Below are 56,786 nucleotides of genomic sequence, written 5' to 3'. Positions count from 1 at the left end.
TCGGGAGGCGTCGCCGTCGCGTCCGAGCTCTTCGAGCACCTCGGCGTAGGCGGAGAAGAGCGCGGGGCTGTACGAGAAGGCGCGATCGGGGTCGAGTTGCGGGATCTCGAGCTCCGCGAGCGCGAGCTCCGGCTGGCCGAGGTCGAGCCGCGCACCGGACATCGCGATCGCCAAGCCGACCTGCACGGCCACCGGCAGTTCGTTGCGGTCCACCGCGCGACCGACCTCGAGGGCGCGATCGGGACGACCGACGCCGCGCTCGCTGTCGACCATCAACGGAAGCTGGTCGTTGTTGCCGGAGATGCGACGGTAGGTGCGCAACTCGCGAAGTGCGAGCGAGAAGTCGCCCGTCGCATATGCCGTGATCGCAAGGGTCTCGCGCACCACCGCGATGCGCCCCGCCCGGCGGGCAGCCGACATCGCGTGCTGGTGCGCGAGCTCGGGGTCGTCATCGAGGTACTCGGATGCCGCGACGAGATGCCGTGCGACCCAGTCCGCGTTCTCCTTGCTCAGGGTCTTGAGCTCGGCGCGGGCCACCTTGTCGAGCTGGCGGGCTTCGATCTCCGCAGGCAGGAACGGATCGTCGTGCCGCGGACGCACCGGAAGGTCGGCCGCGCCGTGCCGCTCGTGCGACGCCTCGGTCGGTGCCCCACGGCGATCGCCGTCGTGCCGGCCGCCGGCGTGGCCGGAACCGGGCGTGCCGTACGGGCGCTTCTGGTCGCGGTCGCCATAGGGCTTCCGGTCATCCCGGCCGCCGTACGGGCGCTTCTGGTCGCGATCGCCGTAGGACCGCCTCTGGTCGCGGTCACCGTAGGGCTTGCGGTCATCACGACCGCCGTACGGGCGCTTCGCATCGCGATCGCCGTACGGCTTGCGGTCGCCGCTGCCGCCGTGCGAACGGGTCGCGTCGCGGTCGCCGTACGAACGCTTCTGATCCCGGTCGGCATACGGCTTGCGGTCATCCCGGGCACCGTACGGGCGCTTCGCGTCGCGATCGCCGTAGGACCGCCTCTGGTCGCGGTCGCCGTAGGGCTTGCGGTCGCCGCTGCTGCCGTGCGAACGGGTCGCGTCGCGGTCGCCGTACGAACGCTTCTGGTCGCGGTCGCCGTACGGCTTGCGATCATCATGACCACCGTACGGACGCTTCTGGTCGCGGTCGCCATAGGGCTTCCGTTCATCGCGACCACCGTACGGGCGCTTCGCGTCCCGGTCACCGTACGGCTTGCGATCACCGCTGCCGCCGTGCGAGCGCGTCGCATCCCGATCGCCGTACGAACGCTTCTTGTCCCGGTCACCGTACGGCTTCCGATCACCGCTGCTGCCATACGGGCGCTTCGCGTCCCGGTCGCCATACGGCTTGCGGCCGGCAGTCGAACCGGATCCTCGCTGACCCGACGAGCCGCCGCTCCGCTGGGGTCGCTCCTGGCCGTCTCGGTCCTTGTTCGAATCGCTCACGATGTTCCTGTCGAATGGGAGTCTCGTCGACTCAACCGTACTGCCGGGCCGCGCCCGATCCGCTGTTAACGAATAATGGCCACCCACCTGTGCTCGCTATTGAGCACAGGGGGTGGCCATTCAAAGAATGTCCGGCGGTGTCCTACTCTCCCACAGGGTCCCCCCTGCAGTACCATCGGCGCTGCGAGTCTTAGCTTCCGGGTTCGGAATGTGTCCGGGCGTTTCCCTCGCGCTATGGCCGCCGAAACTCTAGGACCAAACCGTGTTCACCCTTGGTGGGTGGGTTTGGTGGTCTCGGTGTGCACACCCCTTGGTGTGGGGTGTGTTTGTTCTGTGTTGAGTTTGTGTTTCCGTCTGTTGGGAACCACAGAGTGGACGCGAGTCATCAGGGCCACGCACACGGCCTTTACTTGAATGAGTTCAAATCGTGTGGGTGTAGTGATAATCAAGTTATCGGCTTATTAGTACCGGTCAGCTCCGACAGTCGTTAGTCCTGTCTTCCACATCCGGCCTATCAACCCAGTCGTCTGGCTGGGAGCCTCTCCCCCCGAAGGGGATGGAAATCTCATCTTGAGGCCGGCTTCCCGCTTAGATGCTTTCAGCGGTTATCCATTCCGAACGTAGCTAACCAGCGGTGCTCCTGGCGGAACAACTGGCACACCAGAGGTTCGTCCAACCCGGTCCTCTCGTACTAGGGTCAGATCCTCTCAAATTTCCTGCGCGCGCAGAGGATAGGGACCGAACTGTCTCACGACGTTCTAAACCCAGCTCGCGTACCGCTTTAATGGGCGAACAGCCCAACCCTTGGGACCTACTCCAGCCCCAGGATGCGACGAGCCGACATCGAGGTGCCAAACCATGCCGTCGATATGGACTCTTGGGCAAGATCAGCCTGTTATCCCCGAGGTACCTTTTATCCGTTGAGCGACAGCGCTTCCACAAGCCACTGCCGGATCACTAGTCCCGACTTTCGTCCCTGCTCGACCTGTCAGTCTCACAGTCAAGCTCCCTTGTGCACTTACACTCGCCACCTGATTGCCAACCAGGTTGAGGGAACCTTTGGGCGCCTCCGTTACTTTTTGGGAGGCAACCGCCCCAGTTAAACTACCCACCAGGCACTGTCCCTGAACCGGATCACGGTTCGAAGTTAGATATCCAGAGTGACCAGAGTGGTATTTCAACAACGACTCCACCGACACTAGCGTGCCAGCTTCACAGTCTCCCACCTATCCTACACAAGCCACACCGAACACCAATACCAAGCTGTAGTAAAGGTCACGGGGTCTTTCCGTCCTTCTGCGCGTAACGAGCATCTTTACTCGTACTGCAATTTCGCCGAGTTCGCGGTTGAGACAGCTGGGAAGTCGTTACGCCATTCGTGCAGGTCGGAACTTACCCGACAAGGAATTTCGCTACCTTAGGATGGTTATAGTTACCACCGCCGTTTACTGGGGCTTAAATTCTCAGCTTCGCCTTGCGGCTAACCGGTCCTCTTAACCTTCCAGCACCGGGCAGGCGTCAGTCCGTATACATCGTCTTGCGACTTGGCACGGACCTGTGTTTTTAGTAAACAGTCGCTTCCCACTGGTCTCTGCGGCCACTCCCCGCTTCCTGGAGCAAGTCCATTCACGGTTCGGGCCCCCCTTCTCCCGAAGTTACGGGGGCATTTTGCCGAGTTCCTTAACCACGATTCTCTCGATCTCCTCGGTATTCTCTACCTGACCACCTGAGTCGGTTTGGGGTACGGGCGGCTAGAACCTCGCGTCGATGCTTTTCTCGGCAGCATAGGATCACCCACTTTTCATCCGCATCACGTCTCAGCCTTGATGAACCGCGGATTTGCCTACGGTTCGGCCTACACGCTTGCCCCGGGTCAACCATCGCCCGGGCTGGGCTACCTTCCTGCGTCACACCTGTTAATACGCTCACTCCACCAGATGGGGTCGCATGCCGCCTCGCGATCGTCCCCGAAGGGATCCACGCGGATTGGGATGCTTAGCACTCCTGATTTCATGTGGGCGGTTCTTCGCCGGTACGGGAATATCAACCCGTTGTCCATCGACTACGCCTGTCGGCCTCGCCTTAGGTCCCGACTTACCCAGGGCAGATTAGCTTGACCCTGGAACCCTTGGTCTTCCGGAGGACGGGTTTCTCACCCGTCTTTCGCTACTCATGCCTGCATTCTCACTCGTGTACCGTCCACGGCTGGTTTCCACCGCCGCTTCACCCGGCACACGACGCTCTCCTACCCATCAACACGGCTGGACCACGAAGGCCTACCACAAATGTCAATGCCACAACTTCGGTGGCGTGCTTGAGCCCCGTTACATTGTCGGCGCGGAATCACTTGACCAGTGAGCTATTACGCACTCTTTCAAGGGTGGCTGCTTCTAAGCCAACCTCCTGGTTGTCTGTGCAACTCCACATCCTTTCCCACTTAGCACGCGCTTAGGGACCTTAGTTGGTGGTCTGGGTTGTTTCCCTCTCGACGATGAAGCTTATCCCCCACCGTCTCACTGCTGCGCTCTCACTTACCGGCATTCGGAGTTTGGCTGACGTCAGTAACCTGTTGAGGCCCATCGGCCATCCAGTAGCTCTACCTCCGGCAAGAAACACGCAACGCTGCACCTAAATGCATTTCGGAGAGAACCAGCTATCACGAAGTTTGATTGGCCTTTCACCCCTATCCACAGCTCATCCCCTCCATTTTCAACTGAAGTGGGTTCGGTCCTCCACGACGTCTTACCGTCGCTTCAACCTGGCCATGGATAGATCACTTCGCTTCGGGTCTAGGACCTGCGACTGAATCGCCCTATTCAGACTCGCTTTCGCTACGGCTGCCCCACACGGGTTAACCTCGCCACAGATCACTAACTCGCAGGCTCATTCTTCAAAAGGCACGCTGTCACCCCAACAAGGAGGCTCCAACGGTTTGTAAGCAAACGGTTTCAGGTACTATTTCACTCCCCTCCCGGGGTACTTTTCACCTTTCCCTCACGGTACTTGTCCGCTATCGGTCATCTGGGAGTATTTAGGCTTATCAGGTGGTCCTGACAGATTCACACGGGATTTCTCGGGCCCCGTGCTACTTGGGATACCTCTCCGGGCCGTGCACGATTTCGACTACGGGACTCACACCCACTCCGGTCCGGCTTTCAATCCGGTTCGTCTATCGCACACGCGTCACCGTGACTGCACGGCAGTACAGTCCGAAAGGTCCCACAACCCCGACCATGCAACCCCTGCCGGGTATCACACATGACCGGTTTAGCCTCTTCCGCTTTCGCTCGCCACTACTCACGGAATCACGGTTGTTTTCTCTTCCTGTGGGTACTGAGATGTTTCACTTCCCCACGTTCCCTCTACCCGCCCTATATATTCAGGCGGGAGTCACCAGGTCACCCAAAGGGCCTGGCGGGGTTTCCCCATTCGGAAATCCTCGGATCACAGCTCGTTTATCAGCTCCCCGAGGCTTATCGCAGATTACGACGTCCTTCTTCGGCTCCAGATGCCAAGGCATCCACCGTTTGCTCTTAGAAACTTGAAATCACATGAGTTATAAGAAGCCACCAGCCCGAAAGCCGGCGGCGACCAATGATTAGTCACACACACCCCCGAAAGGGCATGTGATCGAAATCTTGTGATCGACCCCGAAGGGTCAATCTAAGATGCTCGCGTCCACTATGTAGTTCTCAACAGACGGCCAGAACCCCCACACCCACCAGCAACCGCCGGCATCGATGAAGGCCTGAAGGGAAACCATCCCCAACCACACCCCGAAAGGTGATGGCCATGTCCGGTCCCTCAGGACCCAACAGCGTGCACGCACCCAACCCGCAAACCCCAGTCGTTCCAACCCCACCGAAGCGAGGCGTACTGAACCAGAACCATTGGCCTGGATACCTATGTCAATGTTCCACCCATGAGCAACCAGCAAGACACACTCGGCCTTGATCTGATATGCACTGCAGAAACCCGAAAGCTTCTGAGTTGCTCCTTAGAAAGGAGGTGATCCAGCCGCACCTTCCGGTACGGCTACCTTGTTACGACTTAGTCCTAATCACCGATCCCACCTTCGACGGCTCCCTCCACAAGGGTTAGGCCACCGGCTTCGGGTGTTACCGACTTTCATGACTTGACGGGCGGTGTGTACAAGGCCCGGGAACGTATTCACCGCAGCGTTGCTGATCTGCGATTACTAGCGACTCCGACTTCATGAGGTCGAGTTGCAGACCTCAATCCGAACTGAGACCGGCTTTTTGGGATTCGCTCCGCCTTACGACATCGCAGCCCTTTGTACCGGCCATTGTAGCATGCGTGAAGCCCAAGACATAAGGGGCATGATGATTTGACGTCATCCCCACCTTCCTCCGAGTTGACCCCGGCAGTCTCACATGAGTTCCCACCATAACGTGCTGGCAACATGCGACGAGGGTTGCGCTCGTTGCGGGACTTAACCCAACATCTCACGACACGAGCTGACGACAACCATGCACCACCTGTATACGAGTGTCCAAAGAGTTCACCATTTCTGGCGCGTTCTCGTATATGTCAAGCCTTGGTAAGGTTCTTCGCGTTGCATCGAATTAATCCGCATGCTCCGCCGCTTGTGCGGGCCCCCGTCAATTCCTTTGAGTTTTAGCCTTGCGGCCGTACTCCCCAGGCGGGGCGCTTAATGCGTTAGCTACGACACGGAAACCGTGGAAAGGTCCCCACATCTAGCGCCCAACGTTTACGGCGTGGACTACCAGGGTATCTAATCCTGTTCGCTCCCCACGCTTTCGCTCCTCAGCGTCAGTAAGTGCCCAGAGACCTGCCTTCGCCATCGGTGTTCCTCCTGATATCTGCGCATTCCACCGCTACACCAGGAATTCCAGTCTCCCCTACACCACTCAAGTCTGCCCGTACCCACTGCAGGCCCGAGGTTGAGCCTCGGGATTTCACAGCAGACGCGACAAACCGCCTACGAGCTCTTTACGCCCAATAATTCCGGACAACGCTCGGACCCTACGTATTACCGCGGCTGCTGGCACGTAGTTAGCCGGTCCTTTTTCTGCAAGTACCGTCAAGACCCAAAGGGCCCCTTCTTCCTTACTAAAAGCGGTTTACAACCCGAAGGCCGTCATCCCGCACGCGGCGTTGCTGCATCAGGCTTGCGCCCATTGTGCAATATTCCCCACTGCTGCCTCCCGTAGGAGTCTGGGCCGTGTCTCAGTCCCAGTGTGGCCGGTCACCCTCTCAGGCCGGCTACCCGTCGACGCCTTGGTGAGCCATTACCTCACCAACAAGCTGATAGGCCGCGAGTCCATCCCAAACCGAAAAACTTTCCACCCCACACCATGCGGTGCAAGGTCCTATCCGGTATTAGACGTCGTTTCCAACGCTTATCCCAGAGTCCAGGGCAGGTTACTCACGTGTTACTCACCCGTTCGCCACTAATCCCCAAGTGCAAGCACCTGGTTCATCGTTCGACTTGCATGTGTTAAGCACGCCGCCAGCGTTCGTCCTGAGCCAGGATCAAACTCTCCAAAAAAAATGGTTCCCAACACCCAAAGGCATCGAGGAGTTCAAATCACTGACAGAGAAACAACTGACTTCAAAAAATCAAATTGTCCATCAATCAAAGGAATCCCACCGATCCAAAGACCGGCTGGGGTTCAATAAATTGGCATTGAACATAGTGCACGCTGTTGAGTTCTCAAGGAACGGACGCACCCGAGTTTCAGTCTCTCGACCTGCCCTCAGGGCAACCTGTCAACCATACCACCTCTTCGCCGGCCTCCGATACACGATCGGATCACATGCGTTCGAGTCACCAACCCGGAGGCCGTGACATCAATTGAGGTGAGGTTTCATCTTAGGCTTGAAATCACCGAGTCGCAATACTGCGCCTTCGAGGTTATTTGGCTAAGATCATCGTCTTCGCGGCCGGTCTGCTTCTCGCTTTCCGCTCCGCCGTGGCGACAAGAAAGAATCTACGCGGCAGGGTCCCGATGCGACAAATCGGCCGTGCATCCCGGGCGTGTCGCGCCCGTCCGGGATGGCCGGGCCGGCGGCATCCGGGCGCGACATCCACCCGTCATCGCGCCTCGGGCGACGCCCGGCTCCGCGGCGGTCGCCGTGCCCGCAGCCGGCTGCGTGCCGGAGACGCGTCGACGGCGCCCCTCCTGGTCGGAGGGGCGCCGTCGGGTGGTCGCAGCGGTGTCTAGCCGACGCCCTCGAGCGCGTCCGTCTCGGTGTTGCCGATGTTGGCGATGACCTCGGGCCGACGCTTGGCGAGGTGCAGGTACCAGGCGATCGCTGCGATCATCGTGATGAGGAACAGGTACGGGATCACGTTGAGCGGCCACGCCGGCACGGGCCACACGTTCGCGAAGAACACGTACGCCATCGCACCGACCGAGACGACGGCGCAGAACCACACGAGGCCGTTGCGCATCTTCTCGCGGCGCGTGTACGCGACGCAGGCGATCGCGACGAGCGCGTACGCCACCATGTACCCGTAGGTGCCGTAGGTGTCGACCCAGACGACGATGTCCATCGGGTTCACGCCGATCGCGAGCAGCACGAGATCGAGCGCGATCGCCGCGGGGCCCGCGATGAGCAGCACGCGGTGCGGGGTCAGGTGCGTGTCGTGGGTGCGGCCGAATCGCTCGGCGACGACCCCCTCCTTGCCCATGACGTAGATGATGCGCCCGACGACGTTCAGCGGGGCCACGACGACGGCGAAGAACGACGCGCCGACGCCGAAGGTGAGGATCGGGGCGAACCACGTCGGCATGCCGATCTGCGTCGCGATGGCCTCGAGCGGGCTCGCCACCGTGGCGAGGTCCTCGCCGAGGATCGCGATCTGCGTGTACGCGGAGAACACGTAGAGGATGCCGACCGTGACCGCGCTCCACATGATCGCCCGGGGGATGGCGGTGTACGGGTTCTTCGCCTCGCGGCCGAGCGCATCGGCCGACGAGAACCCGACGAAGCCGAGGATGCCGAGCACCATGCCCGCGGCGACGCCCTGGAAGGGCACCCCGTCGAGCGAGAACTGCGCCGGGTCCCACGCCGCCGGCCCGGCCCAGGCGAGCGCGAGGATGAGCAGTATCAGGATGATCGTGACCGAGACGAGCTCGAGCACGAGCGAGACCCGCGCGGACAGCCGGATGCCGCGGATCGTGAAGAGCGTGGCGAGTCCGCCGAGCACGACGGCGAGCGCCATCGACCAGCCGAGGCCCTCTGCGGGAATGCCGATGAGCACGAGGAACTGGTTCATGTACGAGACCGCGCCGCCGAGCGAACCCGCGGCGATGCCCCAGCAACCGACGAGCAGCGCGATACCGGCGAGGTAGGCGCCGAACGGGCCGAGGCCCTTCGCGACGTAGGTGTACAGCGACCCGGCCGAGGCGTGGCGCTTCGCGAAGACGGCGACGCAGTAGCCGACCGCGAGGATCACCAGGGTGGCGAGCACGAACGAGAGCATCGTGCCGTTGCCGGCGCCGATGTAGATGCCGGCAGCGGTGAACGCGATGACCGCGCTCGGTGCGATGTTGGCGATGGCCTGGGCGGCGAGCTCGGGCCCGCTCATGACGCCGCGGCGGAGGCCGGCGTCGACGGGGGCCGACGCGGGGGCGCCGGTCTGGGTGGGGGCTGACATGGGCAACTCTCCAATGAGTCGGGGCGGTGGGTGGGGGTGCGTCGAAACGGGTGGGACGTCGGGTGCTACGGGATGAGCAGCGTGCGCAGCGCCTCGCCGGATTCGAGCTCGTCGAACGCCTCGGCGGCCTCGGCGAGCGGGCGGCGCGCCGAGATGAGCGGGTCGAGCTTCAGCTGGCCGTCCATGTATCGGTCGACGAGCGCGGGGATGTCGATCGAGGGGCGCACCGAACCGTAGTTCGAGCCGAGGATGCGCTGGTCGGCCTCGGCGAGCACGAGCGGTTCGAACGAGGCCTTCGCACCGGTCGGCGGGAGGCCCACGATGACCGCCGCTCCGCCGAGACCGAGCATGCGGATGGCCTGCTCGGTGGTCACGGTCCGGCCGATGGCGTCGAAGGCGTAGTCGACCCCGTCGGGGACGAGCTCGAAGAGCTGCTCGACCGCGTCGGCCTGCGAGGCATCGATGCGGTCGGTGGCGCCGAACTGCAGGGCGAGCTGCGTCTTCTCGGGCAGCACGTCGATCGCGATGATGCGCTCGGCGCCCGCGAGCTTCGCGCCCTGCACGACATTGAGGCCGACGCCGCCGCAGCCGATGACGGCGACGGTCGCCCCGGGCTCGACGGCGGCGGTGTTGAGCACGGCACCGACGCCGGTGGCGACGGCGCAGCCGACGACGGCGATGACGTCGAGCGGGGCGTCGTCGCGCACCTTCACGGCACCGGATGCCGGCACGACGACCTCCTCGGCGAACGACGAGACCCCGAGGTAGTGGTGCACCGGCTGGCCGGCCTGCTCGAGGCGCGACGTGCCGTCGAAGAGCACGCCCTTGGGTGCGACGACCGTCGCCACCTTCTGGCAGCGGGCCTCGTGGCCCGAACGGCAGTACCGGCACTCGCCGCAGGGCGGCACCCAGCTGAGCACGACGTGGTCGCCGACGGCGAGCGAGGTGACGCCCTCGCCCAGCTCGACGACCACGCCCGAGCCCTCGTGCCCCATGACGAGCGGTGCCGGGGCGTCCCACTCCCCTCGCTTCACGTGCAGGTCGGAGTGGCAGACCCCGGCCGCGGCGATCTTCACGCGGACCTCGCCGGCCTTCGGGGCGGCGAGGTCGACCTCGGCGACCTCGATCGGCGTCTCCGGCTGACGGAAGACGATGGCTTTCATGATGCTCCTTCGGATCGCTCGTCCGGGCGGGATCTCGTGCCCGGGCATGGCGATGGTAGGCAGGCCGCCCCACTCACGTCATTGCGAAGAAGTGTGAGTCGAGCGTGAGCTGATCGACATTTCGTACAATCGAGTCGTGGCGCGCCGACTCGACTCCATCGCAGCGCACGTCGGCGCCGAACTCGTGGCCGGGCGTCTCGACGGGTCGGTGCCCGTCGACTCCGCGGTGCCGCTCGCCGACTTCGCCGTCGTGGGCCATCCGGCCTTCGCCACCCTCGTCGTCGGCCGGCCGGGCGAGCTCGCCGCCGCAATCGGTGCGGGCGACGACCGGGCCGCCGAGCTCGCGGCCGCCGTGCTCGTGACGACCGGCGACACCGCAGAGCTGCGCGCAGCCGTCGTGAACGCCGATGCGACGGCGATCGTCGGCGCGACGACGCCGCCCGACGCCCTGCTCCCGACGCTCGTCGCGCTGCTGGCCACCGACCAGTCGGCCGAGGACCGGCTCGTGACGACTGGCACGAAGGTGCTCACGCAGGTCGCCCGCCGGGGCGGAGCGAAGGCCGTGATCGCCGAGCTCGCGCATCGCATCGACGGCTGGGCGGTGCTCGTCGACGTGCACGGCCAAGTGATCACCACCGCGGGCGCCGGCGGGCTGCACGTGCAGGATGCGATCGCGGTCGCGTTCAATCGGCCGGTGCGGGTGCGCCATCCAGGACTGCAGGTGCACCCGGTCGGGCCCGGCGAGGACCTCACCGCCCACCTCGTCATCGCCTCGCGCGAAGGCTCGACGAGCCGGAGCCGCGACCTCGCGTCGCAGGTCGCCGCCCTGCTCGACCTCGTGCTGCGCACCCACGACCACACGGGCACCGAACGCCTCGGCCGTGCGGTCATGGTCGACACCCTGCTCGCGGGCGGTGCGGAGGCATCCGCGCTGCTCGGGCGGTGGGGGGTGCGCGAACGCAGCCTGACGGCGTTCGCCCTCTCGAGCCGCTCGAAGGCCGTCGACCTCGAACGGCTCGTGACGCGGTGGCTCGACGAACTCGGCGCCGTGCACGTCGTGACCGAGGCGCACGAGCGCGTGCTGGGATTCCTGCGCGACGACCACGTCGACGCGTTCGCCCGCCGCGTCGACGAGTTCGCACTCGACGGCCGCGCCGTGCTGCGCCTCGGCCTGGGCTCGTCGGCTCCCGGCGACGGCCTCGCCCGCAGCGCGGGCGAGGCACGGCAGGCGCACGAGGCCGCCGTCGCCGATGCCCGCACGGTCGTTCGGTACCGGTCCCTGCCCACCGTGGCGTACATCCTCGAACGACTCGACGGCGACGGGACGGCGCGCATCGGCGAACTGCTCGACGGCCTGCGCGACGACGGCGGCGCACACGGCGAGCTGCTGCAGACCCTGCGCGTGTACCTCGCCGAGCACGGCGCCCTCGGCACGACGGCCGCCACCCTCGGCGTGCACCGGCAAACGCTCGCCTCCAGGCTGGCCCGCATCGAGGAACGGTCGGGGCTGTCGCTGTCGAGCCCCGACGATCGCGCCGCCGCGTGGCTCGCCCTGCGGGCGCTCGAGCGCTGAGCCAGCGCGCCCGGCGATGCCCGCCATCGGAATTCCGATGCCGGCGGGGGATGCCTCGGAGGGAGACTCGTCGGCGTCGAAAGGAACCCCATGACCAGCATCCTCATGATCGTCACCGCCGCCGACGCGATCGAGCTCGCCGACGGCAGCACCCACCCGACCGGATTCTGGGCGGAGGAACTCGTCGTCGCCCACCGCGCGCTCACCGCGGCGGGAGCCGAGGTCACGCTCGCGACGCCCGGTGGCGCCCCGGCGCCCGTCGACCCCGGTTCGCTGTCGCCGGAGATCGTGGGCGACGCCGCCAAGGTCGAGGAGTTCCGGGGCTACCTCGAGTCGATCGCCGCGGAGCTCGCCGCACCGGCGGCGATCGGCGACCTCGACGCCGCCGCCTACGACGCGCTCGTGCTGCCGGGCGGCCACGGTCCGATGGTCGACCTCGCGCACGACCCCGCCGTCGGCGCCGCCCTCGTCGCGGCCGACCGCGCCGGCGTGCTCATCGCGCCGTTCTGCCACGGTCCGGCGGCCCTGCTCAGCGCGACGCTCGCCGACGGCGGGTTCGCCTTCGCCGGCCGGGCCCTCACCGTGTTCACCGACGAGGAGGAACGCACCGGCGGGCTCGGTGCGGGTACCCCGTGGTTCGTCGCATCGGCGCTGGCCGAGCGCGGCGCGCACGTCGAAGGCGGTGCCGCCTGGTCGAGTCACGTCGTGCGCGACGGCAACCTGATCACGGGGCAGAACCCCCAGTCGAGCGAGGCGGTCGCCGGCGCCCTGCTCGAGGCCCTCGGCGAGCGCGCGGCCTGAACCCGTCGGCGCCGGTGCCCACCGGCGTCCCGAAGCCCGAAACCCGAACGCATCGGAGGTTCAGCCGGCCGAGATCTCGCGGAGCGCGGCCGCGATCGACCGCAGCGGCTCGCGCCGCTCGAGCTCTCCCGCGCGCGTCACGACGTAGAGCGTGTTGAGCGGGGCGAACTCGGGCTCGTGCAGCACCACGAGCTCGCCCTCGGCGAGCTCGTGGGCGACGAGGTAGGTCGGGAGCACCGACATCCCGGCGCCGGCGACGAGGGCGGCTCGGATCGCCCGGAGGTCGGGCAGCACGGCGCGCACGCGGAGCTCGTCGGGCCGGTGACCGAACACCGACCGCCAGTACCGGCGCACGATCGGCAACTCCTCGCCGTACGCGAGCACCGGGATCTCGGCGAGCGCCGCCTCGGCGAGCAGTCCGGCCGGGCGGAACGCCGGCGCCGCGACGAGCACGAACTCCTCGTCGACGAGCGGGGCCGCGCTGAGGCCGCGCTGCGCCGGGCGCACCGAGCTCACGACGAGGTCGAGGCGACCCGCGCGCAGTTCGTCGAGCAGCGGTTCCGCGAGTCCGAACCGCATCCGGACGCGCACGGACGAGGCGTCGGCGAGCCGGTCGATGTTCGGCGCGACGACTTCGCCGAGGAACTCGGCCGCGCCGCCGAGGTCGATCGTCACCGCATCGCCGGCGACGGCGGGTGCCAGCACGTCGTCGAGCGCATCGAGGTGTCCGGCGATGCGGCGGCCGAGCGCCACCGCCCGCGGCGTCGGCACGACCCCGCCGTGCGTCCGCTCGAACAGGGCGGTGCCGAGTCGTTGCTCGAGCGCCTGCACGTGTGCGCTCGCGGTGGCCTGGGAGAGGCCGAGCAGGCGGGCGCCCTCGCTCACCGACCCCGCCCGCAGCACGGTGAGGAAGGTGCGCAGATGCTCGAGATCGTGAGCCGCCATCGCGGCGATTCTGCCACAGGGAAGAACTCGGGCCCCGGCTCGGTTGTCGAGAGGAGATCGAACACGAAGGAGACCTCCATGCCGCTCGAGGGCGAGTACGCACCCAGCACCTCCGATTGGGCCCGCAAGCAGGCCGAGAAGTTCGAGGCGTCCGACGGCGCCGCAGCGAACACGCTGCGCGGTCGGCCGATCATCGTGCTCACGACCCGCGGTGCGAAGAGCGGCAAGCTCCGCAAGACCGCGCTCATGCGCGTCGAGCACGCCGGGGAGTACGCGGTCGTCGCCTCGAAGGGCGGCTCGCCCGAGCAGCCCCAGTGGTACTGGAACCTCAAGGCGCACCCCGAGGTCGAACTGCAGGACGGCGATCGGAAGCACGACTACGTCGCGCGCGAGGTCGAGGGCGCCGAGCGCGACGAGTGGTGGGCGCGCGCGAACGAGACCTGGCCCGACTACGCGAACTACCAGACGAAGACCGACCGGCTGATCCCGGTCTTCGTGCTCACCCGAGTCGTGCTCTGACGCCGGCGCGCGGTCACAGCCCGCGCATCGTGAACACCTGCGCGAGCAGTCCCCGCATCGGCGGCACCCCCAGCAGCCGCACCGCGCTGTTGCGCATGACGAGCCGGATGCCTCGTGCCGGAGCTCCCATCGCCATGTTGAAGCGCGCGCGGCGGCACGCCCGCCTGGCCGCGCGGCGACGACGACGACCGTAACCGGCGAACGGGTGCTCGATCGGGGCGCCCCGCCGTTCGGCGGCGGCCGCCTCGCCGATGGCGTCGCCGAGCGCGAGCGCGTCGAGGAACCCGAGCGTCATGCCCTGCCCGCCGATCGGGCTCACCTCGTGCGCTGCGTCGCCCGCGAGTGCGACCCGGCCGCGGTCGAACCGGCCGGCGAGGTGCTGCCTCGCCTCGAAGGTGCTCGGCTCGACGGCCCGGTCGTCGAGTCGCACGCCCACGCGCTCGTGCACGATCGCCGCGAAGCGCGACGGGGCGACCGGGTCGCCGCGATCGGTCGCGCGTCCGAGGTGGGCGACCCACCGGCGGCCGCCGGGCAGCGGCAACGCCTCGACCACGCCTCCCGGCTCGAAGAACAGCCGCGCCACCTCATCGCCCGGCCCGGCCACGTCGGCCATCGCGTACACGGCCCGGCCGGGTCGGCGCCGCCAGGCGATGCCGAGGCCCGCTCTCGTGGAGCTGCGCACGCCGTCGGCGACCACCGCCCATCGCGCCGCGATCTCCGCGCCGTCGGCGAGCTGCGCGACCACGCCGTCTGCGCCCGGCACGAGTCGCACGACCTCGTAGCCGCGGCGCATCGCCCCGGGCGCGAGCTCGCCGAGGCGCCGTTCCAGCGCCGCCTCGACGACGTGCTGGGGCACCGAGAGCACCGCAGAGGCTCCGGCGAAGCGCATGCGGCCGAGCCGTCGCCCGAGGCATCCGACCTCCCCCGCGGTGATGCGCGCACCCTGCCGCTCGAGTCCGGCGGCCACGCCGACCTCGGCGAGCGCCAGGACACCCGGCGCGTGGACGCCGATCGCCTTCGGCCGCGTCGAGCGTTCGAGGCGCCGTTCGACCACGACCACATCGAGCCCGCGCGACGCCGCGAGGCAGGCGGTCATGAGGCCGACCGCGCCGCCGCCGACCACCACGACGTCGACCTCGCCCATCCGTTCGCCTCCGGCTCGATCAGTGACGCGGGCGGCCCGCCGCATCCGCCTGCCAGATCACCTCGAGCCGGGACGGCGCGGCGCGGCGCACCCGCCAGCCCGGCGGCAGCGCCGCGGCGAGCTCGGCCGCGGTGTGGCTGCGACGGATGGACGCCAGCCCGTCGACGCGGATGTACGAGTCGCGCAGCAGGTTCGCCGCGAACGGCAGCGTGCCGGCGGCGAAGGCCGCGTACGCGAGCCGGCTGCGCTCGATGTCGCCGTGCACGACGGTTCCGCCGAGCTCGGCGAGACGCTCGGAGTCGGCGAGCAACGAGCCGAACTCCCGCCCGTCGAGGTGGTGCAGCATGTGGTTCGACACGACGAGGTCGAAGTGACGGTCGGCCTCGGCGAGCTCGCCCGTCGTGACGCCCAGCAGTTCGAGCCCCGGCGCGGGGTCGGCGTCGGCGGCCGCCCTGGCCGCGGCGAGCGCGCGGGGGTCGGGGTCGATCGCGGTGATCTCGAGCCGCATGCCCTCGGCCGACGCCTGCCGGAGCCACCGGCGCGGGAGGTCGGCGGCGCCCGTGCCGACGTCGAGGAGCCGGGTCGTCCAGACCGGTGAGAGACGGGGCCGGATCCAGTTGCGGTAGACCGAGCCGCCGCCGGAGACCACCCGGTTCACGAGCCGGAACTGCTCGAAGGTGCGGGCGAGCATCTCGGGGTCGCACCCGGGGTCGTCCATCAGCTCGCGGGCCGACTCGTCTCGCGAGCCGAGCGACCGCCAGAGCCCGCCGTCCTTCCGCACGGTCAGCACCGCTCCCTCATGCCTGCAGCACCGTCATGAGCGCCGACTCGACCGTGAGTCCCGGACCGAACGCCATCGCCGCGACCCGGTCGCCGCCGGCGGCGTCGCCGTCGAGGATGCGGCGCATCACGAACAGCACGGTCGCGCTCGACATGTTGCCGAAGTCGCGCAGCGTGTCGCGCGCCGGCACGAGCTGCGCCTCGCTCAGCACGAGCCTCGCCTCGACCTTGTCGAGGATGCTGCGACCGCCCGGGTGGATGGCCCAGTGCTCGACCGCCTGCCCCGAGGCATCCGTCTCGAGCGCCTCGGCGAGCGCCGCGTCGTGGGCGAAGAGCGGTTCGAGCGCCCCCGTGATGTGCTCGTCGATGATCGCGGGAATCGCGTTCGAGAGCACCATCTCGAAGCCGTGGTCGCCGATCTTCCAGGCCATGTCGCCCTCACCCGTCGGGGTGATGCGGGTCGCGAAGCGGTCGAGCGCGAATGCCCGCTCACCGGGCTCGGGTTCGCGGGCGGTGACGATGGCGGCCCCCGCGCCGTCGGCGAAGAGCGAGGACGCCACGATCGTGTCGGGGTCGTTCGACGATCGCAGGTGCAGCGTGCAGAGCTCGACCGAGACGACGAGCACGACGGCCGAGGCATCCGCCTCGCAGAGCTGGGCGGCGAGCCGGAGGGCCGGGATCGCGGCGTAGCACCCCATGAACCCGAGGTGGTAGCGCTCGACGCCCGCGTCGAGGCCGAGCTCGCGCGCGATCATGAAATCGGGCCCGGGCGCGTAGAAGCCCGTGCAGCTCACCGTGATGACGTGGGTCACGTCGGCGGCCTCCACGCCGGGCGTCGCGTCGATCGCGGCGCGACCCGCGGCGACGTAGAGGCCGGTCGCGTACTCGGCGTAGAGCTCGTTGCGCGCCTTCGTGCCGGGGAAGAGCAGCTCGCCCGACGCGATGTCGAAGAACACGGGTTCGTCGGGGTGCGCGTCGCGACTGAGTTCGCTCAGCACCGTGTGCCGTGTCTCGATGCCAGAGACGTCGAAGCTCGTCGTGATGATGCGCTGCGCGAGCCGGTTCAGCCCGGGCTGCGCGGCGAACACGTCGCGCACCTCGGGCTGCACGAGCACGGTCGGCGGGACGGCGGTGGAGAGTCCTCGCAGTGCGACGGTCATGCCCCATCGTAGGGTCGTCGAGGGAGCGGACGGCAAGGGGTGGTCCCGATCCCGCGCCGCCGCCCCGTCCGCCGCGCGTCATCGTCCCGTCCCCGCAATACGGGTCTATCCGCGCGCCGGCCGCCCGCCATATCATGCAGTCACGATCGCAGCGGTCGGTTCGACGGCGCACGGAGCGGGGATGCGATGGACACGGAACCGGCGGCGAAGCAGGCCTCGCGCGCGGTGATCCCGCTCGCGATCGCACAGTTCATCATGGTGCTCGACAGCTCGGTGATGAGCGTCTCGATCAGCCAGCTCGTCGAGGAGTTCGACACCACCGTGTCGACGATCCAGCTCGCGATCACGCTCTACGCCCTCGTGATGGCCGCGCTCATGCTCACGGGCGGCAAGATCGGCGACCTCTTCGGCCGGCTCAGGATCTTCCGCATCGGGCTCGTGATCTACGCGGTCGGCTCGCTCATGACGGCGATCGCACCGACCGTCGAGGTGCTCATCGTCGGCTGGTCGTTCATCGAGGGCGCCGGCGCGGCCCTCGTGCTGCCCGCCCTGGCCGCACTCGTCGCCGGCAGCTACGAAGGGCCGGCCCGGGCGCGCGCATACGGCATCATCGGCGGGGTCGCGGGCGCGGGCGTCGCGATCGGCCCGCTCCTCGGCGGCTGGCTCACCACCGAGTACTCCTGGCGCTGGGTCTTCGCCGGCGAGGTCGTCTTCGTCGTGTTCGTGCTCGCGGTGAGCCGGTGGATCACCGACGACCACGTTCGCGAGCGATTCCGCCTCGACCTCGTCGGCGCGCTCCTCTCGGCGCTCGGGCTCGCGCTCGTGGTCATCGGCGTCCTCCAGAGCGGCACCTGGGGCTGGCTCCAGCCGCTCCAGTCGCCGATCACCCCGTTCGGCTTCGCACTCACCCCGTTCGTGATCGGCACCGGGCTCCTGGTGCTCTGGGGCTTCTTCGCGTGGGAGCGCAGGGTCGCCGCTCGCGGACGCGTGCCCCTGCTCGACGTGCGCAACCTCCGCATCCCCGCACTGCGCTCGGGGCTGGCGAGCCTGCTCGCGCAGAACCTCGTGCTGCTCGGCATCTTCTTCGCGGTGCCGCTCTACCTCCAGGTCACCCAGGGCATGGACGCGTTCCAGACGGGCATCCGGCTGCTGCCGACGTCGATCGCGATGCTCGCCGCCGCCGCGATCGGCGCACGCCTGGGCGGGGCGCTCGGCGCCCGCGCGCTCGTCCGGACGGGACTCGTCACGATCGTGCTCGCCTGCCTCGTGATCATCGCGACGATCGAGCCGGTGCTCGCGACGACGCCCTTCGCCATCGGCATGGCGCTCGTCGGTCTCGGCGCAGGCCTGCTCGCGTCGCAGCTCGGCAACGTCGTGCAGTCGTCGGTGCCGTCGGAGGCCCGCAGCGAGGCCGGCGGCCTGCAGTACACCGCGCAGAACCTCGGCTCATCGCTCGGCACCGCGCTCATCGGGTCGTTGATGGTCGGGGCGCTCGCGTCGTCGGTGCTCGGGCTCATCGCCGCCGATCCCGACCTCGAGTCGGCCGTGCGCGACCAGGCGACCGTCCAGGTGTCGCAGGGCCTCGAGTACGTCACCCCGGCGGAGGCGGAGGCGGCGCTCCTCGAGGCGGGCTACCCGGCCGAACAGGTCGACGACCTCGTCGAGCACTACGCGGCGTCGCAGCTCTGGGGCGTGAAGGTCGGCATGCTCGCGTGCGCGGTGGCGGCGCTCGCCGCCCTCCCCGCGACCCGCCGACTGCCCGGCCGCCGCGACACGGCGGCGCTGACGTCCGCCTGAATCGGCGGCGAACGCGACGGATGCCGCGGGCCACAGGGCCCGCGGCATCCGCGTCGTTCGCGCTCGAGGCGCTCAGGCGAGCAGCTTCGCCTTCGCGGCGGCGAACTCGTCGGCCGAGAGGATGCCCTGCTGCTGCAGGGCGGCGAGCTTCTGCAGCTCGGCGACGACGTCGACGCCGCCGGCCGGGGCCGCGGGTGCCGCAGCCGCCTGCTGGGCGGCGGCCTGTTGCGCGGCCTGCTCGGCGTAGGCCTGCTGCTGCGCGGCCGCCTGCTGCTGCTCGTAGGCCTGCGCCTCGTACTTCTGCTCGGCGCGCTCGTTCTGACGACGCGCCACGTTGCCGGAGACCGCGGTCGCGGTGCCCGCGACGACCGCCGTGCGCGCGGCCATGCCGATGAGGCCGGGACGACCCATTCGACGCAGAGGCATGATCAGTTCTCCTCACCGCTCGCCTGAGCGAGCAACTCGTTGACGACCGGCGCGGGAATGCGCTCGGTCGACAGCACCACGCCGCCGCCCTGGGCGAAGCGCGATGCGAGCTTCTTGGCCCAGACGAGCTCGAAGGCGGCCAGCGCCGCCGAGGTGCCCGGAGGGATGAGCTCGGCGAAGTCGTCGACGTCCTCCGCACCGACGAGGCCCGACTGCTCGAGCTCGAGCACGCCGAAGCCGTACGACTCGCCTTCGTCTTCGATTTCGACGATGCGCACCGAACCGTCGGGCTCGCGCGAGACGATCACGAGGTCGAGCAGGCGGATCTCGCCGCCCTCGACCAGCTCCTCGAGGGCCTCCACCGTGCCGGCGTCCAGCCGGTCCCCCTCGAATCCAACCAGGTACAGCTCCACCGGGCCGTACTCGAACTCCGCCATGATTCCCCTTGGGTTCGAAGATGCGCCGCCGGCGGTCACCGGCGACATCCGAAGACTAACCCCGACGCCCACGAGCCGCCACAACGCGCGCTGCGCTCAAGGCGAACGGGGCGGCCCCCGTTCGGGCCACACGGAACGCGATGGTCCTTCCCTGCCGTGCGCGCGCCGAGTAGCGTCGACCGAAGGGCGGACCGCCCGTGCAGTCGACGAGGGGATGCACTCCACATGTCCAAGGAATTCAAGGGGACGATCAAGCTCGACGTCCGCGACTCGGTGGCCGACTGGTCGCCGTACGAGCTGCCGAAGGCGCCCGAGGGGTCGCCCAACATCCTGGTCATCCTGTACGACGACACGGGCATGGCCTCGTGGTCGCCATACGGCGGCCGCATCAACATGCCGACGCTCGACCGGCTCGCGAAGAACGGGCTCACCTACACGCAGTGGCACACGACCGCGCTCTGCTCGCCGACGCGGTCGACCTTCCTCACCGGGCGCAACCACCACGCCAACGGCATGGGCGTGATCATGGAGGGCACGAACGGCTTCCCGGGCCTGTCCGGTCGCATCCCCGAGGAGTGCGCGACCATCGGCCAGGTGCTGCAGCAGAACGGCTACTCGACGTTCTGGGTCGGCAAGAACCACAACGTCCCGGAAGAGGACATCTCGGCCGGCGGCAGCAAGGCGCAGTGGCCGCTCGCGATGGGCTTCGACCGCTTCTACGGGTTCCTCGGCGGCGAGACGAACAACTGGTACCCCGACCTCGTCGAGGACAACCGGTTCGTCGAGCAGCCCTACTCGCCCGAAGACGGCTACCACCTCTCGAAGGACCTGGCCGACCAGACGATCCGCATGATCCGGGACCAGAACGCCTCGAACCCCTCGAAGCCCTGGTTCACCTGGTTCTGCCCGGGTGCCAACCATGCGCCGCACCACGCGCCGCAGGAGTACATCGACAAGTACAAGGGACTGTTCGACGACGGCTACGACGCCTATCGCACATGGGTGCTCGAGCGCATGATCGAGCGCGGCATCCTGCCGGAGGGCACCGAGCTCACACCCTTCAACCCCCTGCCCGAGGACCAGGCGAACCCCGCCGACTACGTCAAGCCGTGGGAGTCGCTCTCCGCCGACGAGCAGCGCCTGTTCAGCCGCATGGCCGAGGTGTTCGCGGGCTTCAGCGAGTACACCGACGTGCAGACCGGCCGCATCATCGACTACCTCGAGGCATCCGGCCAGCTCGAGAACACGCTCATCTTCTACTGCGCCGACAACGGCGCGTCGGGCGAGGGTTCGCCCGACGGTTCGGTCAACGAGAACAAGTTCTTCAACGGGTTCCCCGACGACCTCGCCGAGAACCTCTCGAAGATCGACGTGCTCGGCGGGCCCGAGACGTACAACCACTACCCGACCGGGTGGGCCGCGGCGTTCTCGGCGCCCTTCCAGATGTTCAAGCGCTACGCCCAGTTCTCGGGCGGCACGTGCGACCCGATGGTGATCCACTGGCCGGCCGGCATCAAGGCCAAGGGCGAGATCCGCCACCAGTACCACCACTCGACCGACATCGTCGCGACCATCCTCGACGTCATCGGCATCGAGTTCCCCGAGGTGTTCCGCGGGGTCGAGCAGCGACCGCTCGACGGGGTCTCGATGAAGTACAGCTTCGACGCCGAACCCGATGGGCCGACCGAGAAGCACGTGCAGTACTACACCATGATCGGCACGCGCGGCATCTGGAAGGACGGCTGGAAGGCGGCGAGCATCCACGCGCCGCTCACCGGGCACGGGCGCTTCGACGAGGACCGCTGGGAGCTCTACCACGTCGACGAGGACCGCTCGGAGGCGAAGGACCTCGCCGCCGAGCACCCCGAGAAGCTGAAGGAGCTCGTCGACCTCTGGTTCGAGGAGGCCGAGCGCAACCACGTGCTGCCGCTCGACGACCGGTCGGCGCGCGAGCAGCTCACGATCGAGCGGCCCCAGTCCGAGCCGCCGCGCTCGCGCTACGTCTATTACCCCGACACCGGCGCCGTGCCCGAGTCGGTCGCGGTCAACGTGCGCGGCCGTTCGTTCAAGATCATCGCCGACGTCGAGGTCGACACGGGAACGCAGGGCGTGCTCTTCGCGCACGGTTCGCGCTTCGGCGGCCACTCGCTGTTCATCAAGGACGGCAAGCTCAACTACGTGTACAACTTCCTCGGCATCCCGCCCGAGCAGGCGTTCACGTCGGAGGCGCTGACCCCCGGCAAGCACGCCCTCGGCATGGAGTTCGTCCGCGAGAGCGCCGGCGAGCACGGCGAGTCGATCGGCACCTGCAAGCTCTACGTCGACGACCAGGTCGTCGCCGAGGGGCCGATGCGGGCGCAGGTCGGCAAGTTCACGCTGTGCGGCGACGGCCTCTGCATCGGCTACGACAGCGGCGACGCGGTGAGCAGCCAGTACACCGACTCCTTCCCGTTCACGGGCGGCACGCTGCTCGGGGTCGCCATCGACGTCAGCGAGGAGCAGTACCTCGACCTCGAGCTCGAGGCCCTCGCGGCGTTCGCGCGCGAGTAGCCGACCTCATCACCGAACACGGATGCCTCGGCGAGCAGCTGCTCGCCGAGGCATCCGTTCGTTCGGGGCCCGTCAGCGGGACGTGCCCGCGCTTCCGCCGTCGTCGTCGGGCGAGGGATCGCCCTCGGATCGAGCGGCCGCGTGCTCGTGCCGCTTCTCCTCGCGACGCTGCATGCGGGCGACCTTCGCCTCCGCGTCGATCTCGTCCATCTCGCGCTTCACGTCGTCGACCTCGCCGAGCGCCGGCAGCACCCAGCCGACCGACGGGTTCGAGTCGACGAGCAGCATGCGGACCAGGAGCGTGAGCGGAACGGCGAGGATCGCGCCCATCGGGCCGAGCACGACGGCCCACACGAGCACCGAGACGAACGTGAGCGACTGGCTGAGCGAGACCGCGTTGCCGACGACCTTCGGCTGGATGATCGACTGGATCACCGCGTTGATGAGGCCGTAGACGACGATCACCGCGACGACGGTCGGCCAGCCGCCGACGAGTGCGCCGAACACGAGCGGCGGCACGATCGCGATGAAGTAGCCGATGTTCGGGATGAAGCTGCACAGGAAGGAGAGCATGCCCCAGAGGGCCGCGCCCGGGATGCCCATGATCGCGAGCGCGAGCCAGTTCACGAGGCCCTGCGCGACGCCGAGCCCCGTCGTCGCGACCATGTACCGGCGGACGCCGCTGGCGAATCGCACGAGCCCCGTCGCGAGCTCGGGCCGCTTGCGGCCGATGCCCGCGACGACCGTCGGCACGTACGACGAGTCGAACGTGATGAGGATGAGCATCGTCAGCAGGATCACCGCGAACGAGATGAACCCCAGCGCCCCGCCGAGCAGGCTGCTGACGAGCCCGCTCAGCGCGCCGACGATCTTGCCCGGATCGAACGAGCTCATGAGGGCGTTGATCTGCTCCTGGCCGACGCCGAGGCTCGAGAGCCACTTCGACGCCGCCGTCGCCCACGACTCGAACTCGGGGGCGTACTCGGGCAGCAGCGTCGCGAACTGCGCGAACGAGATGACGAGCGCGAAGACGAAGCCGCCGAGCAGGAGGACGACGGTGAGCAGCACCAGGAGCGTCGCGATGCCCCGCGGAACGCCGCGCCGCTCGAGCCCGCGCCGCACGGGGTGCACGCAGATCACGAGCACGAGCGCGAGGAACACCGCCGAGAACACCGACCCGATCGCGGCGATGCCGAACAGGGTGATCACGAGGCCCGCGAACCCGAGCAGCATGAACGCGTTGCGGTGCGGCACCGGTGTCCCGGCGGTCATTGCGCCCTCGGCGTGCGCCGGATCGGTCTCCGCTGACTCATGCTTCTTGTTCCACCACATCGGATTCCTCCTGGCCTCGGGTACTACTCTCGGGCTCCGCCGCCCGCAGGTCATCATGCACGTCGCGTGAACCCGACGCCCGCAGCGAGTCCTCGCCCTCGCCGGTGAGGCGGCGCAGCGCGACGGCGCCGCGATCGGGCTCGAGCAGCAGGGCCCGCACGAGCAGCGACAGCGGCACCGAGAGGATCGCCCCGATCGGCCCGATGACGAACGCCCAGAACACGACCGAGAAGAAGGTCAGCGTGAGGCTCAGGCCGACCGCGTCGCTCACGAACTTCGGCTGCACGAGCACCTGCAGCACGACGTTGATGACGCAGTAGATCGCGATGACGGCGAGCATGAGCGGCCAGCCGCCGACGACGAGCGCGAGGATGGCGGGCGGGATGAGCCCGATGACGAACCCGATGTTCGGGATGAAGTTCGTGACGAACGCGAGGATCGCCCACACGGCCGGGATCGGCACGCCGACGGCCCACAGCAGCAGGCCGTCGAGCACGGCGACGATCGCACCGAACGTCGCGTTCACGACGTAGTAGCGCCGAACCCCCGTGAAGTAGCGGGTCGCGATGCGATCGGCGGTCGCGTTGCCGAACATCCACGCGGATGCCGCAGCCGACGCCGCACGGAAGCGCGCACCGTCGACGGCCATGAAGATCACGTATGCGAGCACGAAGAAGAACGCCGTCGCGAAGCCGAGCACCTGGTCGGCGACCCCGAGGGCGGCCTTGCCGATCGCGCCCGGGTCGAGCCATCCGAGTGCCGTCTGCGCCGACGGCGCGGAGAAGCCGAGGCCCTGCAGCCAGTCGGCCACGCCGCCGGCCGTGGCCTGCAGGTCGTCCGCGAGCTCGGGCAGCATCGCGACGAACTGGCCGACCGCGTAGACGAGCAGCACCGCGAGCACCGCGAGGATGAGGTACGCGACGACGATCACGGCCGTCGAGGCGAGCCAGACCGGCCACCCCGCACGTTCGAGCGGGCGCCGGACCGGGTACGCGATGATCACGACGACCGCGGCGAGCGCGGCGGGAGCGAGCAGGTCGCGGGCGAACCAGACGCCGACGAAGAGGACGACGGCCGCGGCGAGCGCGATGAGCACGCGGGAGCCGCGCCCGAACGCCCGCCCCGAGCCGTCCGTCGATGAGGTCGCGCCGTGCCCCGTCACTCAGAAGCTCCCGATTCCCTTGCCGATCATGACGACGCCGATCACGAGCAGCAGCACCGCCATGACGGCCGCGTTGTTGTGCACCAGCCACTTCCGCAGCGACTCGAGGGGGCCCGCCATCTGCTTCGACGCGAGCAGGTAGCCGATCACCGGGATCGCGACCGAGCACGCCGCGATGAGCACGAAGACGACGATCGCGATCGCCTGCTCGCCACCCGAGAGCCCGGCCGAACCGATCGCGACGCCCGCGCCGACGCCCATGATGAGGTTCTTCGGGTTGACCGCCGAGAGCAGGAAGCCGAGGCCGAGGCCCTTGCCGAACGTCATCTGGTCGATGGCCGACATCCACTTCGGCATCGCGGGCTCCTCGCCCGGCTTCGGCCGCGAGCGCCACTGCTTGACGGCGAGCAGCAGCAGGAGCGCACCGAGCAGCAGCTTGATGACGCCGGAGATCGGCTTCGAGTCGTCCGCGTCGGATTCGGGGATGACCGACGCGAGCAGCGTGAACGCGACGACCGCGACGACGATGCCGAGCACCCAGCCGATGAGGAAGCCGACGCTCGTGCCCTTCGCCTTCGGCGACAGGAGCATGAGGATCGCCGCGATGATCGGGATCGGGCTGATCGCGATTCCGACGGCGAGGGGGAGGATGTCTCCGATGACGCTGCCCATGGTGGTTGCTCCTGTCGTTCGTTGATCGATCAGACGGCGACGATCTCGGGAACCCGCCAGTTCGCGAGGTCGTCGAGTCGGGGACGGTAGAGCCGCACGAGGAGGTTCCAGCCCTCGGGCAGCGGGATGCGGTTCGGAGTCTCGTCGCCCCAGTCGCCGAGGTGGATCGTGGTCGTGCCGTCGTCGTTCTTCACCGCGAAGACGGAGTTGACGTTGGTGAGCCCGCTCGGCCCCGGCTCGAAGTAGCCGGCGCCGTTGTAGACGCTGAGCGACCAGAATGCGTCGGCGGGCACGTCGGCACCGAAGGTCATCGTGTACCGGCCGCGGGGCAGGCCCGGCTCGATGTTGAGGTACTGCGCCTCGTCGTCGGGCAGGCCGCCCCAGCCGAGGGCGGTTCCGACGAGATGGCGCACGGGGTCGACCTCGGAGGCCTTGCCGAAGCAGTGTGAGAGTCCGCCGATCGTCCGACCGAGGACCAGCAGGGCGTCGCGCACCTCGGTGTGCGAGGCCGTGTCGTAGTCGGGGGAGTCGAAGACGCGCTGCCCGGCCGCCTCGATCGTCAGCCCGTCCTGCAGGCGATGCACCTCGGCGAGGTCGGCCTCGCTCGCCGGGTCGAAGAGGATCCGGGCGGCGATCACGACGAGGTCGGTGCCGAACTCGGCGCGCGCGAGCTCGTAGCGCCCTGCCTCGTGGAAGACCCGGTTGATGTAGTGGTCCTGGTTGATCACCATCACCGAGAGGTAGCGGCCGGCGGTCTCGGGAATCGTCAGTGTCGCACCGTCCGCGATGTCGACGATCGCGACCGAGTAGAGCGTGTCGCGGTTCTGCCGGATCACGGGCTGCTGGTCGAGCGGCGAGAGCTCGCGGTCGTGATGGAACACGCCCAGCCCGCCGATGATCGGCAGCATGTTGCGGATCATGGTGTCGGTCTCGGCGCGCGTGAAGTTGTCGACGGTGACGGGTATGGGCATGTTCACTCCTGGTCGGTCGTGACGAGCGCGGCGATCGCGTCGCGGTTGGTCGGGTAGACGGCACGGTCGCCGAGCAGGCCGAGGTCGGCCAGGCGCACCCTGGTGCCGGGGCGCATTCGGCTGAACGTCAGATCGACGTGGTGCTCGTCGAGCCAGGCGAGCAGCGCCTCGAAGCTCTCGGCGCCGGTCACGTCGATGTCGGTCACGGCCTCCATGTCGATCACGACGTGGCGCACCGGTCCGTTGCCGGCCGCCGTCGCGCGGCGGACGGCCTTCTTGACGGCGTCGCTGAACACCGACCCGTTCGCGAAGAAGAGCGGCGCGGCGAGGCGCACGACGATGACGCCCGGCGCCGTGACGTGACCCTTCGGCGCCTCGTCGAGCAGCGAGTCACCGGGCTCGCCGCCCGCCTCGAGCACGTCGATCGCGGGGTTCGCGGCACGCTGGGCGAGATTGATGAGGGCGAGCACGAAGGCGACGAGGATGCCGGGGATCGCGCCGACGAAGAGGGTCGTGAGGAAACACGCCGCCCCGACGCCGAACTCGAACCGGTCGACCTTCCACAGGTCGACGAACTCGCGCACGCCGAGCAGCGGCAGGATCGCGACGCCGACGATCGCACCGATCGCCGGGGAGGGGATGTCGGCGAGCAACGCCGTGCCGAACAGGAGCAGCAACAGGGTGCCGACCGCGAGCACGAGCGAGGGCAGCTGCGTGCGCGAGCCCGCCTGGTCCATGGCCGCGGTGCGGGACGTCGACGAGCCGACGGCGAAGCTGCCCGAGGCTCCTGCGGCGATGTTCCCGAGGCCGAAGGCGAGGAGGTCGCGGTTGGGGTTCGTCGAGTACCCGTGCTTCTCGCCGTACGAACGGGAGACGAGCAGGCCCTCGGCCGTCGTCACGAGCGTCAGCGCCATCGCCGAGGGGATGAGCGCGAACCACATCGTCCAGTCGATGACCGGCCAGGTGAGCGTCGGCGGGCCGGCCGGCACCGCGCCGAGCACGTCGACGCCGGCGTCGTCGAGGTCGAGCACGTAGACGAGGATCGTGCTCACGATGAGCACGACGAGCGCCCACGGCACGGCCCGGAGGAACCGCTTGCCGAGGAGCAGCACCGCGACCGAGCCGACCGAGATCGCGACGGCGACGAGGTTCATCGTCGGCAGGCCCTCGATGAGCGCCGTGGTCTTCTCGATGAACTCTCCGCCCGACGGGATCTTGATGCCGAGCATCTTCGCGATCTGGCTGATGAGGATGTCGAGGGCGAGGCCGCCGACGAAGCCGACGAGGATCGGCTTCGAGAGGAAGTTCGCGAGGAACCCGAGCTTGAAGACGGCGAGCGCGATGAACATGACACCGCAGAGGATCGCCTGCGCGAGCGCGAGGGTCGCGTAGTTCTCGGCGTCGCCTGCGATGGCGAGCCCTCCGATCGAACTCGCGACGAGCGCCGCGGCCGCCGCGTCGGGCGAGGCGACGACCTGCCGACTCGACACGACGAGCGCATAGACGACGGTCGGCACGACGAGCGCGTAGAGACCGGCGGTCGGCGGCAGGCCCGCGATCTGCGCGTAGCCGATGTTGAGGGGGATCGCGATCGCGATGAGCGTGACGCCCGCGACGATCTCGCGGAGGACGTTGTGCCGGTCGAGGCCGACGAGCGGGCGGGCCACGGTCATGAGGCGACCTCTTTCGACGGCTCGGGGGCTTCGTGGGCGATGAACTCGGGCGCCTTCGTCACGACGAGCCACACCGGCAGCACGATCACGCAGAGCAGCGGCAGCACCGTCGTGTCGCCGACGATCGCGGCCCCGAGGAAGATGCCGATCCAGCCGTCGCGAGTGGCGACGAGCGTGATGCCGAGCACCGCGCAGGCGACCGAGAGCGAGATCGGGATGTCGGGCACGAGGTGGTACGCGAGCAGGCCGAGCGCCGTGCCGATGAACACGATGGGGAAGACGCGGCCGCCGCGGAATCCGGCGGCGGCGGCGATCACGAGGGCCACGAGCTTGACGGCGGCGAACAGGGCGAGCTGGCCGATCGAGAAGTCGTCGGGATTCGTGAGCAGTTCACCGGTCTCGTCGAGGCCCTTGAAGAGCGTGACCGGTCCGCCGATGATGCCGAGCACGCCGAGCAGCGCGCCGCCGAGCGTCGTGTAGATGAGGGGGTTCCGCATCGAGTGGAAGAAGCGGTGCAGGATCGGCAGCAGGTAGACGCCGATCAGGCCGACCACCGCAGCGACCACGGCGATGACGGTGCCGCTCAGGAGGTCGATCGCCTCGACGCCGTCCATCGGCTCGAGCGCGAATGCGAGCGACGAGCCGCCGAGCACGTGCATCGTGATGGCGCCCGCGCCGGCCGCGGCGAGCGGCAGGAAGAGCTTGTCCCACAGCGAGCCGCCGCCCCTGACGGCGGCGACCGCTCCGGTGAGCACGAGCGCGGCCGCGACCGGCGTGCCGAACAGCGCGCCGATCGTGGCGGCCATCGCGAGTGTCGCGGCGAGTCGGGTCGGGATCTTGGCGGCGACCTTCGCGAGCAGGGCGATCGTGAGCGCCGTGTTGATGCCGATGATCGGGTTCTCGGGGCCGAGGCTGACCCCGCCGGCGAGGCCGAGCACGACGACGAGCGCGAGCGAGGGCAGGGCCATGAGCTTCGGCGGCGGCGCATCGAGCTCGCCCAGCGCAGAGTCGGGCCCGCCGTGCCCCGGCAGCAGCCAGACGGCGGCCCCGACCGCGGCTCCGGTGAGCGTGAGCACCGTGAAGATCCAGATCGGGGCGTCGGGGCCGATGCCGATCGCGTCGGGCACGCTCTCCCAGATCACGCCGTGCAGCGACTCGGCCGCGAGGTCGAGCAGCCACAGCATGACCGCCGAGCCGATGCCGACCACGATCGTCGGGATCGCCAGGATCGCGAGGTCGCGCACCCTCGGTGCCTGTGGTGTCGCCGACACTCGCTCCCCCTCCTCGTGGACCGCGCGGGCCCTCGCCAGCAATCATGCCGTACGCGTGCCCCGCGGACTCGGCCGGTTCAGCCGTGTCAGAACTCCGTCGGCGCGACGAGCGGCGGGGGCGGCGGTTCGCTCGTCACGACGGCGCCGATCCCCCGTTCGGCGAGCGCGGTTGCGACGGCGTCGACGACGGCAGCCGTCACCGCGACGCCGTTGGCCGGATGATGCCAGAAGCGCACGCGGTACACCTCGCGGTCGGGCCCGATGGTGATCGGGCGCAACTGGATCGTCTCGCGGCGATGCACCCCGTGCGTGCCGCTCACCGCCTCGACGATGAGCTCGCGCGGCGTCCCGCTCGCGGCGGCGCGCACCTCGATCTCGCTGCGCCGGGCCCCGTGGGCCGAGTTGTTCGAGAACGCCTCGGTGAGCAGCTGCGAGTTCGGGAGGTGCACGGTGCGGCCGTCGTAGCTGCGCACGATCACCGACCGGCCGTTCAGCTCGGTGACGACGCCGACGACGTCGCCCACCTCGAGCTCGTCTCCCACCCCGACCGGATGCCTCGTCTGCAGCACCACGCTCGCCGCGAAGTTGTCGGCGATGCCCCGCAGCACGAAGACCAGCACGACCGCGACGACGAGGGCGATCGCGAGGATGGGCTGGACCGAGCCGCCGAGGAAGCTCAGCGCGATGCCGATGCCGATGAGCCACACCGTGTACCCGACGACGCGCTCGGCGAGCAGTCGCACCCCGTCGTCGAGGCTCGGCACACGCGCCATCGCCGCCCGCGCCCCCCTGCGGGAGAGCCGGGCCAGGATCCAGGTGGCCAGCAGGGTCACCACGATGCCGGCGATGCTCCAGCCGTTGATGTCGAGCGTCGACCACCACTCCGCCATGCTCATCCTCCCCCGGCGACGCTACCCGGCGAGCACGCCGAAGTCACTCACCGTCCGTCAGGATTCTTGCGCCCGAGCGCGTCGCGACGCGGAAATCCGCACGATTCCGGGCACGGTCGCGCTATTGTCATCGACAGGATGGTCTTCGGTCAGGGGGAGGCACCGCCTGCACAGGCGATGCCGTTACTGAGACGGGGCTTCCCGGCGTCGCATCCGGCGATGCCTCACCTCGTAATCGAAAGGCACGCAGCACATGAATTTCTGGAACAACTTCTGGGACCTGATCTGGTGGTTCTTCTGGGCGTTCGCGTTCATCGCCTACCTGTTCGCGCTCTTCGCGATCATCGGTGACCTGTTCCGCGACTCGAAGCTGAACGGCTGGGCGAAGGCGTTCTGGATCATCTTCCTGATCTTCGTCCCGTTCCTCACCGCGCTGATCTACCTGATCGCCCGCGGCAAGGGCATGGCCGAGCGCTCGGCGCGCGACGCCGAGGCAGCCCAGCAGGCCGCCGACGCCTACATCCGCCAGACCGCCGGCACCTCGGCGAGCGCGTCCGACGAGATCGCCAAGGCCAAGGCGCTGCTCGACGCCGGCACCATCACCCAGGCCGAGTACGACGCCCTCAAGGCGAAGGCGCTCGCGTAAGCGACAGCGCCCGACGTTCCGTCGAACGGGCCGGATGCCTCGTGGCATCCGGCCCGTTCGCGTCCCGTGTCCGGTCCGTCCGGTCAGGCCCCTGCCGTCGCGGACGCGCCGGCCGCGACATCCGCGTCGCCATCACCGGCGCCCGCCGCGCGCCCGGCGTCGCGCTGACGGATCGCACCGACGTTGCGGAGGAACACGATGATCCAGCTGAAGATGAGCACGGCCGCGACGAGCTCGACCGCGGTGAGGTTGTAGTAGCCGATCGCGAAGAACACGCCGAGCACGACGATCACCGCGACGTACACGTACCCGAGCACGACGAACGCCTTCGGCATCGGCGGAACGAGCCGGGCGAGCGCGAAGACGAGGACCGCGAAGGCGACGGCCATTCCGGTCGCGACCGAGTTGTGCACGATGAAGAAGTCGTCGACGTGGAAGATGCCGACGCAGGCGAGGAAGATGCCGATCACGACGAGCAGCACCCGCACGGTGCGGCGCCGGCGCTGGTCGACCGCGGTCTCGACCGGCAGCGAGGTCGTGCCGTAGCGGGCGATCGTCGTGACGATGACGCCGGCGATGACGAGCGTGAGGTTGAAGGCGAACGCCGAGACGTCGTCGGTCATGCCGAGCGCCGAGAGGTTCTTCTGCCACCACAGCGGGTCGCTCGCACTCAGCATCGAGGCGATGACGCCGACCACGAGGAACACGGCGAGCACGAGCGACAGGAGGCTCGGCGTGAGGTTCGCGCCGCTCAGGAAGCCGACGTAGGCGCTGAGGGCGAGGGCGACGCCCGCGAGGGCGATCGCGGGCAGCGTGAAGACGACGGCGCCGATGAAGCTGCGCTCGAGGATGTTCGCGAGGCCGAGCCAGACGAGCAGGGCGATGACCGCGTTCGCGACGCCGAGCGCGACGATGTCGAACCAGTGCAGGCGGGCGCCCGGCACTTCGAACGGGTCGGTCCCGCGCGCGAGGTCGCGGCGCACGAGCACCCGGGAGACGACGAACGACGCGCCGGCGACGAGGGCGCCGGCGAGCGCCGCGAACTCGCCGAGCGAGCCGTCGCCCGAGATCGCGAGGTCACGGCCCCAGAAGAGCGGCGTCGCGACGACGATTCCGACGACGAACGCGATCGTGCCGATGACGAGCGCGAAGCTCTCGACCGACTCCGCCGACTCGGTCGGGCGGGCGAACACCCGGCGCCACGACGATGCTTCCCTCACTGCGACTCCCTCGCTCGATCGGCGCCCGGCGGGCGCGTCGCTGCCCATCCTGCCGCAGACCGGCGCGCCGACCGTGATGGCGGGGCGGCGCGGTCGGGTCGGTCAGCGGTCGGTCGGGTCGAGCACCTCGAGCATCGAGCCCTGCACGAAGCCGGCCCATTCGTACGCCGCGCGCAGGTAGTCGTCGCGGGTCTCGGACGCCGCGGCCCCGCTCTCTTCGTCGACCGCGGCGAGGTCGCCGGGCTCGTCGTCGGCGTCGTCGCCGGCCGCGCCGACGCGTTCGGCGAGGATGAGGCGGAGGTCGGTGAGGAACGTCAGCCAGCCCCACGCCTCGGACTGGTCGAGCTCGATCTGCACGATGCCGTCGCCCTGGACCGCGGTGGCGTCGCGCACCCGCTGCGCGGCCTGGCGCTTGCCGTCGACGAGGCTCTCGCGCGTGTAGCGGCTGAACTCGGCCGAGGCCTCGGCGTCGTCGGGGTAGGCGCTCGGCAGCAGGCGTCCGAGCGCCGGGTCGCTCGGCTCGCCGAGCAGCAGCACCGAGTCGACTTGGTCGGCGAGCTCGGAGAGCAGCATCGCCTCCTCCGACTCGAGCACGAGCCGGACGCCCTCTCCCCCGCCGAGGCCCGCGACGATCACGTGTCGCCCCTCGCGACCGTGGCCTGCAGCCCGTAGCCGTGCATCGCGTGAACGTGGTGCTCCATCGCCTCGCGGTTGCCGGAGGCGACGACCGCGCGGCCTTCGGTGTGCACGCGCAGCATGAGCCGCTCGGCCTCGTCGCGCGGGTAGCCGAAGTAGCTGCGGAAGACGTAGCTCACGTAGCTCATGAGGTTGACCGGATCGTCCCACACGATGACGCGCCACGGCACCGCGGCGGCGCCCTGCGCGGCCTGGTCGAGGTCGTGTGCTTCGAGGATGTCGGTCACCCCTCCAGCCTGACACGATTTCCGTCGGTCGAGTAGCGGGGCGTCGCCCGGCGCGCGGCGCGCTACTCGCCGGGGCGCGCAGCGTCCTCGTACTCGACCGCGGGCGGACCGTCGCCCACGACCGGGACCGCAGCCGTCTCGTCGACGAGCTCGACGCGCCGGCGACCGGCGCCGCGCACGAGGACGAGATAGCAGACGGCGAGCACGGCGAGCCACACGACGCCCACGACGAGCGCCGGCCGCGACTCGGGCATGACGCCGATGAGCACGATCACGAGGCCGATGACGCCGAGCGCGACCCATGCGGCGACGGGGTAGAACGGCATCGGGAACTCCGAGGGGAGCCAGCGCTCGCGCGCGATCTCGTGCTTCATGCGGAGGTGCGACACGAGGATCATGAGCCAGACGACGACGGTCGCGAAGGTCGCGAGCGCGGCGATGAGGAAGAAGATCTGGTCGTGGAACCAGATGTTCAGCACGACGCCGACGAGGAGCGCGCCGACCATCGCCAGCACCGTCATGAACGGCACGCCGTTGCGGGTGGTGCGCTGGAACGCCTTCGGCGCGTGACCCTGCTCGGCGAGACCGTGCAGCATGCGCCCGGCCCCGAAGATGTCGGCGTTGATGGCCGAGAGCGCCGCCGTGACGACGACCGCGTTGAGCACGTGGGCCGCGCCGGTGAGGCCCAGGCCGTCGAAGATCGAGACGAACGGGCTCGCGCTGCCGTCGATCGTGGTCCACGGCTGCAGCATCATGATGACCGTGAGCGTGAGCACGTAGAACAGCAGGATGCGCACGGGCACCGAGTTGATGGCCTTCGGGAGCACCTTCTTCGGGTCCTGCGCCTCGCCCGCCGTGATGCCGATCACCTCGGTGCCGCCGAAGGCGAACATGACGATCGTGAGCGATGCCAGGATGCCCCACACCCCGTGCGGTGCGAAGCCGTCGACGAAGAGGTTCTGCACCCCGGCTGCGTGCTCCGACTGGTTCGCGAGCCCGAAGACGATGATGGCGATGCCGCCCGCGATCATCGCGACGATGGCCGTGATCTTGATGAGCGAGAACCAGAACTCGAGCTCGCCGAACACCTTCACGCTCGCGAGGTTGACCGCCGCGATGACGAAGACGATCGCGAGGATCCACACCCAGCGCTCGACGTCGGGGAACCAGAAGCCCATGTAGACGCCGAACGCGGTGACGTCGGCGAGCGCGACGACGAACATCTCGAACGTGTAGGTCCACCCGGTGAGGAATCCCGCGAAGGGGCCGACGTAGCGGGAGGCGTACTGTCCGAACGAGCCGGCCACCGGGTGGCGCACCGCCATCTCGCCGAGTGCGCGCATGACGATGAAGATCACCGCGCCGCCGATCATGTAGGCGAGCAGCACGGCCGGGCCGGCCGCCTGGATCGCCGCGGACGAGCCGTAGAAGAGGCCGGTGCCGATCGCCGAGCCGAGCGCGATGAAGCGGATGTGGCGCGCGCTCAATCCGCGCCGCAGGCTGCCCTGGGTCTCCGTGGTGCTCACGATTCTCCTTCGAACTGGTGTGCGGGAATGGTCGGCTCGATGAGGACGCGGTAGCCGAGCCGGCGGTCGAACCCGTGGATCTCGCGGGTGTCGAGGGCGTCCATGAACGCGAGCGTCTGCTCGGTGATGACCTGCCCCGGCACGAGCACGGGGAAGCCGGGCGGGTACGGGGTGACGAAGCCCGCCGAGATCGCCTCGGCGCCGTCGGCGATCCGGCGGCGCACCTCGGCCGGCGAGAGGTACTCGCACGCGTCATCCGAGTAGCTCATGAAGTACGCGGCGCGCAGGTCGCCGTCGGGAAGGTCGCCGGCGGCGCGGAAGCGATCGGCGAACCGGCTGAAGTCGGGCAGCGGCGGCGTCGCGGGGCCGCGCCGTTCGGATCGGGCGACGCCCCCGCGACCGCCGGACGGGCGGGACTCGTGCTCGAGCTCGGTCGCGATCTTCACGAGCACCTCGACGAGGTACGCGACGGCGCTGCGCGACGTGCCGATGTTCGTCATCAGGAGCACGGTGTTGCGCGAGGTCTTGTTGACCTGGATGCCGTACCGGTCCATGAGGTGCTCGTGCTTGAACGTGTCGCCGTCGATGCCCGTGAGCCCGATGTGCAGTGTCAGCCGGCTCGGGTCGACGACGAACTCGTCGCGCCGCCAGGCCTCGGCCATGTCGGCGAGCCCGTCGCGCAGGGGCATCGGCCGGCCGGTCTCGCGGTGCCGCTGCGGCACGAGGTCGAGGGTGCTCAGGATGCGGAAGCGCTTGCGCAGCAGCGGGTGGCGGGCGACGGCGTGGCCGATGTGCACGGCGAGGTCGGCCTGGCGCTGCACGAGGGCGTACCCCTCGAGCTCGACCTGCCGGCGGCCGACGTCGAGCGACGCGAGGATCTGGTAGTTCGGCGACGTCGAGGTGTGCGTCATGTACGCCTCGTGGAAGTCCTCGGCGTTCGATGCCGCGAAGTCCTCGTCGTGGATGTGGATCATCGACCCCTGCCGCAGCGCGGTGAGCGTCTTGTGCGTCGACTGCGTGGCGTAGACGCGCAGCCGGGCCCGCGACGGGTCGGCGAGCAGCCGGCGCTCGAGCATCGCGCGCTCGGCGTCCGGCTCGGCGGCCAGCTCGCGCTGCTGCGCGTCGTACGCCGCTCGGCGGTCGGGGTCGGCGAACGCGCGGCCGAGCTCTCGCGCCGCGGCCATCGCCGTGCGGCGTCGGTACACCGGGTGGAACGCCGCGAACGCGAACCACGCCTCGTCCCAGAGGAAGACGAGGTCGGGCTTGATCGCGAGGCACTCCTCCATCACCCGGGCGGGGTCGTAGACGATGCCGTCGAACGTGCAGTTCGTGAGCGCGACCATCTTGACCTCGTCGAGCCGGCCCGCCCTGCGGTAGGCGAGCAGCGTCGACTTGATCGTCTCGAGCGGCACCGCGCCGTAGAACGAGAACTCGTCGAGCGGGTACGCGTCGAGGTAGGCGACCCGCGCCCCCGCGAGCATGAGCGCGTAGTGATGCGACTTGTGGCAGTTGCGGTCGACGAGCACGACATCGCCGGGCTTCACGATCGACTGGTGCACGATCTTGTTCGCGGTCGACGTGCCGTTCGTGACGAACACGGTCTTGCGCGATCCGAACGCCCGCGCCGCCGCGGCCTGCGCCCGCCGCAGCGATCCGCTCGGATCGAGCAGCGAGTCGAGCCCGCCCGATGTGGCCGAGGTCTCGGCGAGGAAGAGGTTCATGCCGTAGAAGTCGGCGAAGTCGCCGACCCAGCGCGAGTCGAGCACCGAGGCGCCGCGCGAGACGGGCAACGCGTGGAACGCACCGGTCGGGCGGCGGCTGTACTCCTGCAGGGCGTGGAAGAACGGCGCCTCGTACCGCTCGGCGACCCCGGCGAGCAGGGTCAGGTGCAGCTCCATCGCGTCCTGCGTGCGGAAGATGCGCCGGAACCGGCTCGTGAGCTCGTGCGCCAGTCGCTCGATCGACACCCCCGCGACGAGGTAGAGGTCGAGCTCGGGCCGCAGCGCCGAGAGCTGCTCGGCCAGCATGGTGATGCGGTCGATCGGGCTCGCCGGCCGCGCGCCGCCGAGGTGGCCGTCGATGAACGCGCGCAGGTCGCGGCTCAGCGGCCGGTCGGTGCGCCACCCGAACCCCGGCCGGATGACGCAGGCCTGGAGCTCGGGGTTCACGAGCACGGCGGCGAGCGCATCCTCGACGTTCTGCACGAAGACGAGTTCATAGGCGAGGCGATCTGACGGACGGCGCTGCGAGCCGAGCGACGCCCGCATCGCGGCCTCGGCCTCGTCGCCGTCGTTGCCGACGACGAGCACCTGGAACACGTGCGGCGCGGCGACGGTCTCGGCTGCGCCCGACTCGGGCTCCTCGCCGGCCGGCCGCGGGAACCACGATCGCGGAGCCACGTCGTCGAGGTGCGCCGCGGCGGCGGCCAGGTCGCCTCGCTCGATCAGCTCTCGCAGCGTGCGGACGGCATCGACCCCGGGGATCGCCCAGTACCCCTCGAGGGCCTCGAGCACCGGCAGCAGCCGCGCGAACTCGCCGGCCACGTCGAGTTCACCGGGTTCCGCGAGGGGACCGACCGCGTCCGCCGGCCCGGCGACGGACTGCCTGACGACATGGCCGAGGTATTCCCACACGTCGCTGCGGAGCCGCCAGGCGCTCGACGGGATCCCGGCGGGCGCCGCCACTCCGGATTCCGCCGCTGCCACTCCGAACTCCCTCGTCCTCCGCATGCCGCACGTTCGCGCCGCCCTTCAACGACACCCCATGCGACGCCGCCGCACGACCGTCGCACGACGGCTCGTGTCTGGAGATGCAGACAGCTCGTCCGGGATCTCAGACGGAGATCGGTCGGATCAGGCCGACCGGCCAGCCGCCGCGACCGGGGCCGCGGACGGAACGGGCGGACGCGGCGGGTACACCCAGGTCACGAGCACCACGGAGATGATCATGAGCAGGAACCACGAGACGAGCTTCGAGGCCGACACGAGCTGCCAGCCGTCTGCCTGGTCGGGGTAGAGCCAGGCCCCGCTCGCGGTGCCGATGTTCTCCGCGAACCAGATGAAGAGCGCCACGAGCGCGAAGGCGACGAGCAGCGGCATCCGCGGCGTGCGCCGCCACACGCGGAAGTGCATGACCGTCGGCCACCACAGCACGACCACGGCGGCGAGCAGCACCCAGCGGAAGTCGGCGATGTAGTGGTGCCCGAAGAAGTTGAGGTAGATCAGCGCCGCGAGGATCGCCGTGATCCATCGCCGCGGATAGCGCGTGAAGCCGAGGTCGAAGAGCCGGTACACGCGCACCATGTACGACCCCACCGCCGCATACATGAACCCGGAGAAGAGCGGCACTCCCGCGATGCGCAGCACCCCGTCGCCCGCGTACATCCACGAGCCGACGTCGGTCTTGAAGATCTCCATCACGGTTCCGGTGAGGTGGAAGAGCACGATGACCCACAGCTCGCGTCCCGTCTCGAGGCGCGTCGCGACCATGACCACCTGGATCAGCACCGCTGCGATCGTGAGCGCGTCGTTGCGCGCGAGCACCGCGTCGTCGGGGTACCAGAGGCGGGCCGCGACGATGGCCGCGAGCAGCGCCGCCCCGAAGACGCACGCCCAGGCCTGCTTCGCGCCGAAGACGAGGAATTCGACGAGCCATGCGCGGATGCCTCGCTCGGGAGCCCCCGCGAGGAGCCGATGCGCCGCGCGGTCGATGGCACGCTCGACCGTGGTGAGCTGCTGCTCGTGCGCCGAACCCGGGCCGCCGCCGGGCCGTGACCCGGCCGTCACCCGTCGCGCCTCGAGGCCGTGACCGTGAACTTCGGGTTGCGCGCGATCTGCCGGGTCGGCCCCACCGTGCGCTCGAGCATCGGACGGTAGCGGAGGTGCGAGTTCCAGACGCACCAGAGCTCGCCGCCGGGCGCGAGCACCCGCGCCGCGTCGGCGAAGAGGTGGGCGGCGATGCCGGTCGAGAGCGCGGCGTCGCTGTGGAGGGGCGGGTTCAGCACCACGAGCCGCTCGCTCGCCTCGGCGAGCCGCTCGAGCCCGTCGGCCTGCGTCACCTCGACGCGGTCGCCGACGCCGTTCGCCTCGGCGGTCGCACGGGCGGATGCCGCCGCCGCGGCCGACCGGTCGGTGGCGACGACCCGCACACCCGGGCGCTCGCGCGCGAGCCACGCGGCCACGACACCGGTGCCGCAGGCGAGATCGACCGCGGTCGGGGCATCCGGCATCGCCGCACCCAGCTCGCCGAGCAGGAACCGCGTGCCGATGTCGACGCCGGCACCCGCGAACACGCCGCCGTGCGCGACGACCTCGAGGCCGAGATCGCCATGCCGCTCGTGCCGGGGCCATCCGGGTTCGGCCCCCGTGCGGGCACCCGACGCGACGAGCACGCGCGACTTCTGCCGCGCGTGCGAGACGTCGACGCGCTCGAAGTGCCGGAGCAGCACGTCGTTCATCGCGAGCGACATGTGCTTGATGCGGCCGCCCGCCACGAACACGACCCCGGATGCCGCGTGGCCGGCCACGAGCGCGGCGACCTCGTCGAGCCGGTCGAGCGGGCGGGGCAGCCGTGCGAGCACGAGGCGCGCGCCGGCGACGAGCCCGGGCGCGAGGGGCAGCGAGTCGACCGCGCCGACGAGCCCGAGTCGTCCGGCGTTCTCGGCGAGCGCGCGTTCGCCCGTGATGAGGTCCTGGTGCGCGCGGACGGGATGCGCGGCGTCGGCGCCGATCGCATCGGCCGCGCCGAGGGCGAGCGCTCCGTACGCGTCGTCGATGACGGCGACCGTGTCGGGCTCGCTCTCCGCGAGACGACCGGCAGCCTCGTCGAGGATGAGCCGATCGGCCGCGTCGACGGCTTCGAGCCCCGGCCCCTCGACATCGGGATGTCGGCGGAGCGCGCCGAAGTCGAGAGGCATGAGCCAAGGCTACGCGGCGAACGTCTCGAGGCGCTCGTGAGCTCGCCCGCCCGCCGGCGAGGTGGAAGCTGGGTGCGGTACCCGGCTCGGTTTGCTACCCTCGGGTCCGCATGCGGCGAGAACGGCACGGGGGCGCGACTCGCGGCGGGCGATTCGTCCGCCGCTTCGCCGGCGTACTCGGAACGGCCGCCGTGTTCGGCCTGCTCGCGACCGTGTCGCTCGCCCCGCAGGTGAACCCTGCGACGATCGAGGCGGCCGCCGCCGCGAGCGACGCCGCCGACTCCTTCCGCGCGGCCGCCCAGTCGGTGCGGGTCGACGGCGAGGCATCCGCCACCGCCGTCTCGACCGAGTCGTACGTCGCGTCGACGGGTCCCGAGACGCTCATCGCGGGCGGCACCAACCTCGACTGGGCGAAGCTCGTGATCGTCGACGGCGGCTGGCCGCTCACCGACGAGAACGTGACGTTCATGATGCGGTGGATGCGCCAGGAGAACGGCGCCGACAACTGGTGGAACCGCAACAACCCGCTCAACAACGGCATGGGCTCGGGCGGCGGCTCCGGACTCGGCAGCTACGCGACGCTCGTCGACGCGGCGTACTACGCGGCCGCGAACATCGGCTCGGGGCGGTACCCCGAGGTCGAGGCCGCGCTCGAGCGCGGCGACTCGGCCGACGCGACGGCGCAGGCGATCTGGGCCTCGCCGTGGGCGTCGAGCCACTACGGCTACGGCACCCACTGGAGCTCCCGCCCGTATGAGGTCGTCGAGGCGCCCGCCTCGGCCTGGGGTCGCTGACCCGCACTCGAACGGGGGGTGGAGGGGCCCGCCCGACCGGAGTACGTTCGGACGCGGATCCGCCCACCCGAGGCTTTCCGTGCGCGCCGGAGCGTGCGCAAAGGGCGGATGCGCAGTTCGATCAAGGTCGGAGTACCCGATGCGCCGTTCAATCCCACTCACCGCTGCCGCCGCCGTCGCCGTCGCGATCGGCGCGACGACCGCCGTCGCCGCGCCGGCGACCGCCGCGCCGAAGGCGCCGAGCTCGGGCCCGCCCACGGTGCTGGCCGAGCACCTCGTCGGCCCGCTGACGTTCGACCTGTCGGCCGACGGCGTCATCACCGTGGGCCAGTCATTCCTCGGCGAGGTCACCCGCATCGCCGGCGGAAGCAGCGAGACCCTCTCGCAGGGCCCCGACTCGACCGGCGTCTCGGTGCTCGGCCCGACCGTCACCTGGAGCGAACGCGCCGGAGACGAGCAGACGATCGAGGGGTCGTGGCTGAAGTCGAGCGGCCCCGCCGGCGACACGTCGATCGACCTGCTCGCGTGGGAGCAGGCCAACAACCCCGACGGCGACAGCTGGTACGGATTCGAGGAGATCTCCGACGAGTGCGCCGCGACGCTGCCGCCGTTCGTGAACCCGCGCTACCAGGGGCTGGTCGACACCCACGCGTACGGCACGCTGGCGCTGCCCGGCGTGACCTACGTCGCCGACTCGGGCATGAACGCGGTGCTGAAGGTCGTCGGCGACGAGGTCTCGACGGTCGCCGTGCTGCCCCCGCAGCCGCTCGTGGTCACCGACGAGATGCGCGTGGTCGGCGAGGTCGAGGGGCAGCCGATCGTGCTCGACGAGTGCGTCGTCGGCCTGACCTACGACGCCGAGCCCGTGCCGACCGACGTCGAGATGGGCACCGACGGGATGCTCTACGTGTCGACCCTTCCCGGGGCGCCCGGGCTCGGATTCCCCTACGGCTCGGTCTACCGCGTCGACCCGGTGAGCGGGGACTCCGCGCTGGTCGCCACCGGCTTCGCCGGAGCGACCGGACTCGCGGTGGCGCCGAACGGCACGATCTACGTCAGCCAGATGTTCGGCGGCAAGGTGTCGGCGATCACGCGCGACGGATCGGTCTCGACGTTCGCCGAGGTCGACAGCCCGGCCGGCGTCGAATGGCAGAGCGGCAAGGTGGTCGTCTCGGCCGGCGTCTTCGGCGACGGGCAGATCGTCTCGTACCCCGTCCGGGGCCGCTGAGGCCTCATCGGCACGAACCCGCGTCGTCCGGCATTCGCCCGAATGCCGGACGACGCGCTGACGTTCAGCGTTCGAGCGGGCGCCAGACGACGACGGCGTTCTCACGGCGCGCGCGCGTGCCGGCCTTGAGGGTGATCACCTCTCCGGCCGAGCCGGCCGCGAAGATGCGCCGGCCCGGGCGGTTGAGCATCTCGTCGGCCAGTGCCGCCTCGAGCTCGCGCACGCGGGCCCGCAGCGACTGCACCTCGTCTTCGAGCCCGAGCACCCTGCGGATGCCTTCGAGGCTCACGCCCTCGCTCGACAGCTGCGCGATCTCGCGCAGCTGGGTGACATCGCGCATCGAGTAGCGGCGCGACTTGCCCGCTGTGCGCGTCGGCGAGACGAGGCCCAGCCGGTCGTACTGCCGCAGCGTCTGCGGGTGCATGCCCGCGAGCTCGGCTGCGACCGAGATGACGAAGAGCGGGCTCGTCTCGTTCATGTCAGCCCCGGGCCTTCGCGAGCAGTTCGTCGCGTGGGTTCTCGTCGGGCAGCGCCGCGGCGAGTGCCTCGACGGCCGCCTGCGCGTCCTTCGAGAGGTGCGACGGCACCGCGATCTGCACGACCGCGAGCAGGTCGCCTGTGCCCTTCTTGGTCTCCACGCCGCGCCCCTTCACGCGCAGCACGCGGCCGCTCGGCGTGCCGGGCGCGACCTTGAGCTTCACGGGGTCGCCGCCGAGGGTCGGCACCTGGATGGTCGCGCCGAGCGCGGCCTCGGTGAAGGTCACCGGCACGGTGACCCGCAGGTTGAGCCCGTCGCGCTCGAAGACGGGGTGCTTGCGCACGTTGACGGTGAGGATGAGGTCGCCCGTCTCGCCGCCGTCGGGCGAGGGGTGGCCCTTGCCGCGCAGCCGGATCTTCTGGCCGTCCGAGACGCCCGCCGGGATGCGCACCGTGATCGGCTTGCCGTCGGCCGTCTGCAGGGTGACCTGGTCGCCCTTGGTGGCGGTGATGAAGTCGAGCGTCGTCGTCGCCGAGACGTCCCGGCCCTTGGTCGGGCCGCCGAACCCGCGGTATCCGCCGGTCGACTGGCCGAACCGGCCGCCCCCGAACAGGCCGCTGAGCAGGTCGTCGTACTCGGCGCCGCCGCCCTGCTGGAACGTGTAGCGCTGCCCGCCGCCCTGGCCGAACATGCCGCCGAAGACGTCGTCGAAGCCGCCCTGGCCGCCGGCGCCCGGCGCGGTGAACCGCGCGCCCGTGCCCATCGCCCGGATCGCGTCGTACTCCTTGCGCTGCTCGGGGTCGGAGAGCACCGCGTTCGCCTCGCTGATCTCCTTGAACTTCGCCTCGGCCGCAGCGTCGCCCGGGTTCTGGTCGGGGTGGTACTTGCGCGCGAGCTTGCGGTAGACCTTCTTGATCTCCGCGTCGCTCGCGTCCTTGGAGACGCCGAGCACCTGGTAGAAGTCCTTGTCGAACCAGTCCTGACTGGCCATCGGCACCTCCTCTCTCTGAGTCTGTCTGAAATGGGTCCGGTGGTCGAGTAGCGCGTATCGAGACCTGATGCGCGGGTCTCGAGACGCTTCGCTACTCGACCACCGGGGAGTGGGTGCGGCGGGGCTAGGCCGCCGGCGTCTTGACGACGACCTTCGCGGCGCGCAGCTGCACGCCGCCCAGCGTGTACCCGGTCTCGACGACATCGGCGACCGTGTCGACCTCGACCTCGTCACTGGGCTGCTGGAAGATCGCCTCGTGGCGCTGCGGGTCGAACGGCTCGCCGACCTCGCCGAACGCGGCGAGCCCGAGCTTCTCGACGGCGCCGCGCAGCTTCGCGGCGATCGTCGCGAAGGGCGAGTCCGCCTCGAGGTCGCCGTGCTTCTCGGCGCGGTCGAGGTCGTCGAGCACCGGCAGCAGCACCGCGACGGCCGCACCGACTGCGCGCTCGCGCTCGATCTCGCGGTTCGCCTCGGTGCGCTTGCGGTAGTTCGCGTACTCGGCGGTCACCCGCTTGAGGTCGGCGAGGTGCTCGTCGCTCGGCTCCTGCACCTCGGCGTTCGCCGCGTTCAGGATGTCGTCGACGGTGAGCTCGGTCTCGTCCTCGATGAGGTCGGATGCCTCGGGGGCGCCCTCCTCGGGCGCCCCGTCGGCGGCCGGCTGCCGAACCTCACCGGTTTCGGGGTCGATGCGCCGCTTGTCGCGGATCACCGGCTCCTCGTGGTTCTGGTTCTGCTCGTCGGTCATGACTACTTCTTCTCCTCGTCGTCGTCCACGACCTCGGCGTCGACCACGTCTTCATCGGACGCGGCATCGCCCGCCTGGCCCGTGGCCGAGGCGTCCTCGCCGGAGGCGGAGGCATCCGCCGCCTGCGACTGGGCGTAGATGGCCTCGCCCAGCTTGGTCTGCGACTGCGAGAGCTTCTCGAACGCGGTCTTCACCGCGGCGTCGTCGTCGCCCGCGAGCGCCGACTTCAGCGCGTCGACGTCGCCCTGCACCTCGGACTTGACGTCGGCGGGGAGCTTGTCGTCGTTGTCCTTGATGAGCTTCTCGACCGAGTAGGCGAGCTGCTCGGCGGAGTTGCGGGTCTCGGCCGACTCGCGACGCGCCTTGTCCTCCGCGGCGTGCTCTTCGGCCTCGCGCACCATGCGGTCGATGTCGTCCTTCGGGAGGCTCGAGCCGCCCGAGATGGTCATCGACTGCTCCTTGCCGGTGCCCTTGTCCTTCGCGGAGACGTGCACGATGCCGTTGGCGTCGATGTCGAAGGTGACCTCGATCTGCGGGATGCCGCGCGGCGCGGGAGCGATGCCGGTCAGCTCGAACGTGCCGAGCGCCTTGTTGTCGCGCGTGAAGTCTCGCTCGCCCTGGAAGACCTGGATCGCGACCGACGGCTGGTTGTCGTCGGCGGTCGTGAAGGTCTCGCTGCGCTTCGTCGGGATGGCCGTGTTGCGCTCGATGAGCTTGGTCATGATGCCGCCCTTGGTCTCGATGCCGAGGCTGAGGGGGGTGACGTCGATGAGCAGCACGTCCTTGCGCTCGCCCTTGAGGACGCCCGCCTGGAGGGCGGCACCGACGGCGACGACCTCATCGGGGTTGACGCCCTTGTTGGGCTCCTGGCCGGTCTCCTTCTTGACGAGGTCGGACACGGCGGGCATGCGGGTCGAGCCGCCGACGAGCACCACGTGGGCGACGTCGCTGAGCTTGATGCCGGCCTCGCGGATGACGTCCTCGAAGGGCTTCTTCGTGCGGTCGAGCAGGTCGCTCGTCATGTTCTCGAACTCGGCGCGCGTGAGCTTCTCGTCGAGGTTCGCCGGGCCGTTCTCGGTGAGCGAGAGGTACGGGAGCTGGATGTTCGTCGACATGCTCGACGAGAGCTCCTTCTTGGCCTGCTCGGCGGCCTCCTTGAGGCGCTGCAGGGCGATCTTGTCGTTCGCGACGTCGACGCCCGTCGAGTCCTTGAACTTCTTGATGAGCCAGTCGACGATGCGCTGGTCCCAGTCGTCGCCGCCGAGGCGGTTGTCGCCGGAGGTCGCGCGGACCTGGATGGTCGAGAAGTCGTCGTCCTTGCCCACCTCGAGGAGCGAGACGTCGAACGTGCCGCCACCGAGGTCGAAGACGAGGATGAGCTCGTCCTCCTTGCCCTTGTCGAGACCGTACGCGAGCGCCGCGGCGGTGGGCTCGTTGATGATGCGGAGCACGTTGAGGCCCGCGATCTCACCGGCCTCCTTCGTGGCCTGGCGCTCGGCGTCGTTGAAGTACGCCGGCACGGTGATGACCGCGTCGGTGACGGTGTCGCCGAGGTACTGCTCGGCGTCGCGCTTGAGCTTCTGGAGGATGCGGGCCGAGATCTCCTGCGGCGTGTACTTCTTGCCGTCGATCTCGTCGGTCTTCCAGTCGGTGCCCATGTGGCGCTTGACCGACGCGATGGTGCGGTCGACGTTGGTGACGGCCTGGCGCTTCGCGGTCTCGCCGACGAGCACCTCGCCGTCCTTGGTGAATGCGACCACCGACGGGGTGGTGCGGAAGCCCTCCGCGTTCGCGATGACGACCGGCTCGCCGCCCTCGAGGACGCTCACCACGGAGTTCGTGGTGCCCAGGTCGATTCCAACTGCACGTGACATGTGTGTTTCTCCTTCTCCCGGCGTTCGGTGGTCGAGTAGTGCCGCGCAGCGCGACGCGTGTCGAGACCCCTTCGCCGGATACCGGTTCGGCCTTCCTGGCCCGCAACCGAAGTCAGATGCGTCAAGACTTGAGCCTTGACGACTCAAGCCTCGCAGTGCCACGTGAACGTGTCAAGTCGGCGGGGCGAAACTTGAGTGTACTTGACTCAACTCACGGCGGGCGCTCAGTATTCCGCCCGCGCGGCATTCCGCCCGAGGCAGTAGCCTGCCGATCATGGATGCGCGCGAGGACGACGAACAGCTCGTCGCCGCAGAACTCGCCCGGTACGACCGCGAGCTGCGACGGTACCGTCGCCTGCGCAGTCGCATCGAGGCCGACTTCGCCCGCCGCCTCGACGCGGCCGGCTTCCGCTACTTCCAGGTCACCGCGCGGGTGAAGTCGCGCGAGTCGTTCGAGCGGAAGGTGCGCCGCGCCCCCGACCGCGAGGTGCGCGACATCCTCGGCGTCCGCGTGATCGCGCACTTCGAAGGCGACCTCCCCGCCATGGAGCAGGTCGTCCGTGAGGCGCTCATCGTCGACGACGACTCCTGGGTCGACAAGTCCGAGCTCCTCCCGATTGATGCCTTCGGATATCGATCGGTGCAGTTCGTCGGCCAGATCGCCGGCTCATCCGGCCGGCGGGGCGGCGGTGACGCCGAGGTCGACGCCCCGCTCGTCGAGGTGCAGCTGCGCACCGCCCTGTCCGACACGTGGTCGGAGCTCGAGCACGACTTCCGCTACAAGTCCGCTCGCCAGCTCCCGCGCGAGGTCGACCGCCTCTTCGCCCTGTCGGCGGCGCTCCTCGAGCAGGCCGACGAGAACCTCGACCGCATCCGCCGTCAGGTGGAGGAGGAGCGCACGGCCGGCCCCGCCGCGCGCGGAGACGGCGGCGGCGAGCGCGGCTACATCGGCCGATTCATCCAGTACGACGGCGACTCCCGCTCCCTCGACCAGGTCGTGACCGCCGCCCTCGACGTGCCGTTCGGCGTCGTGACCGGCGCGGGCCGGGAGCTGCGCAGCGTCGTCCGCGCAGCCGGCTGGCTCAGGTACGAGGCGCTCGTCGACGGGTTCGCCGAGTACTCGGAGCTCGGTCGCCGGCTCGCGATCGCCTGCGCGAGCACGAGCAACGACCTCCTCCTGGCCGATGCCGAGCCCCAGCGCCCTGCCCGCGCGTTCCGCGGGATCGGCACGTACTGGACCGCACTGGCTGCGGCGCTCCTCGGAGGCGAGCCGATCCGCGAGAGTCGCGTCCCCGACGGCCGGCTCGCCGAGTACCGGGTGGTCGCCGCGTACCTCTACGCGAACCCCGATGCCTCGGCCCTCGGCGTGCGCAGCCGCTACGGTGCGATCGCGGCACCCGTCGGCACGCTCGACGGCGCGGGGTTCCGGCCGATCGACCTCGGCTGAGCAGAGCCTGCGCCCTCTTCCGGCCGCCCGCCGAAGCGACCAGAATCGAAGCATGGACGAGACAGCAGAGGGCCGCACGCCGACGCGATCGATGCCGCCCGAGGAGTGCTGGGAACGCATCGAGGCCGCCCCGTACGGGCGCATCGCACTGGCGGCCGCGGGCGAAGTCGACATCTTCCCGGTCAACCACCGGCTCGACGCGCGCGGCGATCGACCCGTGATCGTGTTCCGCACCGCGGCAGGCACGAAGCTGCTCGAGCTCACCATCCACCACGGCGTGGCGTTCCAGGTCGACGGGTACTCGGCGACCGAGGCGTTCAGCGTCGTCGTGAAGGGCACCGCAGAGGAGTTCGACCGCGAGAGCGAGATCGCGGCGGCCGAAGAACTCGGCGTCCGGCCCTGGGCACCCGAGACGAAGGACCGTTGGGTGCGCATCATCCCGACGGAGGTGCACGGGCGCTCGTTCGAGCTCTCGGCCGACTGATCACTGGCGCCGAGCGCCGGCGTGCGCGTCGGGGAGCACCCTGATGCTCCGCGGCTCCACGCAGCCCTAGACTCGCGCTCATGCGCCGTTCCCTGCAACGCCTCGCCCTGACCGCTGCCCTCCCGCTGCTCGTGATCGGGCTGAGCGCCTGCACGGGCGCGCCGTCGACGGAGCCCACGTCCGAACCCACGTCGGACGCCACCGTCGCACCGAGCACGGAGCCGACGGAGACCGCCGCCGCCGCGACATGCGACACCGTGCTCACCGACGAGGCGTACGCGAAGCTCGACGCCGACGGACTCACCCCTCGCGACACGATCACGCACACCGAGTTCATCGGCGAGATGCTCGACGCGGGCGCACTCGGCTGCCGCTGGGGGAAGGAGGCCACCGACATCACACTCGATGTCGCGCAGCTGGCCGTCGATGACGCGGCCTGGCCCGAGTGGGAGGCAGCGCTCGCGACGGCCGGGTACACCCTGACCAATGACCCGGTGCCCGGCGCCTACACCGGTCCCGTCGAACCGGGCTCGGGCATCAGCCCCGTGGTCGTCCGGACCGACGGCGCGATCACCTTCCTGAGCGCTCCCACCTTCGCCGCCTGGGTCGCGCCGACCGGCGCGTAGCCCCGACGCTCGCGCTCGCGCGGCGTCACGGTGTGCGGCACGAGGCATCCGAACTGATTGAATCGACGGATGCGCCGAACCGCCGTGACCGCCCGATGAACCCGGTCGAATTCCTCGTGCTCACCGGCGGCGGCGTCGTCGCCGGCATGATCAACTCGGTCGTCGGGTCTGGCTCGCTCGTGACGTTCCCGATGCTGCTCGCCTTCGGCTACCCGCCCGTGCTCGCGAACGTCACGAACAATGTCGGCGTGCTGCCGGCCTCGCTGACGGCGACGATCGTCGGGCGCTCGGCCTTCGCCGGCGAGTGGCGCCGGCTCGCGCTCTACCTCTGCTTCTCCGCGGCGGGCGGCGTGACCGGTGCGCTCCTGCTGCTGCAGCTGCCGACCGAGGCGTTCGACATGATCGTGCCGGTGCTCATCGTCGTCGCCCTGCTGCTCGTCGTGTTCGGGCCGGTGATCCGCCGGTGGACCGCCCGGCTGCACGGCCAGGCCGAGCACCGCGACCACCCCGCGGCGACCATGGCCGTCGCCGGGCTCACCGCGGTGTACGGCGGGTACTTCGGCGCCGCGCAGGGCGTGCTGCTCATCGCGCTGCTCTCGATCACGATGGCGGGCTCGCTCGTGCGCGCGAACGCGTACAAGAACGCGATGGCCTCGACCGCGAACCTCGCGGCGGCGATCGTGTTCGTGCTCGTCACCGAGGTGGCGTGGCCGGCGGCGATCGCGATCGCGATCGGCGCGTTCGTCGGCGGGTGGCTGGGCGGCCGCTACGGGCGGCACATCCCGCAGACGGCGTATCGCGTCGTGATCGTCGTGATCGGCGTCGCCGCGCTGGTGTGGTTCCTGGTGCGCTGATGCCGTGCACCCTGCTTCAATCGACTGAGGAGGGTTCATGGACTGGTCTGAAGTCGGGCGCGACCGTTCGCTCTCGGTGCCCGATCGGCTGTCGATCAGGCTCGAGCGGCTGATCCTCGACGGCACCCTGCAGCCGGGCGAGAAGCTGCCGCCCGAACTCGAGCTCACCCAGCGGCTCGGGGTGTCGCGGGTGTCGTTGCGGCAGGCGCTGCACGAACTCGAGCGCCGCGGGCTGATCGACCGCAAGCCGGGTCGCGGCACCGTCGTGCTCTCACCGTCCGACGCGCGCGACGCGTCGAGCGCGGCGCTCGCCGATGTCCTCGGTTCGACGCACTCCGAGATCCCGCACATCCTCGAACTGCGTTCGATCATCGAGCCCCCGATCGCCGCGCTCGCCGCACGGCGGGCGACCGAGCGCGACCTCGCCCAGCTCGAGCAGCTCGTCGAGGCGATGGCCGCCCCCGAGTCGCACGGGCACTACGCCGAACTCGATCGCGCGTTCCACCAGGCGATCGCGCAGTACACGCACAACCCGCTGCTCGCGATGCTCAACGAGCAGATCGCGAACCTCATCGCACCCAGCCGCTCGACGGTGCTGCAGACCGACGAGCGGCGCGAGACGTCGACCGCCGCGCACCGGCGCATCCTCTCGGCGATCGCGGGCGGCGACCCCGAGGCCGCCGCGCGCGAGGCCGCGGCGCACCTCGTCGAGGTGCAGCAGCAGATCGAGATCGCCGCAGCGTCCGCGAAGGCGCGGTCGGCGGGCGCCTAGCGGTCGAGGAGCGCCTGGCGGTCGAGGACGCCGCGCTCGACGACCGCGGCCAGGAACTCCAGGATCACGTGCGCCGCGAGGCTTCCGGTCTGCCCGACGATGTCGTGGGGCGGCGAGACGGTGTTGACGTCGAAGACGACGACCTCGAGCGAGGCGACGCCGCGCAGCAGCTCGAGCCCCTCCGCGGTGCTGAGCCCGCCCCACGCCGGCGTGACGACGCCGGGCGCCACCGACGGGTCGAAGACGTCCATGTCCCAGCAGAGGTAGACCGGCCGCGAGCCGATGGCCTCGCTGATCTCCGCGAGCACGTCCGCGACGCCCCGCTCGCGCACGGCGCGCATGGATCGCACGCGATAGCCGAGCGCTTCGGCGAAGCCGACGACCCCCGGCCGCCCGGCGAGCTCCGTGTCGCGGATGCCGACGTGGAACGAGCGGGCGACGTCGACGATGCCCTCGCGTGCCGCGTGCACGAACGAGTTCGCGTTGTTGAACTCGAACGGCTCGAACAGGTCGTACGCGTCGGTGTGCGCGTCGAAGTGCACGACGACCAGGTCGGGGTGCCTCCTGTGGGCCTCCCGGAGCTGCGGGAGGGTCACCGCGCCGTCGCCTCCGATCGTGATCGGGATCACCCCCGAGTCGAGCAGCGCGCCGACCTCGGCGGCGATCCGCCGGAAGGCGTCGTCGACCTGACCGGGGGTGACCTCGACGTCGCCGAGGTCGACGAGCCCCAGGTGATCGACGGGGTTGATCCCGAGGTCCTCCGCGGTCTCGGCCACGAGGAGCGAGGATGACCGGACGTGAGCCGGGCCTCCCCGCCCTCCGATGCGCGACGGATGCGATCCCATGTCGAACGGGATCCCGAGCACGGCGGCCCGGGCTCCCTCCGCCGAGGCGGCGTGCGGTACGCCGAAGAGGGTGCCGGGCGCGCGTCGCCGATCGTTGACGGTCATCGAGCCATCCCTCCCGTCAGAGCACCTTCGAGAGGAACTGCCGCGTCCGCTCGTGCTGGGGCGCGGTGAAGACCTGCGCCGGCGGGCCCGACTCGATGATGCGGCCCCCGTCCATCACGATCACCCGGTCGGCGACCTCGCGGGTGAAGCCCATCTCGTGGCTGACGATGATCATGGTCATGCCGGCCTTGGCGAGGTCGCGCATGACCGCGAGGACCTCGCCCACCATCTCGGGATCGAGCGCACTCGTCGGTTCGTCGAACAGCATGAGCGCCGGCCGCATCGCGAGCGCACGGGCGATCGCCACGCGCTGCTGCTGTCCACCCGAGAGCGACCTGGGTCGCGCGTCGGCCTTGTCGGCCAGGCCGACCCGGGCGAGCAGCTCGCGTGCGTAGCCGACGGCCTCGGACTTCTTCTCGCCCTTCACCCGTACGGGCGAGTGCCAGATGTTCTCGAGCACCGTCATGTGGGGGAACAGGTTGAAGTGCTGGAACACGAAGCCGATGTCCGCCCGCTGCCGGGCGAGGTCGCGCGCCGACCGCTCGACGAGCCTGCCCTTGCCGTTCGCGTGCTGCCCGATCTGCTCGCCGTTGACGTCGATCTCGCCGCCGTCGATGGGCTCGAGGCGGTTCAGCGTGCGCAGGAAGGTGGTCTTGCCGGCGCCCGAGGCGCCGACGAGCACGACGACCTCTCCGCGCTCGACCTCGACGTCGATGCCGCTCAGGATCTCGCGGTCGCCGAAGGACTTGCGCACCCCGACGGCGCGAACGATCGGCCCCCGGGTCTCGATCGGGGTGGCCACGGTGTAGTCGTTCATCGTCCGCTCCTCAGTAGGCGTCATCGGTCTGCAGCACGCGGGATGTCTCGGCCGTCGCCTGCGCGGGCGACGCCTTGCGGCTCCGGAGGCCGAAGAGCCGCTTCCACGCCGACTCGGCCCTCGGCAGCCCGGCGCGTGCGTTGAGGCTGTTCTCGATCGCCGTCTGGGCGACGGTCCACACCGTCGTGAGCACCAGGTAGTAGATGGCGATCACGAGGTAGATCTCGAAGACCTTGAACGTCGACGACGCCATCGTGCTGCCGACCTGGAACATCTCGGCGACGCCGATGATCGAGAGCACCGAGGTGGTCTTCATGAGGCCGTTGAACGAGTTGCCGAGCGGCGGCACCATGATGCGGATCGCCTGCGGGACGACGATGTACCTCATCGCCCCGAGCGGGGTATGACCGAGTGAGAGCGCCGCTTCGTTCTGGCCGCGCTCGACCGACTCGAGGCCCGAGCGGACGATCTCCGAGATGTAGGCGCTCTCGTGGAGCATGAGCCCCACGATCGAGGCCTGGACGGCGCCCTTGATGAGCACCCCCGCGAGGTCGGCGTCCTCGAAGCGGAACAGCCCGACGGCCGCGAACCCCGTGTAGATGATCACCAGCTGCACGAGCAGCGGCGTGCCGCGGATCACCCAGACGTACAGGCTCGCGATGATGCGCAGCGGCAGGAACCGGCTTCGCCCCATGAGCGCGATGACGAGTCCGAGCACGAGCGCGAGCACCATCGAGACCACCGAGATGATGATCGTGAGCGCGAGCCCGTTCAGGAACTGCTCGCTGGGCGTCAGCAGGCTCTGCCAGAAATAGGTCCAGTCGAATGTCATGGGTCTCCTCCGAGGTGACTCGTGTCGCGGGGTGCCCGAGCGGACTACTCGCCGGCGGTGATGTCGGCGCTCTGCACGCCCCACTTCTCGAGCAGCGCGGCGTAGTCGCCGTCGTCGATGATCTGCTGCATCGCACCGTCGAGCGCCTCGTTGAGCGCGGTGTTGTCCTTCAGCGTCGCGGCGCCGATCTTGATCTTGCCGACCGGCTCGCCAGCCATCACGAGCGCGCCGTCGGACTCGCGGTTGTAGAAGTCCATGATCTCGGAGGTGTCGATGAACGCGTCCTGCTGCCCCGTGATGACCTGCTGCACGGCGGCGGTGCCCTCGTCGACGAGGGTGAGGTTGAGGGCCTTCTCGCCGTCGGCCTCGCACTTCGCCGACAGCTCCTCGGCGCCGTTGCCGCCGGTGGCACCGGTGATCGCGACGACCTTGAGCCCGCACAGGCTGTCGTCGACGCCGGTGACGCCCTTGGGGTTCTCCTTCGAGACGCCGACGCCGGTGCCCGAGTAGAGGTAGGGCACGAAGTTCGCGATCTCCTCTCGCTCGGGCTTGATGTAGAGCGAGCCCATGATGACGTCGCACTGGTTCGCCTGCAGCGCGGGGATGAGCCCCGCGAACGCGTACTCGGCGAGCTCGGTCTTCAGGCCGAGGTTGTCGGCGAAGGCGTTCGCCATGTCGATCTCGACGCCCGTGAGCTCGTTGTTCTCGTCGTAGAAGATGTTGGGCGGCGAGTCTCCCGTGCAGACGGTGAGCGCGCCCGGCTTCACGAGCCCGAGGGCGTCGTCGCCGGAGGCGGCGGACCCCCCGGAACCCGAGCTCGAACAGGCGGCGAGCGATGCGGCGACGGCGAGTGCGGCGACGGCGCCGGCGATGCGACGGAGGGGGAAACGGCCGGTCATGGGGGCTCCTTGGTCGAGGGCACAGCGTTGTGGTGGCCCAGTTTGACAGTTGGTAGGACCAACTGTCAAGCTGTCGATATGCCCTCCGCCGACGGCTCGCGAACGGGGCATTCCGCGAGAGGATCGAACATGGAGTGGACGTCGTTGCGCCGCCTCGAGGCGCTCTCGGTGCCGGGCCGGCTGTCGGTCGATCTCGAGCGCCTGATCCTCGACGGCGAGCTGAAGCCCGGCGACCGCCTTCCGCCCGAACGCGAGCTCGGCGAACTGCTCGGCGTCTCGCGCGTCTCGATCCGCGAGGCCCTGCACGAGCTCGAGAGCCGCGGGCTCATCGACCGGCGGCCCGGCCGCGGCACCATCGTCGTCTCCCCCGGCGATCGCGGCGGAGCGATGGGCTCAGCACTCACCTCGATGCTCGAGCGCTCCGACGACGGCAGCCACGAACTGGCGCGCATCATGGAGCTGCGCGCGGCGATCGAGCCGCCCATCGCCGCACTCGCCGCGATCCGAGTGACCGATCGCGACGTCGCGCAGCTGCGCCGCCTCGTCGAGAGCATGGAGGCCGAGACCGACCTCGAGCGCTACGCCAAGCTCGACCGGGCCTTCCACCAGGCGATCTCGCAGTACACCCACAACCCGCTGCTCGCCCAGCTGACCGACCTCATCGCGACGCAGATCAAGCCGAGCCGCCGCCGCGGCCTGCAGTCGCCCGAGCGTCGCAGCGCGTCGAGCGCCGCCCACCGGCGCATCTTCGAGGCGATCGCCGCGCACGACTCGGGCGCCGCCGAACGCGAGGCCCGCGCCCACGTCGACGAGGTGCTCGCCGCGATCCGTACCAACGTCGGGCCTGCGGCGATGCCCGCGGCCACCGACTCCCTGCCCACTCCGACCAACGAGGCGATCCGCGCATGACCGACACTCCGAACCCCCCGATCTCCGGCGCCGTCGCCACGTCGCACCACCTCGCCACCGAGGCGGGGGCCGCCATGCTCCGCGCCGGCGGCAATGCGATCGACGCGGCCATCGCCGCCGCGGCCGCGCTCTGCGTCGTCTACCCGAACAACGTCGCGCTCGGCGGCGACCTCGTCGCACTCGTCCGCAGCCCCGACGGCGAGATCCGGTTCGTCAACGCGACGGGCCGGGCGCCGGCGACGCAGACGCTCGACGCGCTCCGCGAGCGCCACGGCGACGCCCTGCCGAAGCGCGGCATCGACACGGTGACCGTGCCCGGCGGCGTGCGCGGCTGGCAGGCGCTCGCCGACCTCGGGGCCCGGCTCGGCTGGGCCGAGCGGCTCGAACCCGCGCGGCACCACGCGCGCGCCGGCGTGCCGACCGCGCTCTCGGTCAGCCGAGCCATCCGCGACGACCGCGACGCGCTCGCGGCCGACCCCGGCTGCCGCGAGGTGTTCCTGCCCGGCGACGCCCCGCTCGACGAGGGCGAGCCGCTCGTGCAGCCGACGCTCGCCGACACGCTCGACCGCCTCGCGGAGCACGGTCCCGACGAGTTCTACGAGGGCGAGGTCGCCGCGCGCTGGATCGCGGGGCTCGCCGCCCTCGGCAGCCGCATCGCCGCGCAGGATGCCGCGGCCTACCGCCCGATCGTCGAAGACCCGCTCCGCCTCGAGGCGCTCGGCGTCGAGGTGGTCACCGCCCCGCCGAACACGCAGGGGTTCTCGTTGCTCCGCGCGGTGACGGGCGTCGCCGAGCGCGACCTCCGCGACCCCCTCGGCGCCGACGCGGCCGAGCTGGCCGACCTGTTCCACGCGGCGAACCGCGTGCGCGCGGCGTGGCTGTGCGACCCCGATGTCGCGCCGCTCGACGGCGTGCAGCTGATCACGGTCGACGCGCCGGCCGAGTCGCACGACGGCCGCCCAGCGCTCGGCGACACGGTCGGGCTCACGGCCGTCTCGTCCGACGGCTGGGCGGTCTCGCTCGTGCAATCGGTCTACTGGGCGTTCGGCGCGTGCGTGCTCGACCCCTCGACCGGCATCCTGTTCCAGAACCGCGGCACCTCGTTCTCGCTCGATCCGGCGCACCCGGCGGCCTTCGCCCCGGGCCTGCGCCCGCCGCACACGCTCATGCCCGTGCTCGTGCTGCGCAACGGCGAGCTGCTCCAGGTGCAGGCGACGATGGGCGGCCAGGCGCAGCCCCAGATCCACGCGCACCTGCTGCTCCGCACGCTCGCCGGCGCGTCGGCGATCGAGGCGACGAGTGCGCCGCGCTGGGTCGTCGGCGTGCAGGACGACGGCGACACCGCGACCACCGTCACGGCCGAGTCGGATGTCGCGGCGCCGGCCCGCGCGGCACTCGACGCCGCCCCGCAGTTCGCGGTCAAGGTCGTGCGGCCGCGCGACGAGGGCCTCGGCCACTCGAACCTGATCCGGGTGACCGACGGCGGCTTCGACGCGGCGAGCGACCCCCGGTCCGACGGCTCCGCGATCGTCGTCGAGGCCCAGCCCGAGGCGGTGGCGCGATGACCGTCGAGCAGACCGCGCGCCGCCCGCTCCTCGCGCTCATCGGCATCGGCGTCGTCGCCGGCTACCTCTCCGGGCTCTTCGGCGTCGGCGGCGGGGTGGTCGTCGTGCCGCTGCTCATGCTGCTCGGCGTCGATCAGCGCCTCGCCGCCGGCACTTCGACGACGGCGATCCTGCCGACGGCGATCGTCGGCGCGATCAGCTACGGTGTCACGGGCCATGTCGACTGGATCGCCGCCGCGCTGATCGCGGTCGGCGTGGTCGTCGGCGCCCAGCTCGGCACCTGGCTGCTCGCGCGCCTCCCCCGCGACATCCTGTTCTGGTCGTTCCTCGCGTTCCTCGTGATCGTCGGCGTGAGCCTCTGGCTCGTCGTGCCCCAGCGCGATGCCGCGATCGAGATCGACGTGCTCACCGGGGCGCTGCTCGTCGTCGTCGGCGTGCTGACCGGCGTGCTGTCGGGCCTCATGGGCGTCGGCGGCGGCATCATCCTGGTGCCGATCCTCATGTTCTTCTTCGGTGCGAGCGACCTCGTGGCGAAGGGCACCTCGCTCGCGATGATGGTGCCCGGCTCGATCTCGGGCACGATCGGCAACCTGCGGCGCGGCAACGTCGACCTGCGCATGGCCGCGGCGATCGGCATCGCCGCGTGCATCGTCTCGCCGCTCGGCACGCTCACCGCGCAGGCGATCACGCCGTTCGCGTCGAACGTCGCGTTCTCGCTGCTGCTCGCGTTCGCCGCCTGGCAGCTCGTCCAGAAGCACGTGAAGGCTCGCCGCGCGGCACGCGGGTGACGGGCGGTCGACGCGGCTGACGGGCGCGCCGCGTTCAGCCGGCGCCCGCGACGGCCTCGGCGATGAGCGCCGCCATCGCCGCCGGGATGCGGCGCGGCTCGAGGGCGGCGACGAGGATCGGCGCGAACCGCGCC

The 56,786-nt window shown here is 69.7% G+C and carries 48 protein-coding genes and 3 rRNA genes (2 of these 51 only partly in view); 16 read left to right on the top strand and 35 right to left on the bottom strand.

All coding sequences use genetic code 11. From position 1 onward, the window contains the following. The 6 genes from ACFWGP_RS02845 to ACFWGP_RS02820 all read right to left on the bottom strand — a co-directional run. Positions 1 to 1,455: the 5' portion of a primosomal protein gene (locus ACFWGP_RS02845; RefSeq protein ID WP_376930084.1), read on the bottom strand. 336 nt of this gene lie to the left of the window's left edge; 1,455 of the gene's 1,791 nt are visible here — the first part of the coding sequence; it begins with the start codon at positions 1,453 to 1,455; its stop codon lies off the left edge, out of view. Positions 1,456 to 1,584: 129 nt separating this feature from the next. After that, positions 1,585 to 1,701, bottom strand: a 5S ribosomal RNA gene (gene rrf, locus ACFWGP_RS02840). A 195-nt stretch (positions 1,702 to 1,896) separates the two neighbouring features. After that, positions 1,897 to 5,002, bottom strand: a 23S ribosomal RNA gene (locus tag ACFWGP_RS02835). 454 nt (positions 5,003 to 5,456) lie between these two features. Continuing rightward, a 16S ribosomal RNA gene (locus tag ACFWGP_RS02830) occupies positions 5,457 to 6,988 on the bottom strand. The 16S, 23S and 5S rRNA genes sit together here, the layout of an rRNA operon. Positions 6,989 to 7,660: 672 nt before the next feature. Next, positions 7,661 to 9,034 (bottom strand): APC family permease, encoded by a 1,374-nt coding sequence (locus ACFWGP_RS02825; protein WP_308191672.1) that lies wholly within the window; start codon positions 9,032 to 9,034, stop codon positions 7,661 to 7,663. Positions 9,035 to 9,168: 134 nt separating this feature from the next. Further along, positions 9,169 to 10,266 (bottom strand): alcohol dehydrogenase catalytic domain-containing protein, encoded by a 1,098-nt coding sequence (locus ACFWGP_RS02820; protein WP_231429502.1) that lies wholly within the window; start codon positions 10,264 to 10,266, stop codon positions 9,169 to 9,171. A gap of 136 nt (positions 10,267 to 10,402) precedes the next feature. On the opposite strand from ACFWGP_RS02820, the gene ACFWGP_RS02815 reads away from it, so the two are divergent. Beyond that, positions 10,403 to 11,839, top strand: coding sequence for a PucR family transcriptional regulator (locus tag ACFWGP_RS02815; RefSeq protein ID WP_376930083.1), 1,437 nt, complete (start codon positions 10,403 to 10,405; stop codon positions 11,837 to 11,839). 90 nt (positions 11,840 to 11,929) lie between these two features. Further along, a complete protein-coding gene (locus tag ACFWGP_RS02810) occupies positions 11,930 to 12,640 on the top strand; it encodes a type 1 glutamine amidotransferase domain-containing protein (protein ID WP_376930082.1) in 711 nt (236 codons plus the stop codon). Positions 12,641 to 12,700: 60 nt separating this feature from the next. Here the strand turns inward: ACFWGP_RS02810 and ACFWGP_RS02805 are convergent, their stop codons facing one another. After that, entirely contained in the window at positions 12,701 to 13,585 is an 885-nt protein-coding gene (locus ACFWGP_RS02805; protein WP_231429498.1) for a LysR family transcriptional regulator, read from the bottom strand. A 78-nt stretch (positions 13,586 to 13,663) separates the two neighbouring features. Here ACFWGP_RS02805 and ACFWGP_RS02800 point away from each other — a divergent pair, with 78 nt between their 5' ends. Continuing rightward, positions 13,664 to 14,104 carry a nitroreductase family deazaflavin-dependent oxidoreductase gene (locus tag ACFWGP_RS02800; RefSeq protein ID WP_231429497.1) on the top strand — a complete coding sequence of 147 codons (441 nt, stop codon included), beginning with the start codon at positions 13,664 to 13,666 and terminating at the stop codon, positions 14,102 to 14,104. 13 nt (positions 14,105 to 14,117) lie between these two features. Here the strand turns inward: ACFWGP_RS02800 and ACFWGP_RS02795 are convergent, their stop codons facing one another. Genes ACFWGP_RS02795 through ACFWGP_RS02785 form a run of 3 tightly spaced genes read right to left on the bottom strand, consistent with a single transcriptional unit; the run spans position 14,118 to position 17,188 of the window. Then, positions 14,118 to 15,248: an NAD(P)/FAD-dependent oxidoreductase gene (locus tag ACFWGP_RS02795; protein ID WP_275507040.1), complete on the bottom strand. Its 1,131-nt coding sequence runs from the start codon at positions 15,246 to 15,248 to the stop codon at positions 14,118 to 14,120. 19 nt (positions 15,249 to 15,267) lie between these two features. Beyond that, entirely contained in the window at positions 15,268 to 16,038 is a 771-nt protein-coding gene (locus ACFWGP_RS02790) for a methyltransferase domain-containing protein (RefSeq protein WP_338029126.1), read from the bottom strand. Positions 16,039 to 16,045: 7 nt separating this feature from the next. After that, a complete protein-coding gene (locus tag ACFWGP_RS02785) occupies positions 16,046 to 17,188 on the bottom strand; it encodes a type III polyketide synthase (protein ID WP_376930081.1) in 1,143 nt (380 codons plus the stop codon). 186 nt (positions 17,189 to 17,374) lie between these two features. Here ACFWGP_RS02785 and ACFWGP_RS02780 point away from each other — a divergent pair, with 186 nt between their 5' ends. Beyond that, a complete protein-coding gene (locus ACFWGP_RS02780; protein WP_376930080.1) occupies positions 17,375 to 18,985 on the top strand; it encodes an MFS transporter in 1,611 nt (536 codons plus the stop codon). Positions 18,986 to 19,057: 72 nt separating this feature from the next. On the opposite strand, the gene ACFWGP_RS02775 is transcribed toward ACFWGP_RS02780, so the two are convergent. Next, positions 19,058 to 19,411, bottom strand: coding sequence for an SHOCT domain-containing protein (locus ACFWGP_RS02775; RefSeq protein ID WP_231429488.1), 354 nt, complete (start codon positions 19,409 to 19,411; stop codon positions 19,058 to 19,060). 2 nt (positions 19,412 to 19,413) lie between these two features. Then, a complete protein-coding gene (locus tag ACFWGP_RS02770; protein WP_231429486.1) occupies positions 19,414 to 19,848 on the bottom strand; it encodes a DUF6325 family protein in 435 nt (144 codons plus the stop codon). Between the two features lie 225 nt (positions 19,849 to 20,073). Here ACFWGP_RS02770 and ACFWGP_RS02765 point away from each other — a divergent pair, with 225 nt between their 5' ends. Continuing rightward, positions 20,074 to 22,398, top strand: a complete 2,325-nt coding sequence (locus tag ACFWGP_RS02765; RefSeq protein ID WP_376930079.1) for an arylsulfatase — start codon at positions 20,074 to 20,076, stop codon at positions 22,396 to 22,398. A 72-nt stretch (positions 22,399 to 22,470) separates the two neighbouring features. Here ACFWGP_RS02765 and ACFWGP_RS02760 read toward each other — a convergent pair whose 3' ends face one another. From ACFWGP_RS02760 to ACFWGP_RS02730, 7 genes are all read right to left on the bottom strand, one after another. Further along, positions 22,471 to 23,670 carry an AI-2E family transporter gene (locus tag ACFWGP_RS02760; RefSeq protein ID WP_376930078.1) on the bottom strand — a complete coding sequence of 400 codons (1,200 nt, stop codon included), beginning with the start codon at positions 23,668 to 23,670 and terminating at the stop codon, positions 22,471 to 22,473. Between the two features lie 37 nt (positions 23,671 to 23,707). Continuing rightward, positions 23,708 to 24,892 (bottom strand): AI-2E family transporter, encoded by a 1,185-nt coding sequence (locus ACFWGP_RS02755; RefSeq protein ID WP_275507044.1) that lies wholly within the window; start codon positions 24,890 to 24,892, stop codon positions 23,708 to 23,710. Continuing rightward, positions 24,893 to 25,564 (bottom strand): GAP family protein, encoded by a 672-nt coding sequence (locus ACFWGP_RS02750; RefSeq protein WP_231429478.1) that lies wholly within the window; start codon positions 25,562 to 25,564, stop codon positions 24,893 to 24,895. It lies immediately after the preceding gene. Between the two features lie 29 nt (positions 25,565 to 25,593). After that, entirely contained in the window at positions 25,594 to 26,535 is a 942-nt protein-coding gene (locus tag ACFWGP_RS02745; RefSeq protein WP_231429476.1) for a DUF1214 domain-containing protein, read from the bottom strand. Between the two features lie 2 nt (positions 26,536 to 26,537). Next, complete coding sequence (locus ACFWGP_RS02740) at positions 26,538 to 28,208, bottom strand: SulP family inorganic anion transporter (RefSeq protein WP_275507046.1); 1,671 nt, start codon at positions 28,206 to 28,208, stop codon at positions 26,538 to 26,540. Next, the gene (locus ACFWGP_RS02735) at positions 28,205 to 29,479 is read right to left on the bottom strand and encodes an ion channel protein (protein ID WP_231429472.1); all 1,275 of its coding nucleotides are present in this window, start codon (positions 29,477 to 29,479) and stop codon (positions 28,205 to 28,207) included. The genes ACFWGP_RS02740 and ACFWGP_RS02735 overlap by 4 nt, the downstream gene beginning before the upstream one ends. Before the next feature lie 86 nt (positions 29,480 to 29,565). Beyond that, positions 29,566 to 30,369 (bottom strand): mechanosensitive ion channel domain-containing protein, encoded by an 804-nt coding sequence (locus tag ACFWGP_RS02730; protein ID WP_376930077.1) that lies wholly within the window; start codon positions 30,367 to 30,369, stop codon positions 29,566 to 29,568. Positions 30,370 to 30,622: 253 nt separating this feature from the next. Here ACFWGP_RS02730 and ACFWGP_RS02725 point away from each other — a divergent pair, with 253 nt between their 5' ends. After that, positions 30,623 to 31,015 carry an SHOCT domain-containing protein gene (locus ACFWGP_RS02725; protein WP_231429468.1) on the top strand — a complete coding sequence of 131 codons (393 nt, stop codon included), beginning with the start codon at positions 30,623 to 30,625 and terminating at the stop codon, positions 31,013 to 31,015. 83 nt (positions 31,016 to 31,098) lie between these two features. On the opposite strand, the gene ACFWGP_RS02720 is transcribed toward ACFWGP_RS02725, so the two are convergent. The 7 genes from ACFWGP_RS02720 to ACFWGP_RS02690 form a co-directional block, all read right to left on the bottom strand. Continuing rightward, positions 31,099 to 32,235, bottom strand: coding sequence for a DUF998 domain-containing protein (locus ACFWGP_RS02720; RefSeq protein WP_376930076.1), 1,137 nt, complete (start codon positions 32,233 to 32,235; stop codon positions 31,099 to 31,101). 102 nt (positions 32,236 to 32,337) lie between these two features. After that, positions 32,338 to 32,871, bottom strand: a complete 534-nt coding sequence (locus ACFWGP_RS02715; protein WP_376930075.1) for a DUF2017 family protein — start codon at positions 32,869 to 32,871, stop codon at positions 32,338 to 32,340. Next, positions 32,868 to 33,149, bottom strand: coding sequence for an ATP-dependent Clp protease adapter ClpS (clpS, locus tag ACFWGP_RS02710; protein WP_374201158.1), 282 nt, complete (start codon positions 33,147 to 33,149; stop codon positions 32,868 to 32,870). The genes ACFWGP_RS02715 and clpS overlap by 4 nt, the downstream gene beginning before the upstream one ends. Positions 33,150 to 33,220: 71 nt before the next feature. Then, positions 33,221 to 34,684 carry an amino acid permease gene (locus tag ACFWGP_RS02705; RefSeq protein ID WP_376930074.1) on the bottom strand — a complete coding sequence of 488 codons (1,464 nt, stop codon included), beginning with the start codon at positions 34,682 to 34,684 and terminating at the stop codon, positions 33,221 to 33,223. Next, on the bottom strand, positions 34,681 to 37,389 hold the full coding sequence (locus tag ACFWGP_RS02700; protein WP_376930073.1) for a beta-eliminating lyase-related protein: 2,709 nt from the start codon (positions 37,387 to 37,389) through the stop codon (positions 34,681 to 34,683). Before ACFWGP_RS02700 ends, ACFWGP_RS02705 begins: the two co-directional genes overlap by 4 nt. A gap of 147 nt (positions 37,390 to 37,536) precedes the next feature. Then, positions 37,537 to 38,469 (bottom strand): DUF817 domain-containing protein, encoded by a 933-nt coding sequence (locus ACFWGP_RS02695; protein ID WP_376930072.1) that lies wholly within the window; start codon positions 38,467 to 38,469, stop codon positions 37,537 to 37,539. After that, positions 38,466 to 39,599 carry a class I SAM-dependent methyltransferase gene (locus tag ACFWGP_RS02690; RefSeq protein WP_376930071.1) on the bottom strand — a complete coding sequence of 378 codons (1,134 nt, stop codon included), beginning with the start codon at positions 39,597 to 39,599 and terminating at the stop codon, positions 38,466 to 38,468. The genes ACFWGP_RS02695 and ACFWGP_RS02690 overlap by 4 nt, the downstream gene beginning before the upstream one ends. Positions 39,600 to 39,709: 110 nt before the next feature. On the opposite strand from ACFWGP_RS02690, the gene ACFWGP_RS02685 reads away from it, so the two are divergent. Together ACFWGP_RS02685 and ACFWGP_RS02680 are read left to right on the top strand one after the other, a co-directional pair. Continuing rightward, a complete protein-coding gene (locus tag ACFWGP_RS02685) occupies positions 39,710 to 40,393 on the top strand; it encodes a hypothetical protein (protein WP_231429454.1) in 684 nt (227 codons plus the stop codon). Positions 40,394 to 40,532: 139 nt separating this feature from the next. After that, the gene (locus ACFWGP_RS02680; protein WP_376930070.1) at positions 40,533 to 41,621 is read left to right on the top strand and encodes a ScyD/ScyE family protein; all 1,089 of its coding nucleotides are present in this window, start codon (positions 40,533 to 40,535) and stop codon (positions 41,619 to 41,621) included. A gap of 64 nt (positions 41,622 to 41,685) precedes the next feature. Here the strand turns inward: ACFWGP_RS02680 and ACFWGP_RS02675 are convergent, their stop codons facing one another. The 4 genes from ACFWGP_RS02675 to dnaK form a co-directional block, all read right to left on the bottom strand. Continuing rightward, the gene (locus tag ACFWGP_RS02675; protein ID WP_231429449.1) at positions 41,686 to 42,099 is read right to left on the bottom strand and encodes a heat shock protein transcriptional repressor HspR; all 414 of its coding nucleotides are present in this window, start codon (positions 42,097 to 42,099) and stop codon (positions 41,686 to 41,688) included. Position 42,100: 1 nt separating this feature from the next. Further along, on the bottom strand, positions 42,101 to 43,090 hold the full coding sequence (locus ACFWGP_RS02670) for a DnaJ C-terminal domain-containing protein (RefSeq protein ID WP_231429447.1): 990 nt from the start codon (positions 43,088 to 43,090) through the stop codon (positions 42,101 to 42,103). 124 nt (positions 43,091 to 43,214) lie between these two features. Next, positions 43,215 to 43,835 (bottom strand): nucleotide exchange factor GrpE, encoded by a 621-nt coding sequence (locus ACFWGP_RS02665; RefSeq protein WP_231429444.1) that lies wholly within the window; start codon positions 43,833 to 43,835, stop codon positions 43,215 to 43,217. Positions 43,836 to 43,837: 2 nt separating this feature from the next. Further along, a complete protein-coding gene (dnaK, locus tag ACFWGP_RS02660; protein ID WP_231429442.1) occupies positions 43,838 to 45,709 on the bottom strand; it encodes a molecular chaperone DnaK in 1,872 nt (623 codons plus the stop codon). A 274-nt stretch (positions 45,710 to 45,983) separates the two neighbouring features. Here dnaK and ACFWGP_RS02655 point away from each other — a divergent pair, with 274 nt between their 5' ends. The 5 genes from ACFWGP_RS02655 to ACFWGP_RS02635 all read left to right on the top strand — a co-directional run bounded on the left by ACFWGP_RS02655 (position 45,984) and on the right by ACFWGP_RS02635 (position 49,892). Continuing rightward, a complete protein-coding gene (locus ACFWGP_RS02655) occupies positions 45,984 to 47,156 on the top strand; it encodes a GTP pyrophosphokinase family protein (RefSeq protein ID WP_231429441.1) in 1,173 nt (390 codons plus the stop codon). Positions 47,157 to 47,208: 52 nt separating this feature from the next. Continuing rightward, on the top strand, positions 47,209 to 47,640 hold the full coding sequence (locus tag ACFWGP_RS02650; protein WP_231429440.1) for a pyridoxamine 5'-phosphate oxidase family protein: 432 nt from the start codon (positions 47,209 to 47,211) through the stop codon (positions 47,638 to 47,640). 80 nt (positions 47,641 to 47,720) lie between these two features. After that, complete coding sequence (locus ACFWGP_RS02645) at positions 47,721 to 48,266, top strand: hypothetical protein (protein ID WP_275507053.1); 546 nt, start codon at positions 47,721 to 47,723, stop codon at positions 48,264 to 48,266. 95 nt (positions 48,267 to 48,361) lie between these two features. Continuing rightward, positions 48,362 to 49,120 (top strand): sulfite exporter TauE/SafE family protein, encoded by a 759-nt coding sequence (locus tag ACFWGP_RS02640; protein WP_275507054.1) that lies wholly within the window; start codon positions 48,362 to 48,364, stop codon positions 49,118 to 49,120. Positions 49,121 to 49,157: 37 nt separating this feature from the next. Next, positions 49,158 to 49,892, top strand: a complete 735-nt coding sequence (locus ACFWGP_RS02635) for a FadR/GntR family transcriptional regulator (protein ID WP_231429433.1) — start codon at positions 49,158 to 49,160, stop codon at positions 49,890 to 49,892. On the opposite strand, the gene ACFWGP_RS02630 is transcribed toward ACFWGP_RS02635, so the two are convergent. From ACFWGP_RS02630 to ACFWGP_RS02615, 4 genes are read right to left on the bottom strand one after another with little or no spacing between them, the layout of a single operon-like run. Continuing rightward, entirely contained in the window at positions 49,889 to 50,842 is a 954-nt protein-coding gene (locus ACFWGP_RS02630; RefSeq protein WP_376930069.1) for an arginase family protein, read from the bottom strand. The two genes, ACFWGP_RS02635 and ACFWGP_RS02630, sit on opposite strands and share 4 nt — an antisense overlap. Positions 50,843 to 50,858: 16 nt before the next feature. Then, positions 50,859 to 51,659, bottom strand: coding sequence for an amino acid ABC transporter ATP-binding protein (locus tag ACFWGP_RS02625; RefSeq protein ID WP_255679823.1), 801 nt, complete (start codon positions 51,657 to 51,659; stop codon positions 50,859 to 50,861). A 10-nt stretch (positions 51,660 to 51,669) separates the two neighbouring features. Further along, entirely contained in the window at positions 51,670 to 52,491 is an 822-nt protein-coding gene (locus ACFWGP_RS02620) for an amino acid ABC transporter permease (RefSeq protein ID WP_231429429.1), read from the bottom strand. 44 nt (positions 52,492 to 52,535) lie between these two features. Beyond that, positions 52,536 to 53,390 (bottom strand): ABC transporter substrate-binding protein, encoded by an 855-nt coding sequence (locus ACFWGP_RS02615; protein WP_231429427.1) that lies wholly within the window; start codon positions 53,388 to 53,390, stop codon positions 52,536 to 52,538. Positions 53,391 to 53,519: 129 nt separating this feature from the next. On the opposite strand from ACFWGP_RS02615, the gene ACFWGP_RS02610 reads away from it, so the two are divergent. The 3 genes from ACFWGP_RS02610 to ACFWGP_RS02600 are packed head-to-tail and all read left to right on the top strand — an operon-like array spanning position 53,520 to position 56,652. Further along, positions 53,520 to 54,299, top strand: coding sequence for a FadR/GntR family transcriptional regulator (locus ACFWGP_RS02610; RefSeq protein WP_231429426.1), 780 nt, complete (start codon positions 53,520 to 53,522; stop codon positions 54,297 to 54,299). After that, positions 54,296 to 55,864, top strand: coding sequence for a gamma-glutamyltransferase family protein (locus ACFWGP_RS02605; RefSeq protein ID WP_376930068.1), 1,569 nt, complete (start codon positions 54,296 to 54,298; stop codon positions 55,862 to 55,864). The genes ACFWGP_RS02610 and ACFWGP_RS02605 overlap by 4 nt, the downstream gene beginning before the upstream one ends. Beyond that, positions 55,861 to 56,652, top strand: a complete 792-nt coding sequence (locus ACFWGP_RS02600; RefSeq protein ID WP_231429422.1) for a sulfite exporter TauE/SafE family protein — start codon at positions 55,861 to 55,863, stop codon at positions 56,650 to 56,652. The genes ACFWGP_RS02605 and ACFWGP_RS02600 overlap by 4 nt, the downstream gene beginning before the upstream one ends. A 34-nt stretch (positions 56,653 to 56,686) precedes the next feature. On the opposite strand, the gene ACFWGP_RS02595 is transcribed toward ACFWGP_RS02600, so the two are convergent. Beyond that, positions 56,687 to 56,786, bottom strand: partial view of a TOPRIM nucleotidyl transferase/hydrolase domain-containing protein gene (locus ACFWGP_RS02595; protein ID WP_376930067.1) — the final stretch only. It continues 485 nt past the right edge of the window; 100 of the gene's 585 nt are visible here — the last part of the coding sequence; its start codon lies off the right edge, out of view; the stop codon is at positions 56,687 to 56,689.

Origin of the sequence: Agromyces sp. NPDC127015 (genome assembly GCF_042725165.1) — a bacterium.
In the GTDB taxonomy this organism is placed as follows: domain Bacteria; phylum Actinomycetota; class Actinomycetes; order Actinomycetales; family Microbacteriaceae; genus Agromyces; species Agromyces chromiiresistens.
This window is presented reverse-complemented; position numbering and strand designations above follow the sequence as displayed.

Coding starts and splice junctions, on each gene's coding strand:
- ACFWGP_RS02780 (WP_376930080.1), top strand. CDS start 17,375: ATGGACACGGAACCGGCGGCGAAGCAGGCCTCGCGCGCGGTGATCCCG.
- ACFWGP_RS02685 (WP_231429454.1), top strand. CDS start 39,710: ATGCGGCGAGAACGGCACGGGGGCGCGACTCGCGGCGGGCGATTCGTC.
- ACFWGP_RS02760 (WP_376930078.1), bottom strand. CDS start 23,670: ATGACCGCCGGGACACCGGTGCCGCACCGCAACGCGTTCATGCTGCTC.
- ACFWGP_RS02800 (WP_231429497.1), top strand. CDS start 13,664: ATGCCGCTCGAGGGCGAGTACGCACCCAGCACCTCCGATTGGGCCCGC.
- ACFWGP_RS02635 (WP_231429433.1), top strand. CDS start 49,158: ATGGACTGGTCTGAAGTCGGGCGCGACCGTTCGCTCTCGGTGCCCGAT.
- ACFWGP_RS02820 (WP_231429502.1), bottom strand. CDS start 10,266: ATGAAAGCCATCGTCTTCCGTCAGCCGGAGACGCCGATCGAGGTCGCC.
- ACFWGP_RS02725 (WP_231429468.1), top strand. CDS start 30,623: ATGAATTTCTGGAACAACTTCTGGGACCTGATCTGGTGGTTCTTCTGG.
- ACFWGP_RS02745 (WP_231429476.1), bottom strand. CDS start 26,535: ATGCCCATACCCGTCACCGTCGACAACTTCACGCGCGCCGAGACCGAC.
- ACFWGP_RS02665 (WP_231429444.1), bottom strand. CDS start 43,835: ATGACCGACGAGCAGAACCAGAACCACGAGGAGCCGGTGATCCGCGAC.
- ACFWGP_RS02645 (WP_275507053.1), top strand. CDS start 47,721: ATGCGCCGTTCCCTGCAACGCCTCGCCCTGACCGCTGCCCTCCCGCTG.
- ACFWGP_RS02740 (WP_275507046.1), bottom strand. CDS start 28,208: ATGACCGTGGCCCGCCCGCTCGTCGGCCTCGACCGGCACAACGTCCTC.
- ACFWGP_RS02650 (WP_231429440.1), top strand. CDS start 47,209: ATGGACGAGACAGCAGAGGGCCGCACGCCGACGCGATCGATGCCGCCC.
- ACFWGP_RS02765 (WP_376930079.1), top strand. CDS start 20,074: ATGTCCAAGGAATTCAAGGGGACGATCAAGCTCGACGTCCGCGACTCG.
- ACFWGP_RS02605 (WP_376930068.1), top strand. CDS start 54,296: ATGACCGACACTCCGAACCCCCCGATCTCCGGCGCCGTCGCCACGTCG.
- dnaK (WP_231429442.1), bottom strand. CDS start 45,709: ATGTCACGTGCAGTTGGAATCGACCTGGGCACCACGAACTCCGTGGTG.
- ACFWGP_RS02810 (WP_376930082.1), top strand. CDS start 11,930: ATGACCAGCATCCTCATGATCGTCACCGCCGCCGACGCGATCGAGCTC.
- ACFWGP_RS02670 (WP_231429447.1), bottom strand. CDS start 43,090: ATGGCCAGTCAGGACTGGTTCGACAAGGACTTCTACCAGGTGCTCGGC.
- ACFWGP_RS02620 (WP_231429429.1), bottom strand. CDS start 52,491: ATGACATTCGACTGGACCTATTTCTGGCAGAGCCTGCTGACGCCCAGC.
- ACFWGP_RS02630 (WP_376930069.1), bottom strand. CDS start 50,842: ATGACCGTCAACGATCGGCGACGCGCGCCCGGCACCCTCTTCGGCGTA.
- ACFWGP_RS02625 (WP_255679823.1), bottom strand. CDS start 51,659: ATGAACGACTACACCGTGGCCACCCCGATCGAGACCCGGGGGCCGATC.
- ACFWGP_RS02675 (WP_231429449.1), bottom strand. CDS start 42,099: ATGAACGAGACGAGCCCGCTCTTCGTCATCTCGGTCGCAGCCGAGCTC.
- ACFWGP_RS02640 (WP_275507054.1), top strand. CDS start 48,362: ATGAACCCGGTCGAATTCCTCGTGCTCACCGGCGGCGGCGTCGTCGCC.
- ACFWGP_RS02655 (WP_231429441.1), top strand. CDS start 45,984: ATGGATGCGCGCGAGGACGACGAACAGCTCGTCGCCGCAGAACTCGCC.
- ACFWGP_RS02775 (WP_231429488.1), bottom strand. CDS start 19,411: ATGCCTCTGCGTCGAATGGGTCGTCCCGGCCTCATCGGCATGGCCGCG.
- ACFWGP_RS02825 (WP_308191672.1), bottom strand. CDS start 9,034: ATGAGCGGGCCCGAGCTCGCCGCCCAGGCCATCGCCAACATCGCACCG.
- ACFWGP_RS02730 (WP_376930077.1), bottom strand. CDS start 30,369: ATGGCGGAGTGGTGGTCGACGCTCGACATCAACGGCTGGAGCATCGCC.
- ACFWGP_RS02610 (WP_231429426.1), top strand. CDS start 53,520: ATGGAGTGGACGTCGTTGCGCCGCCTCGAGGCGCTCTCGGTGCCGGGC.
- ACFWGP_RS02600 (WP_231429422.1), top strand. CDS start 55,861: ATGACCGTCGAGCAGACCGCGCGCCGCCCGCTCCTCGCGCTCATCGGC.
- ACFWGP_RS02805 (WP_231429498.1), bottom strand. CDS start 13,585: ATGGCGGCTCACGATCTCGAGCATCTGCGCACCTTCCTCACCGTGCTG.
- ACFWGP_RS02680 (WP_376930070.1), top strand. CDS start 40,533: ATGCGCCGTTCAATCCCACTCACCGCTGCCGCCGCCGTCGCCGTCGCG.
- ACFWGP_RS02690 (WP_376930071.1), bottom strand. CDS start 39,599: ATGCCTCTCGACTTCGGCGCGCTCCGCCGACATCCCGATGTCGAGGGG.
- ACFWGP_RS02795 (WP_275507040.1), bottom strand. CDS start 15,248: ATGGGCGAGGTCGACGTCGTGGTGGTCGGCGGCGGCGCGGTCGGCCTC.
- ACFWGP_RS02770 (WP_231429486.1), bottom strand. CDS start 19,848: ATGGCGGAGTTCGAGTACGGCCCGGTGGAGCTGTACCTGGTTGGATTC.
- ACFWGP_RS02750 (WP_231429478.1), bottom strand. CDS start 25,564: ATGGGCAGCGTCATCGGAGACATCCTCCCCCTCGCCGTCGGAATCGCG.
- ACFWGP_RS02785 (WP_376930081.1), bottom strand. CDS start 17,188: ATGACCGTCGCACTGCGAGGACTCTCCACCGCCGTCCCGCCGACCGTG.
- ACFWGP_RS02615 (WP_231429427.1), bottom strand. CDS start 53,390: ATGACCGGCCGTTTCCCCCTCCGTCGCATCGCCGGCGCCGTCGCCGCA.